At 53.7% G+C, this 55,529-nt stretch carries 59 protein-coding genes and 2 pseudogenes (1 of these 61 cut by a window edge); 18 read left to right on the top strand and 43 right to left on the bottom strand.

Features of this window, described 5'->3' with window-relative positions; all coding sequences use genetic code 11:
- The 6 genes and pseudogenes from LOC22_RS21715 to LOC22_RS21740 all read right to left on the bottom strand — a co-directional run.
- On the bottom strand, positions 1–160 hold the start of the coding sequence (locus LOC22_RS21715) for a GNAT family N-acetyltransferase (protein WP_015570459.1). The gene continues 350 nt to the left of window position 1, outside the view; the window shows 160 of its 510 coding nt (coding positions 1–160); its start codon is at positions 158–160; its stop codon lies off the left edge, out of view.
- Between the two features lie 9 nt (positions 161–169).
- A pseudogene (locus LOC22_RS21720) lies at positions 170–2,433 on the bottom strand (NtaA/DmoA family FMN-dependent monooxygenase).
- Between the two features lie 16 nt (positions 2,434–2,449).
- The gene (locus LOC22_RS21725; RefSeq protein WP_017382285.1) at positions 2,450–3,571 is read right to left on the bottom strand and encodes an amidohydrolase; all 1,122 of its coding nucleotides are present in this window, start codon (positions 3,569–3,571) and stop codon (positions 2,450–2,452) included.
- Positions 3,568–4,569, bottom strand: coding sequence for an LLM class flavin-dependent oxidoreductase (locus tag LOC22_RS21730; protein WP_032653686.1), 1,002 nt, complete (start codon positions 4,567–4,569; stop codon positions 3,568–3,570). The genes LOC22_RS21725 and LOC22_RS21730 overlap by 4 nt, the downstream gene beginning before the upstream one ends.
- 109 nt (positions 4,570–4,678) lie before the next feature.
- The gene (locus tag LOC22_RS21735) at positions 4,679–5,218 is read right to left on the bottom strand and encodes a shikimate kinase (protein WP_017693371.1); all 540 of its coding nucleotides are present in this window, start codon (positions 5,216–5,218) and stop codon (positions 4,679–4,681) included.
- 71 nt (positions 5,219–5,289) lie between these two features.
- Positions 5,290–5,688: a cupin domain-containing protein gene (locus LOC22_RS21740; RefSeq protein ID WP_015570456.1), complete on the bottom strand. Its 399-nt coding sequence runs from the start codon at positions 5,686–5,688 to the stop codon at positions 5,290–5,292.
- A gap of 112 nt (positions 5,689–5,800) precedes the next feature.
- On the opposite strand from LOC22_RS21740, the gene LOC22_RS21745 reads away from it, so the two are divergent.
- Positions 5,801–6,691 carry a LysR family transcriptional regulator gene (locus LOC22_RS21745; RefSeq protein WP_045334941.1) on the top strand — a complete coding sequence of 297 codons (891 nt, stop codon included), beginning with the start codon at positions 5,801–5,803 and terminating at the stop codon, positions 6,689–6,691.
- Between the two features lie 327 nt (positions 6,692–7,018).
- Positions 7,019–8,515 carry an L-asparagine permease gene (gene ansP / locus LOC22_RS21750; protein ID WP_015570454.1) on the top strand — a complete coding sequence of 499 codons (1,497 nt, stop codon included), beginning with the start codon at positions 7,019–7,021 and terminating at the stop codon, positions 8,513–8,515.
- 92 nt (positions 8,516–8,607) lie between these two features.
- On the opposite strand, the gene LOC22_RS21755 is transcribed toward ansP, so the two are convergent.
- Positions 8,608–9,669, bottom strand: a complete 1,062-nt coding sequence (locus LOC22_RS21755; protein WP_017382280.1) for a YncE family protein — start codon at positions 9,667–9,669, stop codon at positions 8,608–8,610.
- Positions 9,670–9,915: 246 nt separating this feature from the next.
- Here LOC22_RS21755 and pqqU point away from each other — a divergent pair, with 246 nt between their 5' ends.
- Positions 9,916–12,033, top strand: coding sequence for a TonB-dependent receptor PqqU (gene pqqU / locus LOC22_RS21760; protein WP_230239200.1), 2,118 nt, complete (start codon positions 9,916–9,918; stop codon positions 12,031–12,033).
- Positions 12,034–12,155: 122 nt separating this feature from the next.
- On the opposite strand, the gene LOC22_RS21765 is transcribed toward pqqU, so the two are convergent.
- The 3 genes from LOC22_RS21765 to LOC22_RS21775 all read right to left on the bottom strand — a co-directional run bounded on the left by LOC22_RS21765 (position 12,156) and on the right by LOC22_RS21775 (position 14,760).
- A complete protein-coding gene (locus tag LOC22_RS21765) occupies positions 12,156–12,824 on the bottom strand; it encodes a GntR family transcriptional regulator (RefSeq protein ID WP_003856981.1) in 669 nt (222 codons plus the stop codon).
- A 259-nt stretch (positions 12,825–13,083) separates the two neighbouring features.
- Positions 13,084–14,118 carry an NADP-dependent oxidoreductase gene (locus tag LOC22_RS21770; RefSeq protein WP_198742072.1) on the bottom strand — a complete coding sequence of 345 codons (1,035 nt, stop codon included), beginning with the start codon at positions 14,116–14,118 and terminating at the stop codon, positions 13,084–13,086.
- A gap of 66 nt (positions 14,119–14,184) precedes the next feature.
- A complete protein-coding gene (locus tag LOC22_RS21775) occupies positions 14,185–14,760 on the bottom strand; it encodes a helix-turn-helix domain-containing protein (protein ID WP_017382277.1) in 576 nt (191 codons plus the stop codon).
- A gap of 148 nt (positions 14,761–14,908) precedes the next feature.
- Between LOC22_RS21775 and LOC22_RS21780 the strand changes: the two genes are divergently transcribed.
- Both LOC22_RS21780 and LOC22_RS21785 read left to right on the top strand, forming a co-directional pair.
- Positions 14,909–15,427, top strand: a complete 519-nt coding sequence (locus LOC22_RS21780; RefSeq protein ID WP_015570449.1) for a GNAT family N-acetyltransferase — start codon at positions 14,909–14,911, stop codon at positions 15,425–15,427.
- Positions 15,424–15,873: a DMT family transporter gene (locus tag LOC22_RS21785; protein ID WP_032103594.1), complete on the top strand. Its 450-nt coding sequence runs from the start codon at positions 15,424–15,426 to the stop codon at positions 15,871–15,873. Before LOC22_RS21780 ends, LOC22_RS21785 begins: the two co-directional genes overlap by 4 nt.
- Before the next feature lie 3 nt (positions 15,874–15,876).
- Here the strand turns inward: LOC22_RS21785 and LOC22_RS21790 are convergent, their stop codons facing one another.
- On the bottom strand, positions 15,877–16,110 hold the full coding sequence (locus LOC22_RS21790) for a YdcY family protein (protein WP_017382275.1): 234 nt from the start codon (positions 16,108–16,110) through the stop codon (positions 15,877–15,879).
- A gap of 101 nt (positions 16,111–16,211) precedes the next feature.
- Positions 16,212–17,810 (bottom strand): ABC transporter substrate-binding protein, encoded by a 1,599-nt coding sequence (locus tag LOC22_RS21795; protein WP_017382274.1) that lies wholly within the window; start codon positions 17,808–17,810, stop codon positions 16,212–16,214.
- Between the two features lie 282 nt (positions 17,811–18,092).
- Here LOC22_RS21795 and LOC22_RS21800 point away from each other — a divergent pair, with 282 nt between their 5' ends.
- The 3 genes from LOC22_RS21800 to LOC22_RS21810 are packed head-to-tail and all read left to right on the top strand — an operon-like array spanning position 18,093 to position 24,587.
- Positions 18,093–19,430, top strand: coding sequence for an SrfA family protein (locus tag LOC22_RS21800; RefSeq protein ID WP_230239201.1), 1,338 nt, complete (start codon positions 18,093–18,095; stop codon positions 19,428–19,430).
- A 4-nt stretch (positions 19,431–19,434) separates the two neighbouring features.
- Positions 19,435–22,416 (top strand): virulence factor SrfB, encoded by a 2,982-nt coding sequence (locus tag LOC22_RS21805; protein ID WP_045334951.1) that lies wholly within the window; start codon positions 19,435–19,437, stop codon positions 22,414–22,416.
- Positions 22,413–24,587, top strand: coding sequence for a virulence factor SrfC family protein (locus LOC22_RS21810; RefSeq protein ID WP_045349632.1), 2,175 nt, complete (start codon positions 22,413–22,415; stop codon positions 24,585–24,587). The genes LOC22_RS21805 and LOC22_RS21810 overlap by 4 nt, the downstream gene beginning before the upstream one ends.
- 33 nt (positions 24,588–24,620) lie before the next feature.
- Here LOC22_RS21810 and LOC22_RS21815 read toward each other — a convergent pair whose 3' ends face one another.
- Together LOC22_RS21815 and LOC22_RS21820 are read right to left on the bottom strand one after the other, a co-directional pair.
- A complete protein-coding gene (locus LOC22_RS21815; RefSeq protein ID WP_230239202.1) occupies positions 24,621–25,379 on the bottom strand; it encodes an alpha/beta fold hydrolase in 759 nt (252 codons plus the stop codon).
- A gap of 86 nt (positions 25,380–25,465) precedes the next feature.
- Entirely contained in the window at positions 25,466–25,639 is a 174-nt protein-coding gene (locus LOC22_RS21820; protein ID WP_003856960.1) for a GhoT/OrtT family toxin, read from the bottom strand.
- Positions 25,640–25,882: 243 nt separating this feature from the next.
- On the opposite strand from LOC22_RS21820, the gene LOC22_RS21825 reads away from it, so the two are divergent.
- The 4 genes from LOC22_RS21825 (at position 25,883) to LOC22_RS21840 (ending at position 27,798) form a co-directional block, all read left to right on the top strand.
- Positions 25,883–26,209: a DUF1971 domain-containing protein gene (locus LOC22_RS21825; protein WP_015570441.1), complete on the top strand. Its 327-nt coding sequence runs from the start codon at positions 25,883–25,885 to the stop codon at positions 26,207–26,209.
- 27 nt (positions 26,210–26,236) lie between these two features.
- On the top strand, positions 26,237–26,590 hold the full coding sequence (locus tag LOC22_RS21830; RefSeq protein WP_003856958.1) for a DUF1971 domain-containing protein: 354 nt from the start codon (positions 26,237–26,239) through the stop codon (positions 26,588–26,590).
- 3 nt (positions 26,591–26,593) lie between these two features.
- Positions 26,594–26,776, top strand: coding sequence for a DUF1869 domain-containing protein (locus LOC22_RS21835; RefSeq protein WP_003856955.1), 183 nt, complete (start codon positions 26,594–26,596; stop codon positions 26,774–26,776).
- 350 nt (positions 26,777–27,126) lie between these two features.
- Positions 27,127–27,798 carry an SOS response-associated peptidase gene (locus tag LOC22_RS21840; RefSeq protein WP_230239203.1) on the top strand — a complete coding sequence of 224 codons (672 nt, stop codon included), beginning with the start codon at positions 27,127–27,129 and terminating at the stop codon, positions 27,796–27,798.
- On the opposite strand, the gene LOC22_RS21845 is transcribed toward LOC22_RS21840, so the two are convergent.
- Entirely contained in the window at positions 27,791–29,059 is a 1,269-nt protein-coding gene (locus tag LOC22_RS21845) for a Y-family DNA polymerase (RefSeq protein WP_230239204.1), read from the bottom strand. The genes LOC22_RS21840 and LOC22_RS21845 overlap by 8 nt on opposite strands.
- Positions 29,059–29,364 (bottom strand): hypothetical protein, encoded by a 306-nt coding sequence (locus LOC22_RS21850; RefSeq protein ID WP_230239205.1) that lies wholly within the window; start codon positions 29,362–29,364, stop codon positions 29,059–29,061. Before LOC22_RS21850 ends, LOC22_RS21845 begins: the two co-directional genes overlap by 1 nt.
- A gap of 110 nt (positions 29,365–29,474) precedes the next feature.
- Between LOC22_RS21850 and LOC22_RS21855 the strand changes: the two genes are divergently transcribed.
- From LOC22_RS21855 to LOC22_RS21875, 5 genes are read left to right on the top strand one after another with little or no spacing between them, the layout of a single operon-like run.
- Positions 29,475–29,837, top strand: coding sequence for a GtrA family protein (locus tag LOC22_RS21855; RefSeq protein ID WP_032648602.1), 363 nt, complete (start codon positions 29,475–29,477; stop codon positions 29,835–29,837).
- A complete protein-coding gene (locus LOC22_RS21860) occupies positions 29,834–30,748 on the top strand; it encodes a glycosyltransferase family 2 protein (RefSeq protein ID WP_180240291.1) in 915 nt (304 codons plus the stop codon). The genes LOC22_RS21855 and LOC22_RS21860 overlap by 4 nt, the downstream gene beginning before the upstream one ends.
- Before the next feature lie 5 nt (positions 30,749–30,753).
- Positions 30,754–31,215 (top strand): hypothetical protein, encoded by a 462-nt coding sequence (locus tag LOC22_RS21865; RefSeq protein WP_230239206.1) that lies wholly within the window; start codon positions 30,754–30,756, stop codon positions 31,213–31,215.
- Entirely contained in the window at positions 31,202–32,449 is a 1,248-nt protein-coding gene (locus LOC22_RS21870; RefSeq protein ID WP_230239207.1) for a DUF6056 family protein, read from the top strand. The genes LOC22_RS21865 and LOC22_RS21870 overlap by 14 nt, the downstream gene beginning before the upstream one ends.
- Entirely contained in the window at positions 32,439–33,548 is a 1,110-nt protein-coding gene (locus tag LOC22_RS21875; RefSeq protein ID WP_230239208.1) for an acyltransferase family protein, read from the top strand. The genes LOC22_RS21870 and LOC22_RS21875 overlap by 11 nt, the downstream gene beginning before the upstream one ends.
- A gap of 30 nt (positions 33,549–33,578) precedes the next feature.
- On the opposite strand, the gene LOC22_RS21880 is transcribed toward LOC22_RS21875, so the two are convergent.
- Genes LOC22_RS21880 through LOC22_RS21910 form a run of 7 tightly spaced genes read right to left on the bottom strand, consistent with a single transcriptional unit; the run spans position 33,579 to position 42,753 of the window.
- Positions 33,579–35,678 carry a hypothetical protein gene (locus LOC22_RS21880; protein WP_230239209.1) on the bottom strand — a complete coding sequence of 700 codons (2,100 nt, stop codon included), beginning with the start codon at positions 35,676–35,678 and terminating at the stop codon, positions 33,579–33,581.
- Positions 35,679–35,736: 58 nt separating this feature from the next.
- Positions 35,737–38,214, bottom strand: a complete 2,478-nt coding sequence (locus LOC22_RS21885; RefSeq protein ID WP_230239210.1) for a host specificity factor TipJ family phage tail protein — start codon at positions 38,212–38,214, stop codon at positions 35,737–35,739.
- On the bottom strand, positions 38,201–38,593 hold the full coding sequence (locus LOC22_RS21890) for an NlpC/P60 family protein (protein WP_230239211.1): 393 nt from the start codon (positions 38,591–38,593) through the stop codon (positions 38,201–38,203). The genes LOC22_RS21885 and LOC22_RS21890 overlap by 14 nt, the downstream gene beginning before the upstream one ends.
- Positions 38,594–38,602: 9 nt before the next feature.
- Positions 38,603–39,073, bottom strand: coding sequence for a hypothetical protein (locus tag LOC22_RS21895; RefSeq protein WP_230239212.1), 471 nt, complete (start codon positions 39,071–39,073; stop codon positions 38,603–38,605).
- The gene (locus LOC22_RS21900; RefSeq protein ID WP_047642510.1) at positions 39,073–39,570 is read right to left on the bottom strand and encodes a hypothetical protein; all 498 of its coding nucleotides are present in this window, start codon (positions 39,568–39,570) and stop codon (positions 39,073–39,075) included. Before LOC22_RS21900 ends, LOC22_RS21895 begins: the two co-directional genes overlap by 1 nt.
- Before the next feature lie 41 nt (positions 39,571–39,611).
- Positions 39,612–39,839 carry a hypothetical protein gene (locus tag LOC22_RS21905; protein ID WP_045344834.1) on the bottom strand — a complete coding sequence of 76 codons (228 nt, stop codon included), beginning with the start codon at positions 39,837–39,839 and terminating at the stop codon, positions 39,612–39,614.
- A 10-nt stretch (positions 39,840–39,849) separates the two neighbouring features.
- Entirely contained in the window at positions 39,850–42,753 is a 2,904-nt protein-coding gene (locus LOC22_RS21910) for a tail protein (tape measure) (protein ID WP_230239213.1), read from the bottom strand.
- Positions 42,754–42,868: 115 nt separating this feature from the next.
- Between LOC22_RS21910 and LOC22_RS21915 the strand changes: the two genes are divergently transcribed.
- A complete protein-coding gene (locus tag LOC22_RS21915; protein ID WP_213811998.1) occupies positions 42,869–43,156 on the top strand; it encodes a hypothetical protein in 288 nt (95 codons plus the stop codon).
- Here LOC22_RS21915 and LOC22_RS21920 read toward each other — a convergent pair.
- The 20 genes and pseudogenes from LOC22_RS21920 to LOC22_RS22015 all read right to left on the bottom strand — a co-directional run bounded on the left by LOC22_RS21920 (position 43,151) and on the right by LOC22_RS22015 (position 55,288).
- Positions 43,151–43,840, bottom strand: coding sequence for a DUF6246 family protein (locus LOC22_RS21920; protein WP_230239214.1), 690 nt, complete (start codon positions 43,838–43,840; stop codon positions 43,151–43,153). The two genes, LOC22_RS21915 and LOC22_RS21920, sit on opposite strands and share 6 nt — an antisense overlap.
- A 57-nt stretch (positions 43,841–43,897) precedes the next feature.
- Positions 43,898–44,641 (bottom strand): Ig-like domain-containing protein, encoded by a 744-nt coding sequence (locus LOC22_RS21925; RefSeq protein ID WP_230239215.1) that lies wholly within the window; start codon positions 44,639–44,641, stop codon positions 43,898–43,900.
- Positions 44,642–44,704: 63 nt separating this feature from the next.
- Positions 44,705–45,088: a hypothetical protein gene (locus tag LOC22_RS21930; RefSeq protein ID WP_230239216.1), complete on the bottom strand. Its 384-nt coding sequence runs from the start codon at positions 45,086–45,088 to the stop codon at positions 44,705–44,707.
- Positions 45,085–45,492, bottom strand: a complete 408-nt coding sequence (locus tag LOC22_RS21935) for an HK97 gp10 family phage protein (RefSeq protein ID WP_199008872.1) — start codon at positions 45,490–45,492, stop codon at positions 45,085–45,087. Before LOC22_RS21935 ends, LOC22_RS21930 begins: the two co-directional genes overlap by 4 nt.
- Before the next feature lie 2 nt (positions 45,493–45,494).
- Complete coding sequence (locus LOC22_RS21940; RefSeq protein WP_006808949.1) at positions 45,495–45,845, bottom strand: hypothetical protein; 351 nt, start codon at positions 45,843–45,845, stop codon at positions 45,495–45,497.
- Entirely contained in the window at positions 45,845–46,018 is a 174-nt protein-coding gene (locus LOC22_RS21945) for a hypothetical protein (RefSeq protein ID WP_006820518.1), read from the bottom strand. The genes LOC22_RS21940 and LOC22_RS21945 overlap by 1 nt, the downstream gene beginning before the upstream one ends.
- Positions 46,018–46,419, bottom strand: a complete 402-nt coding sequence (locus LOC22_RS21950) for a hypothetical protein (protein WP_128613384.1) — start codon at positions 46,417–46,419, stop codon at positions 46,018–46,020. The genes LOC22_RS21945 and LOC22_RS21950 overlap by 1 nt, the downstream gene beginning before the upstream one ends.
- A 58-nt stretch (positions 46,420–46,477) precedes the next feature.
- The gene (locus LOC22_RS21955; protein WP_128613383.1) at positions 46,478–46,771 is read right to left on the bottom strand and encodes a hypothetical protein; all 294 of its coding nucleotides are present in this window, start codon (positions 46,769–46,771) and stop codon (positions 46,478–46,480) included.
- 9 nt (positions 46,772–46,780) lie between these two features.
- Positions 46,781–47,857 carry a major capsid protein gene (locus tag LOC22_RS21960; protein ID WP_230239217.1) on the bottom strand — a complete coding sequence of 359 codons (1,077 nt, stop codon included), beginning with the start codon at positions 47,855–47,857 and terminating at the stop codon, positions 46,781–46,783.
- A 17-nt stretch (positions 47,858–47,874) separates the two neighbouring features.
- Complete coding sequence (locus LOC22_RS21965; RefSeq protein WP_032669780.1) at positions 47,875–48,324, bottom strand: hypothetical protein; 450 nt, start codon at positions 48,322–48,324, stop codon at positions 47,875–47,877.
- A 12-nt stretch (positions 48,325–48,336) separates the two neighbouring features.
- Positions 48,337–49,602 (bottom strand): hypothetical protein, encoded by a 1,266-nt coding sequence (locus LOC22_RS21970; protein ID WP_230239218.1) that lies wholly within the window; start codon positions 49,600–49,602, stop codon positions 48,337–48,339.
- Between the two features lie 2 nt (positions 49,603–49,604).
- A complete protein-coding gene (locus tag LOC22_RS21975) occupies positions 49,605–50,531 on the bottom strand; it encodes a phage minor head protein (RefSeq protein WP_230239219.1) in 927 nt (308 codons plus the stop codon).
- Positions 50,491–51,840 carry an anti-CBASS protein Acb1 family protein gene (locus LOC22_RS21980; RefSeq protein WP_063436838.1) on the bottom strand — a complete coding sequence of 450 codons (1,350 nt, stop codon included), beginning with the start codon at positions 51,838–51,840 and terminating at the stop codon, positions 50,491–50,493. The genes LOC22_RS21975 and LOC22_RS21980 overlap by 41 nt, the downstream gene beginning before the upstream one ends.
- Entirely contained in the window at positions 51,837–52,370 is a 534-nt protein-coding gene (locus tag LOC22_RS21985; RefSeq protein WP_017383020.1) for an HNH endonuclease, read from the bottom strand. Before LOC22_RS21985 ends, LOC22_RS21980 begins: the two co-directional genes overlap by 4 nt.
- A gap of 55 nt (positions 52,371–52,425) precedes the next feature.
- Positions 52,426–52,599 carry a hypothetical protein gene (locus tag LOC22_RS21990; RefSeq protein ID WP_154819277.1) on the bottom strand — a complete coding sequence of 58 codons (174 nt, stop codon included), beginning with the start codon at positions 52,597–52,599 and terminating at the stop codon, positions 52,426–52,428.
- A 62-nt stretch (positions 52,600–52,661) separates the two neighbouring features.
- Complete coding sequence (locus tag LOC22_RS21995; protein WP_230239220.1) at positions 52,662–53,909, bottom strand: PBSX family phage terminase large subunit; 1,248 nt, start codon at positions 53,907–53,909, stop codon at positions 52,662–52,664.
- The gene (locus LOC22_RS22000) at positions 53,906–54,340 is read right to left on the bottom strand and encodes a hypothetical protein (RefSeq protein ID WP_045335929.1); all 435 of its coding nucleotides are present in this window, start codon (positions 54,338–54,340) and stop codon (positions 53,906–53,908) included. The genes LOC22_RS21995 and LOC22_RS22000 overlap by 4 nt, the downstream gene beginning before the upstream one ends.
- Positions 54,341–54,346: 6 nt before the next feature.
- Positions 54,347–54,565, bottom strand: coding sequence for a hypothetical protein (locus tag LOC22_RS22005; RefSeq protein WP_230239221.1), 219 nt, complete (start codon positions 54,563–54,565; stop codon positions 54,347–54,349).
- Complete coding sequence (locus tag LOC22_RS22010; RefSeq protein WP_001514188.1) at positions 54,558–54,710, bottom strand: hypothetical protein; 153 nt, start codon at positions 54,708–54,710, stop codon at positions 54,558–54,560. Before LOC22_RS22010 ends, LOC22_RS22005 begins: the two co-directional genes overlap by 8 nt.
- A gap of 60 nt (positions 54,711–54,770) precedes the next feature.
- Positions 54,771–55,288, bottom strand: a pseudogene (locus tag LOC22_RS22015) (Rha family transcriptional regulator).
- Positions 55,289–55,529 lie beyond the last annotated feature (241 nt).

Here is a 55,529-nt window from a genome sequence, read left to right on the forward strand (position 1 = left end):
TAAACAGCCCCTGCGGCGCCAGGTACCACTCTGTCAGCTCGACTTCCGCATCCTTTGAAAAGTAGTCGCCGTAACGAGCGGCGTACTCACCGAAAAGCCCCTCGATAATGGGCTGAAGATCGGCATCTTCCGGCGAAACGTCACGAAATTGTTCGCGCATAGCGCCTCCTTAATCGCCCAGACCCGCCGGGTTAACTTCGGAACTGGGGATACGCTCCACGCCTTCCCCCCAGCGGTTCAGCACTTTGTCGTAATCTCCGTTCTTGATCGCGCCGTTCAGCGCGGTTTGAACCGGCTCGACCAGGCCGCTGCCTTTTTTCAGCGTCACCGCGATATGCGCCGCCTTCGGCCAGCCGCCGTCGACGCTGCCGACCAGTTTGGTTTTACCGTTAAGCGCCGCTTTCCAGGCACCGATCACGTTCGGGCCAAAGTAGGCGTCCGCGCGTCCGGACTGAAGCGCCAGCGTTTGGGCCGCGTCGTCTTTGGTGTAGATCGGCGTAAAGGGTTTAAGCCCTTTTTTGAGGTTCTCTTCGTTCCATGCCAGCAGGATGGCCTCCTGGTTGGTGCCGGAACCCACGATGATGCGCAGCCCGGCGATATCCTCTGCCTTCACAAGCGAGTTGATCGGACTGGTGGATTTCACGTAGAAGCCAAGTGAATCCTTGCGGTAGGTGGCGAAGTCGAACTTCTCTTTGCGCGCTTTAGTGACGGTGATGTTGCTGATAGCCGCGTCGTATTTCCCGGAGGCAACCCCCAGCGGCCAATCCTCCCAGGAGGTGGGCACCACGTTCAGCTCCAGTCCGAGGCTGTCCGCTACCAGACGCGCGATGTCGACCTCACTTCCCAGCAGAGTTTTGTTGTCGTCGGAAAAGACCGTCAGTGGCGGTTGATTCAGTCCCGCCACCGCCACGGTAAATTTCCCCGGCACGGCAAAACGATAGTCTTTCGGCAGTTGCGCGATCGCATCGCTGTTTTTGGCGGTATTGATCGGCGTTTTATTGGCCTCAATGCTCACGCCGGTGCCGTTAATATTGACGTTCTCTGCCCAGACGGCAGGGGTAAAGGCCAGCGCAAGCGCCAGAATAAGCGATGATTTCTGCATAGCGTTTTTCTCTTTTATTGTTGTGTGAACTGATTTTTGGGCTCGTCTAAGCCCAGACTTTCGCGCAGCGTGGTGCCGGGATAGTCGGTGCGGAACAGGCCGCGCGCCTGTAAAACGGGCACCACCTGGTCAACAAAGCGCGGGAAGGTGTCCGGCGTGCCGCCCTGAATGATGAAGCCATCCGCCGCCTTCTCTTCGAACCAGGCCTGTAAACCATCGGCCACCTGCTCCGGTGTGCCGGAAAAACGCGGGCGCGGCGATGCGGCTTCCAGCGCGACCTGACGCAGAGTTAAGTTGCGCTCAAGGGCGTTACGCTTGATTTCATCGGTGGTGCTGCGGAAGCTGTTTTTGCCCAAATCGCCAATATCCGGGAACGGCGCGTCGAGGGGATACTGGCTGAAGTCGTGATGCTCGAAATAACGTCCGAGGTAATTCAGCGCATCATTAATGGAGACCAGTGCCGCCGTAGTTTGATACTGGTTTTCTACGTCATCGGCGTCGTTTCCAACAATCACGCTGACGCCCTGGAATATATGTAAATCCTCTGCGCGGCGGCCGTGACTTTCCAGCTGCTGTTTAACATCGCGGTAAAAAGCCTGGGCTTCTTCCCGCGTGTCATGGTGGGTAAAGATGGCGTCAGCGTGTTTTGCCGCCAGCTTTTTACCGTCGTCGGACGCACCAGCCTGAAAGACAATCGGACGTCCCTGCGGCGTGCGGCCAATATTCAGCGGGCCGGAAACCTGGAAGAAATCACCGTGGTGATCAAGAGTATGCAGTTTCGACGCATCAAAGAACTGTCCGCTCTCTTTATTGCGGATAAAGGCATCCCCTTCCCAGGAATCCCACAGCCCCTTCACCACGTCGAGATACTCATCGGCAATGCGGTAGCGCAGCGCATGCTCCGGGTGTTTTTCGCGGGAGAAGTTCCTGGCTGACCCTTCCAGCGGTGACGTCACCACGTTCCAGCCCGCGCGTCCGTTGCTCAGGTGATCGAGGCTGGCGAACTGGCGTGCAACGGTGAAAGGCTCGCTGTACGAGGTGGATAACGTGCCGACCAGCCCCAGGCGCGAGGTGATACTCGCCAGCGCGGACAACACCGTCAGCGGCTCAAAGCGGTTTAAAAAATGCGGAATGGATTTCTCGTTAATATAAAGGCCGTCGGCCACAAATATAAAGTCGAGCTTGCCCTCTTCTGCTTTTAAAGCCGTTTCTTTAACGAAATCAAAATTAATGCTGGCATCCGCGACCGCCGCCGGGTGGCGCCAGGCAGACATATTTCCGGATGCACCATGCAAAATGGTCCCCAGCCGCAATTGACGATGTGCAGACATATTCACCTCAAATTAATTAAACGTGTTGCAGGGCTTTTTCCGCGAGCTGAGCAAAATAGCGGGCAGCGGGTTCGATTAATGCTTCGTCCGGGTTAAATGCCGGGTGATGTAACCCAAACGGACTGTTGCTGCCAATGCTGACAAACGCGCCGGGTATGTTTTGCAGATAGACCGCGAAATCCTCCCCGCCCATGTGCAGTTCCGCATGCCGGGTTTCATATCCCGCTTCGCGCGCGACCGAGGTGGCAAACCCGGCCCAGTGCTCATCGTTCACCAGCGCGGTGGGCCCGGCGTACCAGGTGATGTTGATTTGCGCGCTAAAGGCGCTGGCAAATCCGGCGGCGATTTCACCGACGCGCGCTTTCACGTTCTGCTGCACTTCCGTGCGGTGCGTGCGCAGCGTGCCCTCCAGCTCAACGCTTTCCGGCAGCACGTTCCAGGTATTCCCCCCGGCGATGCGCGTCACGCTCAGAACAACCGAATCCAGCGTGTTGACGTTACGGCTGGCTACGCTTTGCAGCGCGGTTACCAGCTGGCTTGCGAGTACGATGGCGTCGTTGCCTTCATGGGGACGTGCGGCATGCGCGCCTTTGCCGGTCACGTGAATAACGAAGCGATCAACGTTGGCATAGAACGGGCCGCCGCGCGTGGCAAACTCGCCGACCGGCAGTGACGGCTCGTTATGCATCCCGAAAATCGCGCGTACGTCGCGTAACGCCCCGGCCCGCACCATGCTTTTTGCTCCGCCGAAATTCTCTTCCGCTGGCTGGAACAGGATCCGCACGCGACCGTTGAGCGAGGCTTCCCGCTCTTTCAGCTTTAGCGCGGCGCCGAGGATCACGCTGGTGTGAATGTCGTGTCCGCAGGCATGCATCACCCCGGCGCGCCGGGAGCTAAACGGCACCCCGCTGCGCTCGTCGATGGGTAACGCGTCGATATCGGCGCGCAGCGCAACCAGTGCGTTGCCCGTGCCGATCTCCGCAACCAGCCCGGTCTGGAGATCGTAAGGCAGCGGGGCAATCCCGGCTGCCGTCAGCCACTCGCGCAGGCGCGCCGTTGTTTCGACCTCCTGACCAGAGAGTTCAGGGTTCTGGTGCAGCTCACGGCGCCAGGCAATCAGTTGTTCGCTAAAGCTCATACGGTAACCTCCCTGTTAAGACGCGCCTCGGCCAGCAGTCGCAGGGACTGTACGCGCGTTGCGCCATCAGCGACCGGCGTGTCGATGATAAATTCGTCAATCCCCCACTGCTGATGCAGCGCGTTGAGCTGTTCAAGCACCGACGCCGCCGTTCCGGCCAGCAGAGACTGCGCCCGACGCGCGATGCGCACCGGTTCACTCCCCGCCTGCCGCGCAAAGGCGTAGGCCTGTTCTTCGCTGGCGACGGTGACGCGCTGTCCGTTTGCCAGCTCCACGCCCCACACTTCAACCTTCTGCGCCAGCGCATCGGCCTCAGCCTGGGTTGGGGCAACAATGGCCTGCACGGCCACAATCACCTCCCGGACGCTGTGTTGACGCCAGGCTGTGACGACCTCGCGTAGCAGCTCAGGATCACCGTTCAGATGGGCGGCAAAGACAAAATGCCAGTCAAGGGAGGCCGCCAGCAGCGCGCTTTCTGTGCTGGCGCCCAGCAGAAACCCCCGGGCAGGCACCGGCGGCAGCGGCGTGGCGCGAACGTCCTCCTCCGCTGACTGATTTTCAGGGCGGATCCAGCGATCGAGCTGCGTCAGTTGTTCAGCAAAGCTGCCTTTTTCCTGCGGATTAAGGCCATGCTGCAAGGCGCGGGTAGAGAGCGGCAGACCGCCGGGCGCTTTGCCAACGCCCAGATCAACCCGGCCCGGCGCAATGGCGGCCAGTACGTTAAAATTTTCGGCGACTTTATAGGGGCTGTAATGTTGCAGCATGACGCCGCCTGAGCCCACGCGAATACGTTTTGTTTGCCCGAGGATCCAGGCAATCAGCAGCTCCGGCGAGGGGCTGGCAAGCTGCGGGGTATTGTGGTGTTCGGCAATCCAGAAGCGGTGATAGCCCAGCGTTTCTGCCTGTTGCGCCAGTGCTAAGGTTCGCGCCAGCGCATCGGCGGCTGTTTCGTGTTCTGCGACGGGGCTTTTATCCAGAATGCTGATTCGCCATGACATGTTGCGTTCTCGTTTGACTTAACATGTCGTCATTATTAAAGGTGGATTTCACCTCTGAGAAACAATTAATTTACATTTGGATTGCCGGAAAACGGCAATAGAGAGTCTGTCATCGGCGTGATTTGAGCGATGTAATGAGTCTTTCCGCATCCTGCCGTCGGGTAATGCGGAGAAAGCGAATGTGTGCGTACTGCGGGTTTTGCATATCCGCCTCATATCGTTTGCGGTTGCTGCGCCAGGTTTTGATCGTCCAGATGATAATAGAGTCCTTGCTAAGGAACGACCGACGAAAGCTTTCGCGGTTCCCCGTGCCGGGCCAGAGCTCCTGTTTGTGCCAGGCGCGTCTGGAGGCCCGCGTCACCGCCTGCCAGAGCGTGCGGATAAACCCACGATCTATCCACACCACCAGATCGACGTCGCGCCACTTAACGTCGCGTGTGCGGTTGTAATTCCCGTCCAGGACCCAGTCAGGCGAGGCGGCGAGCGCTTTTTCCAGGGTTGCAAGAAACTCATCATCCGGTGTTCCCTGCCAGTTCGCTCGCCAGTAAAGCCTGTCCATCTCAATGTAAGGGATAGCCAGCGCCTCCGCGATTCGCCTGCCAAACGTGCTTTTCCCACTTCCGCTGGTGCCTATGATATTGATTTTCACCGTTCCGCCTGCACATGCTGAAGAAAACGGATCGAATCATAACGTTAATAATTTGTTTACGAAACGCCAGACTACTCGTTCGGATACTGCTCGTCGGTGACCTTCTCCAGCCATGCCACCGGGCTCCCGTCGACAGCTTCTGCGATGGCGATATGGGTCATGGCCGTCTGCGCGCTTGCGCCGTGCCAGTGCTTCACGCCGGGTGGGATCCAGGCGATATCACCCTGATTCAGCGGTTCCGCCTCTTTCCCCCACTCCTGTAACCAGCCGCGCCCCTGCGTCACGATCAGCGTTTGTCCAAGAGGATGCGTATGCCAGGCGGTACGTGCGCCGGGTTCAAAGGTGACGGTCGCGCCGCCGACTTTTGCCGGTTCAGTCGCCTGGAAAGGCGCGTCAATGCGCACGCAGCCGGTAAACCAGGCCTCTGGCCCCTGAACGGAAGGTAACGAACCGCTACGGATAATTTTCATGATTAACTCCTCGTTTGCTGTTGCGTTAACAGTAGCGTAAAGCCATGGGGAGCATTAGAGTGCATAATCAGAAAGGAACCATGAATTCATTTCATAAATCGAGTAAACCGCCATGTTAAAAGACAACTTCAACGATCTGCTTTCCTTTATGGTCGTCGCCCGGGAGCGCAGCTTTACCCGCGCCGCGGCGCAGCTTGGGGTATCTCAGTCGGCGCTCAGCCACGCAATGCGCAATCTGGAAACGAGGCTGGAAGTCCGTCTGTTAACCCGCACCACCCGTAGCGTGGCCCCTACCGAGGCCGGCGAGCAACTCCTCATGCGCTTAAGCCCCCATCTGCTGGAGATCGAGCAGGAACTCACCGCGCTGCGTGATACCCGCGACAGACCTGCCGGGAATATTCGCCTTACCGCCGGGGAGCACGCCATGTCTGCGGTGCTGTGGCCTGTGCTTAAACCCTTTATGGCGCAGTATCCTGATATCAACGTTGAAGTCACGGTGGACAATGGGCTGACTGATATTGTCGATGGCCGCTTTGACGCGGGGGTGCGTCTGGGTGAGCAGGTGGCGAAAGATATGATTGCCGTTCGTATTGCGCCGGACATGCGCATGGCGGTCGTCGGGTCGGCAGAGTATTTGCAACGTTTCGGCGTACCGGAAACGCCGGAGCAGCTTGATCAGCACCGCTGCATTAATATGCGCCTGCCCACACGCGGCGGATTATATGCCTGGGAATTTGAACGGGACGGACGTGAGCTGCGCGTGCGGGTTGACGGCCAGCTGATCCTCAACAGCCTGCCGCAACGCATCGATGCCGCCGAAAACGGTCTGGGGCTGGCGTACGTCCCGGAAGATGCGGTTCAGGACGCCCTTGCTGAGAGCCGGTTAGTGCGTGTGCTTGAAGCCTGGTGCCCGGCTTTTACGGGATACCATCTGTACTATCCGAGCCGCCGCCAGCACACTACCGCGTTTGCATTACTTATTGCAGCCCTGCGGCATTCATAAGCTCTACCTATAAGTAACTATTAAGTAAACCTGATGATTAAATCAGCATTCGCAGACCTTTTTGCCTAAAAAAACGTCACGATTCAGCGCGTTGTGATCGCCGTCTGCTCTGACCACACGATTTCCTTCGACGAGCATCACTTTCGACACGGTTATATTTTGCGTCACTTAACAATTGCGGGTAGGATGCCTCGCCATGTTTTGCCTTATCCATACACAGAATGACTGGAAAGGCGGCATGTGTCTGCGCAGAAGCAATCGTTTGTTTCGGCTTCTGCCAGGCAGGACTATCACGTTAATGGTTCAGACAGGCAAACAGGTAACTCAATGAAAACAAGCAATAAAAGCGCAGCCGATCATCATGCTGCGAAACGTCGCTGGTTGAACTCTCATGAAGAGGGCTATCACAAGGCGATGGGCAACCGTCAGGTGCAGATGATCGCCATCGGCGGCGCTATCGGTACAGGTCTGTTTTTAGGTGCAGGCGCACGTCTGCAAATGGCTGGCCCCGCTCTCGCCCTGGTCTATCTGGTGTGCGGGATCTTCTCTTTCTTCATCCTTCGCGCCCTCGGCGAACTGGTACTCCACCGCCCTTCCAGCGGCAGCTTTGTCTCTTACGCCCGCGAGTTTCTTGGTGAAAAAGCCGCGTATGTCGCGGGCTGGATGTACTTCGTTAACTGGGCGATGACCGGTATCGTCGATATCACCGCCGTTGCGCTGTACATGCACTACTGGGGCGCGTTTGGCGATGTGCCGCAGTGGGTGTTCGCCCTTGGGGCGCTGGCAATTGTCGGGACCATGAACATGATCGGCGTGAAATGGTTCGCCGAGATGGAGTTCTGGTTCGCACTGGTGAAGGTGCTGGCCATTGTGATCTTCCTGGTGGTCGGGACCGTATTCCTCGGTACCGGTAAACCACTGGACGGTAACGCAACCGGCTTCCACCTGATTACCGATAACGGTGGTTTCTTCCCGCACGGCCTGCTGCCAGCGCTGGTTCTGGTGCAGGGGGTGGTGTTCGCCTTTGCTTCCATCGAACTGGTCGGTACGGCGGCAGGCGAATGTAAAGATCCGCAGACGATGGTGCCAAAAGCCATCAACAGCGTGATCTGGCGTATCGGTCTGTTCTATGTGGGTTCCGTGGTGCTGCTGGTGCTGCTGCTGCCGTGGAATGCATACCAGGCGGGGCAAAGCCCGTTTGTAACCTTCTTCTCTAAGCTGGGCGTGCCGTACGTGGGCAGCATCATGAACATCGTGGTACTGACCGCCGCGCTCTCCAGCCTGAACTCCGGGCTCTATTCGACGGGCCGTATCCTGCGCTCCATGTCGATGGGAGGCTCTGCGCCGAAGTTTATGTCGAAGATGAGCAGGCAGCAGGTTCCTTATGCGGGGATTCTGGCCACGCTGGTGGTTTACGTCTTTGGCGTGTTCCTGAACTATCTGGTGCCGTCCCGCGTATTTGAGATCGTTCTGAACGTGGCTGCACTGGGGATTATCGCCTCCTGGGCCTTTATTGTGGTCTGCCAGATGCGTCTGCGCAAAGCGATCAAAGAAGGCAAAGCGGCTGATGTGTGCTTCAAGATGCCGGGCGCACCGGTGACCTCCTGGCTCACCCTGCTGTTCCTGTTCAGCGTGCTGGTACTGATGGCGTTTGACTACCCGAACGGTACTTACACCATCGCGACGATCCCACTGCTGGCGGTTCTGCTGATTGCTGGCTGGTTCGGCGTGCGTAAGCGCGTTCACGAGATCCACAGCACCGCGCCGCTTCATCACGACGATGAAAAGCACGACGCACCGCTGGTAGAAGAAACCTCGCGTTAATAAAAAAGCCGGGTGGCGGCTTCGCCTTACCCGGCCTACATCTCATGGTTTTGTAGGCCCGGTAAGCGCAGCGCCACCGGGCAATTCCACCATCACAGCGCGATACGAATCACATCGTCAGGCTGGGTCGCTTCCTGCTGACGGGTTGATTTCTGTTTCACCGTTACGTACAGCGTTTTACCGTCCGCAGACAGCGCCAGGCTGTTCGGGTAAACCGGGGTATCGTAGGTCCTGGTCACTTTGTAGGTTTTGGCGTCAATCACGCTCACCTTGCCCGCCTCGCGGTGCGTCACATAGGCTTCGTTACGCGCCGGGTTAAACAGTACGGCCAGCGATGCTGGCGCGGCGATTTTCTGCATCACGCTGCCATCTTTCAGATTCACCACCAGCACTTCTGGCTGTTTTGAATCCGTCACAAACGCACGCTGGCCGGCAGTGTCCAGGCTCAGGTTCAGGTAGAAATGCTCTTTTCCGTCATCCTGCACTTTTTTACGACTGAGGATTTTGTTGGTTGCCGTATCAATGGTCACCAGCTCGCCGTCCGCATTGGTGGTATACAGGCGTTTTGCCTTCGCATCCAGGGCCAGACCGGTGCTGAACGTGCCGGTGTTGGTGATGGTGTCCTTCAGCTTCAGCGTTGCGCCATCAACAACCCAGATCACGCTCTCCTTGCCGATACCGGTAATGTACACCGTATTGGTCGTGTCATCGGCCACCAGCTGGCGCGGCTGAAGCGGCTTCACCGTGTCGCTACGCTTGCGATCGTCCAGCACCAGGCGCCCTTTCACCTCGCTCGTTTTGGCGTCAATCGCCGTCACGGCGCTGTTGACGGTGTTACCGAACCACAGCGTCTGGGTGGCGTTATCGATCGTGGCGCCAAACGGCTTGAGATCGTTATGAATCGCCTGCGTCACTTCCAGCGTGACCGGATCCAGACGATAGACCACGCCGCCCTTATCGGTTTTGCGGCTTTGTGACGTCGCAACCCACAGCGCGTTTTCCTGCTGGCTGACGGCCATTTCATACGCGCCCTTGCCGACCGCTTTGCGCAGCATCTCTTCAGCGGCATGAACCTGGAACGTACCGGCAAACAGTAAAGAGCCCAACAGCAGAGACCCACGCAGGCGCGGCGAGCACAGATGACGTAAAGACATAACAATTCCTTTTTAAATGAGGAGATTTACCGCTGACATCACTTCCGGTGGGCAAAGTCATCGCTTTGCCGTTATTTTAATGAGAATAGTAATCATTAATCAGTTGAATGTGGAGTATTTCTTTCCTTCAAAACCTTACATTCACGAAATGTGCGGTTATAGTTTTCATAACATTTACAAAGGATTTAACATATATACACAGGTTCCAGTTGATTTGGTTCGAATTTTTCTTAACCGGTTTACTCCATGAAAATTATTACTGCCCGTAAGGCATCACTACCACTGCTCTTCGTTCCCGTCATTTTTGGCCCGCTGAGTGCGATGGCCGCGGATGAACAGACCCTGATCGTCAGCGCCACGCCGCAAACCGTCTCCGAACTGGACACCCCGGCCGCAGTCAGCGTGGTCCGCGGCGAGGATATGCGACATGCCACACCGCGCATCAACCTTTCTGAATCCCTTGGGAGCGTACCAGGCCTGCAAATCCAGAACCGCCAGAACTATGCTCAGGATCTGCAACTTTCCGTTCGCGGATTCGGCGCGCGTTCGACCTTCGGCGTACGCGGGATCCGCATGTACGTGGACGGCATTCCGGCAACCATGCCCGACGGCCAGGGGCAGACGTCAAACATTGACCTCAACAGCATTGAGAGCGTCGACGTGCTGCGCGGCCCCTTCTCTGCCCTGTACGGCAATGCCTCCGGCGGCGTGATCAACATCAACACCCAGACCGGACAACAGCCAGCCACAATTGAAGCCAGCAGCTATTACGGCAGCTACGGCACCTGGCGTTACGGCATGAAGGCCACCGGTGCGGTGGGCGACGGGACTCAGGCGGGGGATGTGGACTATGCGGTATCCACCACCCGTTTCACCACACATGGCTATCGTGACCACAGCGGCGCACGGAAAAACCTCGCCAACGCGAAACTGGGCGTGCGCATTGATGATGTCAGCAAGCTAACGCTGATTTTTAACAGCGTGGACATGAAAGCCAACGATCCGGGCGGACTGAGTTATCAGGAGTGGCAGAACAACCCGCGGCAGTCACCCCGTGGCGATCAGTACAATACGCGTAAAACCATTAAGCAGACCCAGGCCGGGATCCGCTACGACCGCCAGCTGAGCGAACAGGACGACCTCAGCGTGATGATGTACGCCGGTGAGCGTGAAATGACCCAGTACCAGTCCATTCCGGATACCACGCAGACTGAAAATCCAGCGCATTCGGGCGGCGTAATTGATATGCAGCGCCACTATCAGGGTATTGATACCCGCTGGACCCACCGCGGCGAGCTGCTGGTGCCGGTAACGTTTACCACCGGCCTTAACTACGAAAATATGAGTGAAAATCGCCGCGGGTATGAAAACTTCGTGATGAACAACGGCGTGCCGGATTTTGGCGTGAAGGGTAACAAACGCCGTGACGAACGTAACCTGATGTGGAACCTTGATCCCTACCTGCAAACCCAGTGGCAGCTCACGCAAAAGCTGTCCGTTGAGGCGGGCGTGCGTTACAGCTCCGTCTGGTTTGACTCCAACGATCATTACATTACCCCGCAAAACGGCGATGACAGCGGTAACGCCAGCTACCATAAATGGCTCCCGGCTGGTGCGGTGAAATACGCCGTGACCGACGCCTGGAACCTTTATGCCGCGGCGGGACGGGGATTTGAGACCCCGACCATCAACGAACTCTCCTACCGTTCTGATGGCAAAGGCGGCCTCAATATTAATCTGCAACCGTCAACCAACAACACCTATGAGATTGGCAGCAAAACCCGCATCGGTAATGGCATCCTGACGGCGGCGCTGTTCCGCACGGATACCGACAACGAGATCGTGGTGGACGAAAACAAAGATGGTCGCACTACCTACAAAAATGCGGGGAAAACGCGCCGTCAGGGTGTGGAAATTGCGCTCGACCAGCAGTTTGCCGAAAACTGGAAGCTGAAAATGGCGTGGACCTATCTCGATGCGACCTACCGTACCAACGTCTGTAACAATGCAGACTGTAGCGGCAACCGGATGCCGGGTATCGCCCGTAACATGGGGTATGCGTCGTTTGGCTGGGAGCCTGAGGAAGGCTGGTACGCGGGGGCAGATGCCCGCTACATGAGCGACGTGATGGCAAACGACACCAATACCGCCAAAGCGCCCTCTTATACCGTGGTCGGTCTGAATACCGGGTATAAACTCAATTACGGCAAATGGGGAATGGACATCTTTGGTCGCGTCGATAACCTGTTTGATAAAGAGTACGTCGGTTCAGAGATTGTTAACGCCGGCTACAATCGCTATTACGAACCCGCCCCTGGCCGTAACTATGGCGTGGGCCTGTCGGTCTCTTATCGCTTTGAGTAAAACATTTTCCGGCAGCGCACGTTGCCGGTAAAAAATAACATCATTCCCGGTAGCCTTAAGCGCCGGGAATATACTCAGGGAAGTTTAAAACGAATAAAAAAATAAGTGCGCCAGTGCGATCCTTAACTGTAGTATTGCCGTTGCAGGAGGATATTAGCTTCATCAATGGCTCGGTCGATCGCTTCCCGACTGGCCGTCACGTCCCTTTGCTCAAGCGCAGAAAGCAGATCGGCATAATGGTAAGTCGTTGCAGGGATATCTTTCATCTCTTCATGCAGGTAGTTGATACACGGACCAATCCGTACCCAGAGCTGCTCAATCAGCGAGTTCAGGGTCGGCATTTCGGCATACTGATAGAGCGTAAACCGGAACACGCGGTTGGCATGGATCGCCTTCTGCACGTCGCCCTGATGCATGGCGGTGCTGAAGTTATCTGACAGCGCGCGTAATGCATCCAGTTTGGTCTCGGTCATATTCTGACACGCCGCCGCAACGGCCATCGGCTCAAGCTGTTTTCGAATGGCGTTAATTTCGTTATAACGCTCCAGCGTAACCTCTGGCACCAAAAACGCCTGAGCAGGCGTGGCCTGTAATGCGCCTGCCGACACCAGGCGCAACAGGGCTTCGCGCACCGGTGTGATGCTGGTGCCTAATTTATCCGCAATCTCTTTCGTGATGAGTCGAGCCCCAGGTTTTAATGAGCCCGTAATTAACGCTCCCTTTAAACTGTTCTCAACTTGCATCGTCAGACTGATTCTTTGTGCTTTTTCCAGATTTTCCAAATCAAGCATGTTTAATTCCCGTAGCCAAAACAAAATGCCATTTTCAGCGACTGTTTAAAAAAACATCGCCGGTTTGATATATCCTGTATCGTCATGCCTGGTATGAAGGGCGCGCGTTAAAATAAAAATTGTTCAATTAATATTACGTTTACCACTTCTGGCTCAGCTGGGCCGATGGCGCGCAATGCTTATGGGTTAATTAAAGACAATATATCGTATCTTCACAAATAATTATGGCGGACTTTGCCCGCCATAACCGATGCTCTGTTTAGTCCGCCGCCACGCGGATCACGACCTTGCCGAAGTTTTTCCCTTCCAGCAGCCCAATCAGCGCCTCCGGCGCCGCGTCCAGCCCTTCGGTGACCTGCTCGCGATAGTGAATTTTGCCTTCCTTCACCCAGCGTCCCATTTCCTGCTGGAACTCGTCGATACGATGACCATAGTCCTGAGCGATGATAAAGCCCTGCATGCGGATGCGTTTTTTGAGGATGGTCCCCATCAGCAGCGGCAAGCGATCCGGACCATCCGGCAGGTTGGTCGCGTTGTAGCCGCTGACCAGTCCGCAAACAGGTACGCGCGCGGAGGTATTCAGGAGCGGCAGTACGGCGTCAAAGACTTTACCGCCGACGTTTTCATAATACACGTCAATGCCCTGCGGGCAGGCTTTCGCCAGCTGTTCGGAAAAATCATCCGCATGGTGATCCAGACAGGCGTCGAAACCGAGCACGTCGACCGCATGGCGGCATTTCTCCTCCCCGCCGGCCACGCCGATAACCCGGCACCCCTTGATTTTACCGATCTGCCCCACCGTTGCGCCGACCGGCCCCGTGGCTGCCGCCACGACAAGCGTTTCCCCCGCCTGAGGCTGGCCGATATCAAGCAGCCCCATATACGCGGTGAAGCCCGGCATTCCCAGCACGCCGAGTGCCCATGAAGGGTGCGACAGGTTTTCGCCCAGCCTGACCAGCCCTTTCCCGTCGGAAAGTTCATACTCCTGCCAGCCGCTGTAGCCCAGAACCCACTCGCCCTCTTTATAATCCGGATGGCGGGAGGTCTCGACGCGGCTTACCGTGCCGCCCACCATCACCGCGCCAATCTCGACAGGAGGTGAATAGGATGGCGCATCGCTCATACGGCCCCGCATGTACGGATCAAGCGAGAGCCATACGGTGCGTAATAACACCTGCCCCTCTGCGGGCGTGGGGATCGGCTGCTCTTCCAGGCGGAAATTTTCGGCAACCGGTGCGCCGTGTGGACGGGAAGCCAGTACCCAGCGTCGGTTTTGCGTAGTTGATTGACTCATTCATCGCTCCTTACAGCTGAAAATGTCATTCAAGTCTGGCACGTTATCCTGCGGATCGCCTTTGCATTATGAGCCGGACTGATTAAGCCGCACGACCAGATAAAGGCACGATTCATCCGTTTCGTTAATAAACCGGCAGTCGTTCGGCGGCCCGAGTTCCAGACAATCTCCGGCCTTCATTTCATGGCGGGTGTCCCCCTCCAGAAAGACCAGTTCACCTGCCTGCAACCAAATCAGCTGTCGCGCCAGCGCATAAGAGGAGGCGGGCATCGGCACATCGCTGCCCGCGGGCAGTTCCACCTGGACGAGGTCAATAGGCATATCGCTGCGCGGCGACACATGACGACGTAAATAGTGGGTTTGCGGATCGCGCCAGACGGGCTGGTTCGCCAGACGTAACAGTTTGCCCTCCTGCATTTCCGCGCGCGCAATGAGCGTAGACATGCTAATACCGAAGGCACCGGATAACCGGGCAAGCAGCGTCGCCGTTGGGCTACTGTCCCCCCGTTCAATCTTATGGATCATGGCGCGTGAAATACCTGCCCGTTCGGCCAGTTCGCTTAATGACCAGCCCCGCGACTCGCGTTCAAGGCGTATGCGGGCGCTAATGCGTTGATTCATATTGTCTGTCATTGTGTTCATGACGTCATACTATAGTGTACGGATGGTTTTTCGGGGCAGTTTGGTGACAAAAAAATAGGGATTTTGTCGTAGCGATGCAACACAAGAACTGTGTAATATTGTGAGTGAATCGTACTACTATAGTAAACAACACAGCCAGAGGTTAACCATGATCGTTCGTCATGCCTGCAAAGAAGATTGTGCCGCTATCGGTGAAATTTATAACCATGCGGTGCTGCACACCGCCGCCATCTGGAACGATACAACTGTCGACACCGATAACCGTATTGCATGGTTTGAGGCGCGCACGCTGTTGGGTTATCCGGTGCTGGTCAGTGAAGAAGAAGGTGTTGTGACGGGATACGCCTCATTTGGCGACTGGCGAGCGTTCGACGGTTTTCGCCATACGGTGGAGCACTCGGTTTACGTTCATCCCGATCATCAGGGCAAAGGCATCGGTCGGCTGCTGATGACGGAATTAATCAAGGAAGCCCGCCAGATTGGTAAACATGTGATGGTTGCCGGTATCGAGGCGCAGAATCAGGCGTCGATTCATCTGCACGAAACCCTGGGCTTTGTTACCACCGGTAATATGCCGCAGGTGGGAACCAAATTCGGTCGCTGGCTGGATTTAACCTTTATGCAACTCCAGCTCGATGAGCGCAGCGATCCGGATGCTCTGCCATGAATCAATCGTTGACGTTAGCGTTTCTGGTGGCCGCCGGGATTGGGCTGGTGGTACAAAACACCCTGATGGTGCGCATTACGCAATCCTCTTCCACTATTCTTATCGCCATGCTGCTGAACTCGCTGGTGGGGATTGTGCTGTTTGTCAGCATTTTGCTGGTGAAAAATGGCCTGGCGGGGTTTAGCGAACTGGCGTCGACGGTGCGCTGGTGGACGCTGATCCCCGGCCTGCTGGGGTCATTTTTTGTCTTTGCCAGTATTAGCGGGTATCAGAATGTGGGCGCGGCAACGACCATTGCCGTGCTGGTAGCAAGCCAGCTGATTGGCGGCCTGGTGATGGACATCCTCAAGAGCAACGGCGTTCCCCTGCGCGCGCTGGTAGGCCCGGTCTGCGGCGCAGCGATGCTGGTGGTCGGCGCCTGGCTGGTGGCACGGCGCCAGTTTTAACCCTTACAGGATAGTCCCACCCTGCGTGAGGTGGGCATGGCGCGCCTCCGCCTCTTCTTTATGCTGCTTACCATGATGCGCAATCGCGGTACGCAGGCGCTGCTGCTGGGTATAGCGATCTTCACGGCTGAGCTCTGCATCGTCGCTTAATTCGATCAGCAGTTCGTTCATGTGGGTAATTATGCTCTCTTCGATGGCGGCATCGACGCGGGCGATAACATCGTTTAAATGTGACATTGTCACTCCTTTCCAAATGCCCGGTGGCGCTACGCTTACCGGGCCTACGGGTGGTAACTGTAGGCCGGGTAAGGCATAGCCGCCACCCGGCAAGAATACGATCAGTTCAGCTTCGCTTTCGAGAAGTCACTGCCCATCAGACTCACGCTGTACCCGGTCACGTTGCTGCGGGTCGCGTAGAACGTTTTGCCGTTAGCTAACGCAATCCACGGTGCCTGCTGGTAGAAAATCTCCTGTGCCTGGCCATACAGCTTCGCACGTTCGTCCGGGTTGCTGGTCAGTTTGGCCTTTTGCACCAGCTCATCATACCCCTTATCACACCAGCGCGCGGCGTTAGATCCGGTTTTGATGCTGTTACAACCCAGCAGCACATCGGCGAAGTTGTCCGGATCGCCGTTATCAGACATCCAGCCGAACAGCGCGGAATCATGCTCGCCTTTACGCATGCCGGAAAGATATTCCCCCCACTCGTATGAGACGATTTTCGCCTTCACGCCCACTTTCGCCCAGTCAGCCTGGATCATCTCCGCAATGCGTCGCGAGTTCGGGTTGTACGGACGCTGAACCGGCATGGACCAGAGGGTCACTTCCGCGCCCTTATCCAGACCCGCCTGCTTCAGCAGCGCTTTCGCTTTTTCCGGATCGTAGCCGTAATCCTTCAGGTCTTTGTTAAAGCCGAGCATGTTCGGCGGGATCGGCGATTTAGCGACCGTACCAGACCCCATAAAGACCGCGTTAACAATGGCCTTTTTGTCCGTTGCGTAATTCAGCGCCTGGCGCACCAGCACGTTATCAAACGGTTTTTTCTCCGTGTTAAACGCCAGGTACCCCACGTTCAGCGCATCCACCGAGTGCAGGGTCAGGTCTTTGTTTTTCTTGATCGCTTCAAACTGCACTGGCGACGGCGCAGGAATGATCTGACACTCGTTCGTTTGCAGCTTCGCCAGACGCGTCTCAACGTTTGGCGTGATGGAGAAGATCAGGTGTTTGGTCGGCACCTCTCCCTCCCAGTAGTTCGGGTTGGCGACGTAGCGGATCAGCGAATCCACCTTGTACTGCTGAAGCACATACGGGCCGGTGCCGATTGGCCAGGTATCCACATTTTCAGGCGTACCCTTTTTCAGCATCGCGTCCGCGTACTCGGCAGAGAGGATCGAGGCGAAGTCCATTCCCCAGTCGGCCAGGAACGCCGCGTTGGGTTCACTCAGCGTGAACTGAACGTGATAATCGTCGATCTTTTTCACATCCTGAATGAGCTTGTCGAGGCCCACGTCATTGAAGTATTCGTAATTACCCTGGGAAACATTGTGATAGGGATGCTTAGGGTCTTTCTGACGCATAACGGAGAAAATAACGTCATCAGCGTTAAAATCACGGGTCGGTTTGAAGTATTTATTGCTGTTGAACTTTACCCCTTTACGCAGGGTAAACGTGTATGTTTTGCCGTCTGGCGAAATGGTCCACGACTCGGCCAGAGAAGGCACCGGCGTGTTTTTTACCGGGTCGAAGTTAATCAGACGGTTATACAGCGTTTGCGAGCTGGCGACAAATGAGGGCCCAGAGCTGGCGATCTGCGGGTTAAACGACTCCGGCGACGCCTCGGAGCAGTAGATAATGGTGTCTTTGTTTGCCGCCCATGCGGCGCTTGCCGGTAGCAGCGCGCTCAGCGCGAGGGCGAGCACAGTTTTCCCTGTAGACATGGTTATTACCCTTTCGGTTTTATTATAGTGAACAGTAATAACAGCACAGACGTTTTGGCCTGACAAATAACGAATCACTATCAGGTTATTCTAAAGCCGTACATTTCGCTGGTTTTAGCATCAGCCCGCAGAAACCGATTTGCCTTAAGGTCCATTATTCGTCAAGCACAACCGTCACGATCAATGCCGCAAGAAATCGTCCCTTTTGCCGTCTCCTCAGCCATTTGCTTGCTTACCTGATTCGCTAAAGTAATGGCGTGAAAAAGTCTACAGGACCAAATCGTGGCAAAAACACTTTTACGCAGCGGTAATCTGGATGATTTTCAGGCCGTTGGCGGCGGCGGACAGGCCGTTTTTGAATCAGCGCTGCAAATCCGCGAAGCGCTTCGGTTGCGCAAACAACAGGCTATCGTTGATTGCCTGGCCATCCCCCAGGTCAACGACGGCGGCGATCGCGTTGACTGGTACTCCCCGGTTGAGGGAACCGTCTCCAGCTGGAAGGCGGCGGATGAAGATGATCGTTATCGCGCCCTGCGCTATCTGGAAAACACGCTCACCAGCGTGGAGTCGCTGAGTAAAAAATGCCTTCAGTCACCGAAAACGGCGCAGCAACTGTTTGGCTCTCTGCTCTCAAAAGCCTTTCAGTTTCCCGGTGAAAACTTTGTTTTCCTGGTGGATGGCAAACCGGTGATCTGCTTCTGGGGTTTCGTCAACCTTAACGAAAACGCGCGCGACGACGTGCTGGACTGCCTGCGCGAATCGTTGGTCCCTGAACCTGAGCCAGTGGTGATTAACGAGCCTGAACCTGAACCGGAGCCAGAACCGGCCCCGGTGGTGACCTTTGAGCAGGCCGACGCGCCGCTTATCACGCCTGTGACTACAGTCCGTATCACCGACGATGAACTGTATACGCCAGAGCCGGTGCGCATGAGCGCCGCGCCGCCAGAGCCCGCACCGGCGGCCATACAGAAAAAACGTCGCTCCCCCCTGTGGTTGCTGCCGGTTGCCGCCGTCATTATTGCAGCCATCGCCACCCCGCTGCTCTGGCCAAAACAGGCCCCGATCGCAGCGCCTGTTGCCACACCAGCGCCAGTACCCGTCGCCATTGCTCCGGCCCCCATAAAGACGGTTGAGCCGCTTGAACTGAAACTCCCGCTGCACCAGGCCGAAGTGGTAGAGCCGAAGGTGAAAACGCCTGCCCCGGCAGCCGAACCGGTGGTCATTACCGCGATACCGAAAGATGCGATGGTGATGGAGGCAAACCAGGTCAAAGCGGGGTTAACGCGCTTCCTGAACGGCACCTGGCGCGCGTTTCTCGATGTGCAGGATCCGCTCACCGGCAAACCGCCGTCGCTGCGCTACCAGATCCAGAACAATAAAGGTTTCGCCCGGGTCGTGCATGGCGACAACATTGTCTGCCGGGTAGACGTCTTTTCCGGATTACACAGCAACGGCGAGCTGTTGATCAAAACGCGCGGAAACGCGCGTTGCACCGACGGTTCACGCTATCCGATGCCGGAAGTGACCTGTAAGGCAGGTGCCAGCGATGTGGCGGAATGCACCGCACGTTACGATGCCAACACCGTCGTTCCTCTGACGTTCAAGAAAGCAGGTGTCTGATCCTATGCTGGTTAATCTTTGCGACTATAAACAGAGCGTGACGCTGATTGCTAACAGCGGCGTGCAGTTTCTCGATTTTGGCCTGACTCCGCAGGACACCGCCAGCAACGGGCGTTTCGTGCGTAAAACGGCAAATGGCCCGCTGCTGCGTCTGGATTTTGACCTGGTTAACGGCCGGTACACGCTCCCTGCCACCGATGGCGGGCAGCCGGAAGTGGTCAAGCCTGAAAGCACCATTCCACTGCATGACTCCCTGACCGTGCTGGACGGCGTCTGGCTGCCGATCCCTTTCCTGCGCTTTAACCCGCCGCGGACGTTTGTTGAAGGCCCGGATAACTGGGCGCGCGTCCAGGTACGAAAGCTTTCCACGCCCGACGCAGCTGGCAATACGCACCGGGTCACCGTCGCGCTCGACAGCCAGATTGCAGAGCATGCGACGTCTGCCCTGTCGCCGGTTGAAAACGATATCCTGAACGGCACGCGTTTCGCGCTCGCCTGGCGCGACAGTGAGGTTGAGAGTTTCCTCGACCAGACCTGGATTGACGGCTGGCTGCGCGAAGCCTTCACGCAGTTTGCCGACGGGGTTGAAAAACGCTCCGAGCGCGAGCTGCATCAGGCCATGCGCAGCTTTGAATATCAGGCGCACTGGCTCAACCTGCTCTCCATGCTCGGTGAACAACTCACCGTGCCGGAAGTGAAGTTTGTCACCCATACCCTGAGCACCCCTGCTATTCCTGTCGATCTGATCCTTGACGTAGGCAACACCCATACCTGCGGCGTGATTATTGAAGATCATGGTGATGCCAACGACGGCCTGCGCCAGACGGCTGAACTTCAGGTACGATCGCTGAGTGAGCCGCAGTTCCTGAATGAACCGCTGTTTACCAGCCGTCTTGAATTTTCCGAAGCGCGTTTTGGCAAGCAGCACTTCTCGGTGGAAAGCGGCCGGGAGGATGCGTTCGTCTGGCCGTCGATTGTCCGCGTGGGTGATGAAGCGCGTAAGCTGGCGATGCAGCGTCTGGGCACGGAAGGCAACAGCGGCATCTCCAGCCCGCGTCGCTATCTGTGGGACGAGACGCCGGTGGTGCAGGACTGGCGCTTTAGCCAGATGAACAGCAAAACTCAGCGCGAACCGCTGGCAACCGCGTTTCCGCTGATGAACCTGATGAACGACGACGGGGAACCGCTCTTTACGCTGCCGCAGGATGAACGCCTGCCGGTATTCTCTCCGCAGTACAGCCGCAGCACCCTGATGACGCACATGCTCTGCGAGCTGCTGGCTCAGGCGCTTGGTCAGATTAACAGCGTGGCCACCCGCCTGCGGCTCGGCTTCCCGGCCTCTCCCCGCCAGCTGCGGACGCTGATCCTCACCCTGCCTTCGGCAATGCCGAAACAGGAGCGCGAGATTTTCCGTCGCCGCATGTTCGAAGCTATCGCCATCGTCTGGAAAGCGATGGGCTGGCACCCGCAGGATGAAGATTTTGCCAGCCGCAAGCAGCAGGAAAAAAGCGTGGTGCCGGTTCCTGAAATCCAGATGGAGTGGGACGAGGCCAGCTGCGGCCAGCTGGTGTGGCTGTATAACGAAGCCATTTCCCATTTCGGCGGCCAGACCGAGGCCTTTTTCGCCTCCCTCGCCCGTCCGGATCGCGCGCCTGAGCCTGGTGTCCAGCCGGGGCGTGCGCTGCGCGTGGCCTCGATTGATATCGGCGGCGGCACGACGGATATGGCTATCACGCACTATCAGTTAGACGATGGTTCCGGGAATAACGTCAAAATCACCCCGCAGCTGCTGTTCCGCGAAGGGTTTAAGGTCGCTGGCGACGACACGCTGCTGGACGTGATCCAGCGCTACGTTCTGCCTGCGCTGCAAACCCAGCTTCAGAAATCCGGCATAGCCGATGCCTCCCAGCTGATGGCATCCCTGTTCGGTGACTCCGGGCGGATCGATACCCAGGCGGTCCTGCGCCAGCAGACGGCGCTTCAGCTCTTTATGCCGATCGGTCACGCGATCCTGGCGGCGTGGGAATCGAGCGATGTTGACGATCCGCTGGCCGGGCTGCATGCCACCTTTGGCGATCTGCTTGCGCAAAAACCGACGCGCAACGTGATGAATTATCTCCAGCAGGCGATCGACCATGCGTTGCCTGCCGGCTCAGAACACTTTGATCTGTTCAGCGTACCGCTGCACGTCAGCTTCCGGGAGATGCGGGACGCCATGCTGGCGGGTCAGTTCACGCTTGCCGCCCCGCTTCATGCGGTATGTGAGGCGATCTCTCATTACAGCTGCGATATCCTGCTTATCACGGGACGGCCGGGCTGTCTGCCGGGCGTTCAGGCCTTGATTCGCCACCTGCAACCGGTGCCCGTCAACCGCATCGTCTGGCTGGATAAATACCAGGTTCATGAATGGTATCCGTTCAGCCAGCAGGGACGGATCGGCAACCCGAAATCCACCGCTGCGGTGGGAGCGATGCTCTGTAGCCTGGCGCTGGATCTTCGTCTGCCGCGATTTAACTTTAAAGCAGCGGATATCGGCGCGTACTCTACGGTGCGCTATCTGGGCGTGCTGGATAACACGATCAATACCCTGCGGGACGAGAACGTCTGGTATCACGATATCGACCTCGATAAACCCGGCGCGAAACTGGACGCCCGTCTGCACTTCCCGCTGCGCGGCAACGTTACGCTCGGCTTCCGGCAGTTGGCCAATGCCCGCTGGCCCGCGACGCCGCTCTATACCCTGAGCATCAACTCAGCCGAGCTGGCGAAAGCCATTGCGGGCGACGGCGTACTGAACGTGCGCCTGAAGCTGCGTGGCGGCAATAAGCAGGAAGGCCCGGAATCTTTCGAGCTGAGTGATGCCTGGCTACAGGACGGCACGCCCGTGCCGCCTGATGCCCTGACATTTAAACTGAATACTCTGGCCGATCGCCGACACAGCGGCAGCCACTACTGGATCGACAGCGGGAGCGTATACCTCAAATGACTGCGACGACTGCCACCACTCAGGCCTTAATCGGGTGGATCAACGAGACGCGACAGCACGCCCCGATGCTGGATAACGAAGCCGACGCCCTGCTTGCCCGCCTTAACGCAGTAAGCGCGCGTGAAGAGGCGCTCGATCGCGCCCTTGTCAGCCAGGGCAGTATCGGCTTATATGGCCACTCGCAGGCCGCGAAAGCGCACCTGCTGGCTGCACTTTGCGGCAGCGGGGACGAACGGCTGAACGTTACGCCGGGTCAACGCACGTTTGATTACTTCTCGCATATTAACCCCGGGCATGCACCGACCAACATGGCCGTGCGTTTCAGCAGAGCGTCCCGCGAGGTCGCAGACGACGCGTTTCCCTTACGCCTGCGCCTGGTAACGGAGGCCGAGCTGGTGCAGCTGTTTATCGCGCGCACCACGCTGGATCCGCAGATCCGCGCGGTGGATAAATTGGTGATTGAAGCCCGGCTTGAGAAGTGGCGGGCACTGCGTCAACCGCAGAGCGTGCCGGGAATGACGGCACGGGAAGTCGCGACCATTGCCCGGTTCTGGCAAAGCGTAGTACCCGGCGCTAAGCAGCATATTGATGATGCCCTGTGGCACCAGTTTGCCCTGCTGGTTCCGTCACTTGATCTCAGCACCCGCGCCAGCGTCTGGTCTCTGCTGTGGGGTGAGCAGCAGGAGTTAACCCAGCAGTGGCTTAAATTCGCCCAGGTGCTGCATCAAACCAGCCATGCCAGCGCGCTTGCGGCGCCGTTGAGTCTGCTGGTGGACAGCTTTGGTCTGCCCTGCGAAGGCTTCCTTACGCACGGGGCGTTTACCCTGCCGGAAGCACAGGAAACACTGCTTCATCCGGTAAAAAACGGCGAGCTGCTTAACGCCATTAGCCTGCCCGTCGATGTACTGGCATCTCTGACCCGCGAAGTGGTGCTGCCCGTTGAGAACTGCGTGCTGGATAACGTTGACGTCATTGATATCCCTGCCATTTCTGAGGAAAACACGCCGCTGATGATGCAGGCAAAATGCCTGTGGTTGCTGGAGCATTATCGTCAGCACATTCAGCCGGATGTCCTGGTTATCTGCAATGCGACGGCGCACCACCAGCAGACCGCGAAAACGGCAAGGCTCCTGCAAAACTGGGTCAAAGAGACGCAGCCGGTTGAAGAATCCGCGTTGCCGGGGCTGGTCTGGGCCATTACCCCTCATGATGCGCGGTTTACCACAAAGCAGAATCTGGACGAAGCGGTGCAGCAATTGCTGGGCCAGCCGGGTCTGCGCTGGGGCACGCTCCAGGCGCTCGATACCCACAGCATGCAGCGGGTGATTGAGTGGCTGTCGCAGGCTACCCTGCCGGCACAGCGCCAGAAGCGTCTCCGCGCGCTGAAAAGGCTGTTACAAGAGTCGCTGTCGACGCTGATGCGCCCATATGTCGCGCCTCTCACTCAGGAGCCAGGCGCAGGGCGGGCACAGGCCGAAAAAATGGTCCGAACGCTGCAAGGCAGTGCCGCTCGTCATGGTGAACTGCTTGAGGGGCTTCTGCCGCCGTTAAACGCGTTTGAGACGCTGCTGACCGTTCACCAGCCTCGTGAGGAACAGGTCAGCGGCCTGTTTAACGATGTTATCGATCTGTTTGCGGAAGAGACGCAGGAAAATCCAGGCGCGTTGCAGACCAAAGACAAGGCGCGGCTGGCCCATAACGTGTGGGTTAACCATCTTCGTCAGTGGAGTCGCAACGACGCGGCGGCTGCCCGTCTGGGCCTGGACGCAGAGGTATTACAGCAGATTGCGGATGTGCTGATCGTTACCAGCTACCGGCTGGATCTGCCGCTGCAACTGCAACGCATTGCAGAAAAAGATAAAAGCAGTGCCGCGCAGCTGCATGCCGCGACAGGCAATTTCATTAGCTGGCTTGGCTATGAAATGACGCCCGTTTCTGAACGGCCTGCAAGCCGGATCCGCAAAGGTCAGCCAATTTTTGTGACGCCAGTTGTGAGCAGCGCTTCTCCCCGTCTTACCCGACTTGGCGAGCAGCCTGTCCATGCGGCGACAGCCTATGTTTATGACTGGCTGGTTGCGCTCTACACCCGCGCGATTGAGAACGTGGATTATCAGTGCCCGTATGACGTTCAGCCTGCTGCGCGGAAAGCCTTGTCTGCCCTGCTGTCTTAATCATTGCAGCCCGCAGCAATGCGGGCTACCCCTTCATGAGCCGTTTATGAAGCCAGATAAAGCCTGAGCCAACGCTGACGGGTTTTCCCAGGACATTGAATGGCCCGCATCAGGGATAATTTTTACAGCAACACCGTTTTGTTGCAGGCGATTAAAATCGTCATCAGGCAGGGATCGCTCACCAAAAACTAACATTACCGGGCAGCTCAATGACAAGAACAGGTGTTCCCAGTCAGGTTTAACGCCCTCGACCAGGCTTGTTGCGCCTCGCCAGACGGCCCAGGGGGCATTGTTTTGAAGGCTTCCAGCCCACGGCGACGTTTCCGCCCGCAGCATGTCATCATAGCCCTGAGCCAGAAAATGTTGTTCCGTTTGGGCCGCAATTGCTCGGCTGAACATCCCGCCACCCGCATGAAAATTGGGTTCAGATACTATCAGGCCCTTAACGCGCGACGTTAACAGTGCTGCCGTTTCGATCGCGATACTCCCCCCCATGCTATGACCATACAGCCAGAGACTATCCAGGCCGAGATGGTTTAACAGTTCAACCACCACCTGCGCCTGTTCGCTCGTGCGATAACGGTAGTTGTCAGGTTTGTCACTGTAACCGCTACCGGGAAGATCGATCAGAATGGCTCTGCGCCCCCCGAAACGGGTATCACAGACAATACGAGGATATTCATACGACGATGCACAGCCCAACCCGTGGATAAACACAACCGGGTCACCGACACCGGGAAGATCCTGCCAGCGCACAGTGCAGCCTGCTTGCTGCGAATAGAAACTGTTCATAAGCACTCCATGTATGACGGACTGTATATTTATACAGCCTCAATGTATGGAATGCTATGTCTGGATGCCGATTCTGGAAGCGTGCTTCAGAAAAGAGAGATCAACAGGGCAACAGGAAAGCTCATCGGCCAGGTGGAACCCACCAGGAATGCGCTCAACAGGCGAATACGTTTACGATCTTTAGACAGGAACCAGGTGATTAATGCGCAGATGGAGGCCATGATTGCGTAGAACACCAACATCTTTTGATACAACGTCATTCTGTTTACCTGAGCCGAAAAATAACCGCACGCAATATGCGTCATATGTTGACACAGATCAAGTTTTTTCGTTACATCATAACCACTTAAATACTAAGGATAATAACAACTGAGTACCTTGTGTAACAACGCCGGGTAAAGCAAAACGGTTATTATTGATAAGATGCATATTAAATGCACTTATTGATAAATCCATCCCCTCAGAAAGCAGTTTAATACCAGCAGGCTTTTAAGGGAGGAAACATGCTACGCATTCCGCAGAGTTGCATTCACACCCGTTCCACGCCTTTCTGGAACAAAGAAACGGCCCCCGCCGGCATTTTTAAACGTCACCTTGATACGGGCACGCGTCCTGGCGTTTACCCTCGCCTGTCGGTGATGCGTGGCGCAGTGCGTTATCTGGGCTATGCTGATGAATTTACACCTGAGCCTGACAGCGAGCTCGTCATTGAAGCGGGTCGTTTCGGCGTTTTCCCGCCAGAGAGATGGCACCACATTGAGGTGATGACCGACGACACCCTGTTCAATATTGAATTCTTTGTTGAACCTGAGGTGCTTAAGTCCCTTTAAGCGCCCGCCAACATGAAGGAAACTATGATGTTACGTATTCCTGAAAACTTTGTTCATACCCGCTCGACGCCGTTCTGGAATAAAGAGACCGCCCCAAAAGCGCTTTTTACCCATCACAACACCAAAGCCGGCGTGTACGGTCGGTTGTCCGTCATGCAGGGTGCGGTGCGTTACTTTGGCTTTGCCGATGGCGACGCCACCGAGCCCGATCTGGAAGTGGTCATTGAGGCCGGTTCTTTTGGCATCTCCCCACCACAAAAATGGCACCGCATTGAGCTACTGACCGACGACACCTATTTTAATATCGACTTTTTCGCGGATCCTGCCGTCACGCTCAGCGGTGCGGGCATCGGTAAAGTGGTCAACACGCATAAGGAGTAAATAATGGGTAAGGCTACCTATACCGTGACCGTCACCAACAACAGCAACGGCGTGTCGGTGGATTATGAAACAGAAGCGCCAATGGAGCTGTTGATCCCGGACGTCGCGGCAGATGTCGTGAAGGATCTGGTGAACACCGTTCGCGCCTACGATACGGAAAATGAACACGAGGTCTGTGGCTGGTAAGCTGAATCGCCCGGCACTGCGCCGGGCATAAAGGTTTAGTGTTTGATCATTATGTGCGGCATCTTTTTGACGAACTGAGTTGAAGTAAGTCAGAAGCTAGATAAAACCAAAGCATTAGCGCAAGACGAATCACTGCCTTATGAGGTTTTGAGTTGTTTTGCGCTAATTTTTTGCCCCAACCATGCCCCACCGCCAAACTTTGCGTAGCTCCTTCCAGTTTCGCATCACGCCACTTTACGCACTCCATCCTCATCAGCATAATCGCCCCGAATCCGTTTGTAAGACTTAACCAGCGCGCGCTACTTTTTATCCCTGCCCTATACTTTCAGTCTGACTGACTGGAGGTTTCTATGTGTGGACGTTTTGCACAAGCACAAACCCGTGAAGACTATCTGGCATATCTTGCCGATGAAGGCGATCGCGACATTGCATATGACCCGGAACCTATTGGCCGGTACAACGTGGCGCCCGGAACTAAAGTGCTGCTACTGAGCGAACGCGATGAGCAGTTACATCTCGATCCGGTTCTGTGGTCCTACGCGCCCGGGTGGTGGGATAAAGCGCCTTTGATTAACGCGCGCGTCGAGACGGCGGCCACGAGCCGCATGTTCAAACCTCTCTGGCAGCATGGCCGGGCGATCTGTTTTGCCGATGGATGGTTCGAATGGAAGAAAGAAGGCGACAAGAAACAACCCTACTTCATTCACCGGGCCGACGGGCAGCCGATATTCATGGCGGCGATCGGCAGCACACCATTTGAACGCGGCGATGAAGCAGAGGGCTTCCTGATCGTGACATCTGCTGCTGCCAAAGGACTGGTCGATATTCATGACCGTCGGCCACTGGTTCTGTCGCCGGAAGCTGCAAGGGAATGGATGCGTCAGGATGTAGGTGGGAAAGAAGCTGAGGAGATAATAGCCGACGGGACAGTCCCCGCCGACAAGTTTATCTGGCATGCCGTTACGCGCGCCGTGGGGAATGTGAAGAATCAAGGACCAGAACTTATAGAGCCCGTCACTTAACCACTGGAAGATCTGAAAACCGGGTGGTGTAGCGCGGAGAAAGCATTTCACGCTTCATCTGCCACTGTTGCTGTATGCCCTGCCCGGCAAAATAGAGCGTGCCCTTTCCGTCCTTTGCATTCAGGTGATCCAGTACCTCCATTAACTTCTCACTACCAGCTCGGGGAGCACTGTCATCGAACAGGTTTAGTTGGGCCACGCCCTGGCTGAAGAAGTCGCCCAGCATGACACCCGCTTTCTGGTACCGGTGACCGTCCTTCCAGATTTTGTCCAGACACTTTACCGCGGCGTTGATGATGTCTCTGCTGTCCTGCGTTGGCGTGAGCAGCCTTACCGATGCGCTGTTTCCGTAATAGGGCTCATTAAGGGCAAACGGAGAGGTCTTAACGAAGGCGGATATAAAACGGCAATACTGGTGCTCGCCGCGAAGCTTTTCAGCACCACGGGCCGCGTAGCTGCAAATAGCCTGCCGCATTTGCTCATAGTCAGTAATGCGTTCGCCAAACGATCTGCTGCATACGATTTCCTGCTTCACCGGCGCGAACTCTTCCAGATCCAGGCATGGCTCGCCGCGCAGCTCACGGACGGTTCGCTCCAGCACCACATTAAAGTGTTTTCGGATAATCCACGTACTCTGCTCAGAGAGTTCCAGTGCCGTTTTGATGCCCATGGCGTTCAGCTTCTTGCTGATGCGACGACCAACACCCCAGACATCTTCCACAGAAACAAGCGCCAGCAACCTTCGCTGCCGGTCGACGTTTGAGAGATCGACCACGCCGCCCGTCTGCCGCTGCCATTTTTTCGCAGCATGGTTAGCCAGCTTCGCCAGCGTCTTGGTCTGGGCTATGCCGACTCCGACTGTGAGATGTGTCCGCTGTAAAATAGTCGCGCGGATCTCTTTACCAAATTCAGTCAGGTCCCGGCAGTTCCTTACGCCGGTCAGGTCGCAAAAGGCTTCGTCTATGCTGTAAATTTCCACGCGCGGGCTCATTTCTTCCAGCGTGGTCATTACCCGGCTGGACATGTCTGCATAGAGCTCGTAGTTGCTGCTGAAGCAAACAACACCAGCGCGCCGGAACAACTCCTTCTGCTTGAAGAACGGCTCACCCATCGCTATCCCGGCAGCCTTTGCCTCGGCGCTGCGTGCAATTACGCAACCGTCATTATTCGACAGAACGACAACCGGCCTCCCGCGCAGATCGGGCCTGAATACAGTTTCGCAACTGGCATAAAATGAGTTCACATCGACCAGGGCAAACATCACATCACCGGATTGTCGTCTGTGAACGCCGCAGCGCCATTTATAAAGAAGGTCACCACACCCATAACTTCAACTTCATCTAAAGCATCACCTTCTATGCTTTCACCGTCTTCTGTGATGAGCGCGCCGCCCATAACGACCGCGAACTGTAGCTGGCCAAACGCATGCACCAGTACGCGCATTCCTTTGTCGGGGACAAGATCAGGCTGAAAAATCGCATATCCACCTGACGTTTCAACCAGGCATGAGTAGCGGTTAACACAACATAATTTTTCAAGCCTGTATCGCTGAGCGTTTGCCTCCATGGCCCCTCCAAAACAACTGTATATAAATACAGTATCGTCAAATATGAGGGTCGATCAAGTTTCACAGTGGTGCTAAACTTCAGACCTTTCCGAATTGACTGATTTTTATAATGTTAAAGCTCTTTGCTAAGTACACATCGATCGGCGTCATAAACACGCTCATTCACTGGGTTGTGTTCGCTATTTGCATATATGCGTTTCACACAGGCCAGGCACTTGGTAACTTCGCCGGGTTCGTCGTGGCGGTGTCATTCAGCTTCTTTGCAAACGCCAGGTTCACGTTTAAGTCTTCGACAACCACGATGCGCTACATGCTGTATGTAGGGTTTATGGGATCCTTGAGCGCAGCTGTTGGTTGGGCTGCCGATAAGTCCGGAATGGCTCCAATTGTGACTCTCATTCTCTTCTCCGCAATCAGTCTGGTGTGCGGTTTTATTTATTCAAAGTTCATTGTCTTTAGGGATGCGAAATGAAAATTTCTCTGGTAGTTCCTGTCTTTAACGAAGAAGACGCGATACCTATTTTTTATAAAACTGTTCGGGAATTTGAAGAGCTTCAGCAGCATGAAGTAGAGATAGTCTTCATAAACGATGGCAGCAAAGATGCTACAGAGTCAATAATTGATGCGATTGCTGTTGCCGATCCGCTTGTGGTCCCGCTGTCATTCACTCGCAACTTTGGTAAAGAGCCTGCTCTGTTCGCCGGGCTTGACCATGCTACCGGTGAAGCAATTATCCCGATTGACGTAGACTTGCAGGACCCTATCGAAGTCATTCCGCACCTGATAGAGAAATGGCAGGCCGGGGCTGATATGGTTCTGGCTAAACGCTCTGATCGCTCTACCGATGGCAGATTGAAGCGCAAGACCGCTGAGTGGTTCTATAAGCTGCACAACAAAATTAGTAACCCGCAGATCGAGGAAAACGTTGGTGACTTCCGTCTGATGTCCCGTGAGGTGGTCGAAAACATCAAGCTCATGCCAGAGAGAAACCTCTTCATGAAGGGGATTCTGAGTTGGGTTGGTGGTCGCACGGATGTTGTTGAATATGCCCGTGCAGAACGCGTAGCAGGAAGTACAAAATTCAATGGTTGGAAGCTATGGAATCTTGCGCTCGAAGGCATAACCAGTTTCTCAACATTTCCGCTTCGCATGTGGACATATATTGGGCTTGTAGTCGCTGGCGTGGCATTCATATATGGATCATGGATGATAATCGACACTATTGCCTTTGGTAATGCCGTTCGTGGATATCCCTCTCTTCTTGTTTCAATATTATTTCTTGGCGGAATTCAACTAATCGGAATAGGTGTGCTTGGTGAGTACATTGGAAGAATATACGTAGAAGTTAAGAAACGCCCAAAATACATATTAAAAAAGGATTAAAGGGAATGATTTACAATTTGAGAGGATACATAATTATACCAATCTGCATTATATGCTGCATTTTAACATACATAATTTATAACTCATGGAACAAGCCCATAGCCATCGACAACAACCATTACAAAAATTACAGCAGCTTATTAAAATATGGAATTGACGAATGTAATATAGAGAATGGAAAAGCTTTTATTTCTGGATGGGCGATTTCTGACAAATCCATAAAAAGTAATGTGGCTGATGCTGCACAGGTTTTTTTACTGATAGGTAACAAAACTTATCAGCTAAAAACAAGAAGTAGAAAGAGAGTAGATGTTGCAAAATTTTATAGCCTGCCTGATACATTCAACCATTCGGGATTTTACGCATCGGCGTACTTACCGGAGTTGAATAATTACGATAAAAAAACAGTAATTATAATTAAGGGCTTAGAAAAAAATAAAAGTGGATTTAAATATGATTGCAAATAAAAGAAACAAAGCTGAATTTATATTGATATTTTTAATTTTGATTGTGGTTTATATCAACTCAAATCATACAATATTATCTGACGATACATTTTTTGCGAATGTATTATCAAAGACGAATATTATTGACTACACAAGCGGCAGGTATAATCACTGGAGTGGCAGATACCTCTTAGAAGCGTTAATGGTTGAATTTATAAGATTTGAGTTTATTACAAAGATTCTAATCATATCGTCTGTGGTTATTATGGGGTATTCCATTGCCATTATTTCACAATCAAAAAAAAGCTTCAGAATATCATTAGCGTTATTTGTTTCATTTTTGTTAATGCTGGACATTAATACTTATAGTCAGTCCGTGTTTTGGTTTTCAGGAGCGTACAACTATGTAATACCAATTTCTTTAGGTATATTTGCTTTGTCTTTATACAAAATCAATATAAAAACAACAAAATTTAGGGTTATATTAATTTCGGCATTATTATTTTTCTCATGTAACAATGAACAATTTGGCGCGGTAACTTTATTATTTCTGGCTATGATTGTCTGTTATAAAATTGGCACATCAACTCTTAAAAAAATCGATTTGCTGTACTTCCTTATTGTGCTTGTAAGTTTTTTAAGCAATATTCTCGCTCCTGGGAATAAAATAAGATTCAATATTGAATCAAGTAAGTTCCCAGAATACTATAGCTACGGCCTATTCGATAAGATATCTTTAGGAATGGATAAGCTAAACGCTCACATTTTAAGTGGACATAATTATTTAGTTCTAGCACTGGCAATTATTATACTTTGTCATATAATTAAAGAAAATAAAACTAATATAACATCAGTAATAACCACCATTACTTGCGGGATTTATATCACATTTGTACTATCAGCGCATTATAATTTATTTTCCTTTACAAACACGATCAGCTTAACGAATGGTTATTTAAGTGGAGGTACTGCAAACCCAGTAACTTGGAGGGAACATACCTTGTATATATCATATCTATTTACAATGATATTTTTATCATCAATATATTGCTATTTATTGAGTACAATAGAAGAAAAGAAAAAATTCTATTTGGGTGCTGCTATAAGCCTCTGTTCTATCTCGTCAGCAATAATGATAGGCTTTTCACCGACAGTATACTCAAGCGGAACGCGTGTAATGTTTATTTTTGACATTACTTTACTTATAGTGCTTGTTTTAGCAATGAGCTTCAAAAGGTTTGAGCATGAAGACTGATAGCTCGTCTAATGTTAACAGAGAAGTCTTATCTATACAGTATCTTCGCGGGATAGCTGCAATCATAGTGTTCTTCTCTCATTTCAAAAATACAATCAACGAGATAAGCCTAGTTAACATCAGGTATCTCGGTGATTCGCTGTTCTCTAACGGCGGATTCGGCGTTGACCTGTTCTTTGTGATTAGTGGGTTCGTAATCGCGCTCTCCACAGAAAAAGATTTAGGGCGAAAGATGGGCGCTATCTCATTTGTGATTAAGAGGGTGTTCAGAATCTACCCACTGCTTATTGTAGGAGTCATTGCTATCGGATACCTTCAAAATATCCCGGTAAGCAAAATTCTATGGTCGATGATTCCGTTGCATCTTGATTATATGTCAAAGCCTCCATTCTTTGGTTACAACTCACTATATGTAGCCTGGACTATTACGTTTGAGCTTAGCTTTTACCTTCTGTTTATGGTATCTATGTTTGTGAGCCACAAATACAGAGCAATCGTATGCACATTAGCTATTTTTTCGCTATTCATAATTATAAGGGTCACTACAGGTAGTGAGATTACGCTGTCTGCCACTTCACCAATAAACCATATCAATTCGTGGCTTATGCCAGTGGCATCGATATATTCATCCTCGATGATGTTTAACTTTATCTATGGGATGATTGCATATTATGCATACAAGCATATAAGGACAGGAGCACTACACGGACCTATCTTAAATACATTTCTGATCACTGTGATTGTTTGCTCATTCTTCATGCTGATTGGTAATTCAGCAATAATGGGGCACGGACCAGAAAAATGGGGTGTTGTTTCTTTTGCCCTTATACTTTCTGCGTCCATGTACGAGAAAAACGCAGGTATTTTCCGTAGCAGATTCCTTTTGCATTTAGGGGCTATATCATACTCACTGTACCTCATACATCCAGTTGTGCTATATTTCCTCAGTATAAACAATTGGTTTGATATAAGAATATCTGGCTTCCCAAAATTTGTTATAGGAACATGTATCGTAATTCTTACGTCAACGATTACTTATCAGCTATTAGAGGTGCGCTCATCCGCTTTAGGCAAAAAGTTGTTAGCCAGGCTCAAATGAAGTGAAAGGCCGCACAGGCGGCCTTTCCTGTTATGATTTACCGATAATAATCCAGTTTGCTCCAGTGCTTCTTAGTTGTACAAATGAATATTGTGCAGTGAGGCTGTAGGATGAAGCTCCATTAATCGCATTACCACTTGCAGGAAGTATAGCTACCCCATTGGAAGAACTATCTGTCTTAATAATTCTTATTACTTTTCCTGGGCAGTTTGTCGCGGAAGGCAGCGTCACGTTAGCACCTCCAGAGGTAGCATTGTATTGAATTTCATCGTCAAACACACCGACAAATGACGCCGAACTAACCTGTCGAACGCGATTAGCAGGGATAACACTTATCGAACCTCCATTAGATATTGTTGCTTGTGAAGCGTAACCAGAGTAATCGATATTGAATACCTCAACGGTGCTGTTGTCGATTGCTAGAGATGGACCGCCTGAACTATTTAGTTGAGCGTTTCTTACTTTCACTCCAGTTGCACCAAGCAAAGAAATTGCTGGTGATGATGTGCTGGCCAGGCAGTTATTTCTTTCTTTGATGCCTGTAAGATCGATATCCCCCTGAGATTGGATAACTACAGGAGTGCTATATCCGTTCACGATACGCGGTCTTATTTCAACGGCATAACTGGTCAATGAATCAAAGTTTGCAATAAGAACGCTAGGATCGTTAGCGCTTTGACCGGCTCCAGCAATCATATTTGTTTCGTCCATAACACATTCGCGAGGAGATAGTATGTGCACACCAATACCATTGGGTTCCCAGAAGTAACAATTCGTCCAGCGAACATAGATTGGTTTGTAAATACGCATACAATGAACGCGAGCGGTAAACGACGAAGCCGCATTCATGTGCCACTGTAAGCTATCAAAAAGGCCACCATCGAAGTAACCGCAATCTAAAACATAATCGTTATCAGATAGTCCGCAGTTTTGCATATCCCAGTCACGGAAAGTGCAATCCCCTACGTATACATGCTTGGTTGCTATTTCTGATTGCAGACCGACTCCAGATTTATAAGCTGACTTCCAGTTTGCAAATTTTATTCTCTCTATTATATCCCATACAGCATTCTCCTTGCCTTCTAGAGGACCAACAATTGCAATACCAGTAGTTCCTATTCCACTGAAAATAAGATCTCGAAGATGCATGTTTTCTGTAAAAGCATAACGAAGACCGATGTAAGGACTTCTAATTCTAAGTCCAAGCACAGTTGCATACTGGAAAGAATTTGCAAAAAGCGGTCCACCTTCTGGTGTAAAGATGCCCCTCATAGTAATTGCTGGGGAGGATGTGCTGTTGCAAGTCAATGTTACATCTCCTCGCCCACACTCCCACCAAAACCAGTCAAAGGAAGATCCTTCGATGTCTATAGGGTCAATTAAGTAGCTACCAGGCGTTTTATGTAACAATCTTTTCTTTTTATTAAGCCCATAGCTTATAGCGGCATTGAATGATGCTGTGTTTTGCGTTGCAGTTCTGGTTGGAGAAATGCCGAACTGGCATGGGTCCGCTGTATCGCCAAAAATTGCTGCTACATACAATCCATTGCTCAGTGCAAATACACTTCCATCATCAGCAGTCTGTGGCCCCAAGACGACTACACCATTATTCCCCCCGCCATCTCCGGCAGCATAATATCCATTCCATGTAACATTATCTCCAACCTTCAGGTTACCTGCCTTCATATCAGCAACAGTCTGGTAAACTCGAGAGTATTTAGGGTTGAGATATCCATTTTCGATATCGGCACGTAGAGATGCGTCGCCGACGCTTATCCATGCACCGATGCCAACACCTCCAGTTGTCTCTGGTGTAGACCCTACCGGAACATCTTTGGGGAATACCCCATCCCAACGGTAATACTCTCCCGTTGCCTCAAAGCGAAGAACCTGATTTGGCAGGGTGAGAGTGTTCCCCTCTTCGAAACTATCAAGTGTGATATAACCAAACTGGGAGATAGCCTGTGAAGCCGTGTACTCAATTCCAGATATAGTCCAGTGCTGAACGCCAAAACGGTCAGTATACGTATGATTCTGAGAGGTAACGAATTCGTCAATTTTCCCAGCGTTGTATTTCAGGTCAATCGGTGATTCGCTCGGGACTGGCAGGTTTGTAGGTGTAGTAGCCATATTGATTCCATAAAAAAACCCGGCGCGGTGGCCAGGTCTGGTTGGTCGGGGAAGGTTCTTATTCGTAGATGGCGTCGCTGTATTCCGCGACAGTCAGAGATACCGTGTTATCTGTGTTCGGTTTAATGCTGTTGACCGTCCATAGCTGACTGTCCAGTTCCTCCACTGTCGCAATGAGATAGCGCGACGGGAGCTGCACAGTGTCTCCGTTCCATATATTGAGCTGAATGTCGGGGATAGCCGCGGTGAATCCGTACTTCGTGTCGCTACGGGCGGTTGCCGGATAGCGCAGAGTTGGGTTACCCATGCTGTCGGTAACCAGCACATACATCGAACCGGTGAAGGTGATCGGCTCGCTGGTATCAAAGTTATTCCCGGCGCGTCCGGTGATGTAACCCTGTTGCTGGTTGCTGTCGTAGATGTCAGGCATCTGAATGACGCTTCCAACCTGGATAATGCCGTCCTCAAACACTTTGGCGTTCATCTTCACGCGCGAGTAGATCAGGCGCTTGGTTTCGCGTAATGCGCGCTCCCGGGCCTGATACTCATTACGTAAGCCGACTATTTCAAGCTTGTTCGGATTCTCCGCTTCCTGCTCGACGATGGCGCCGTTCAGCACGCGGTAGTTGATGTACGTCTTGTTGTTCGTTGTGGGGTGAACGTAGGACACTTGAACGCCGTCATAACCGCCGGGAAGAGTGGCTTCGTACGTCATTTTGTACTCGTCCGTCTTCATGTTCGCACGGTTGAATACGGCCGCCGGGTAGTCAACTTTCTGGTCACGAGTAAACGTAAGCACGCCGTCGTCCCAGTACGCCACAACCGAAGCAGCATTACAGATCGCCTGCACGCGGTCTCCCAGTGAGTCGTTCTCGTCGTCAAACGTGTAGTCGAAGTAGCCCAGGCGCTCGTCAGGCAGGCTTTCAGCAATAGAGTACAGACCGTACAGGTCAATGCTGCTGACCGGCTGCTCACCCATCACAATCCAGGTGTGCGCCACTGCATCAGCGAACGAGCGCGACGGCCGCAGCGTGTAATCCACCGTCTGCGTATTGAGGTCGTACGTGATGGTATGACGCGTCACCAGGGCGTTATATTTGCGCTCACGGCTGCCCAGGGCATTCTCCGTCGCCCTGACTTTTACGCGCACCAGCGTGTCGGTCGGGTGGACGACATTCGTACGGATGTTAATGCTGTGGATCTCTTCGACCTTCAGAAGTGACGCGTCGCCAGAGTTGTCCGTGCGCTGGAAGCTGACCGCGTACTTCCCGAAGCCGCCGGTCGGAGTGATCTTGTCAGTGCGATAAAACACCTCACTCGTCGACTGATGCGGCGTCGTCTGCCTGTATGTAAACGTCTGCTGCGTACCAGGGACTTGGTTGTATTCGTCGTCGATCTTCCAGATAACCACCTTCCAGTTGGTCTCTTTCTTCCCGCCGAGGCTGGACTGAGTATGCAGCCACAACTGAGTTGACTCGACCGGGGAAAAGAACGGCCCAACCACCAGCGCCTCGTTATCGTTAAGGATGAATTTCGTGGTGTTGATCGTGGCATTCGCGGGGATGTCCTGCGGCCCCTCCAGCTGGTTCATCGTAAACGTGTACCAGCGCACCGGGTTAACAACCGCGCCGTCGTTTGTTTCAACGGCGGAGATCAGCGTTCCGGAGAATGTCGCATCGGTAGTAACGTTGCCGGAGGCCGTGCTATACGTCACGTTGATGGTGAAGGTTACAGCGTGCGGCAGCACCAGCCCCATGAAATAGTCGAACTCAGCCTGCTTAACGATTTTCATCGCTATCTGGCCGCCGGAATACGTTCCGCTGACCACCGTGTTTGCCGTTGCTGTTTCGATCGGGAAGTCGCTGGCTTCGTTCTGCCCGGGAACCTCCTGCCCGTCGACGTCATCGAACCCGTAACCTTCAACGATCTGCGGGATTACTTCGCCAGGCTGGAAGAACTGGAATTCAGCACCTGCAAGAGAGCCCAGGCTTGATTCTGAGTAGCGCACGGACTCGTAATCGTATTTGCCGATACCGATACACATCCATTCAGTGACGTACTTCAGGCCTCCGTCTGTGGAAGTCTGATGAACGTATTCAAATACCGATTCCTGAATCAGATCCGGGAACGAACGGATTTGGCCGTAGATATCCGGCTTGGCTTTGTAGACGCGCGCGGTGTTTGTCTGACCGGTCAGGCTATTGTTCGGTGAGTCGACGGTATTACCGCCGTTGTTCGCGATTGCCGGCTTCGGCGCCAGGAACGAAAACACCTGGCCAACGACTTTAAAAATCGGGCTCAGGATGTCGCCGACAATGCCCTTCGGCTGGTCGAATATCTGGATGTGGTCCAGCTCACTCAGCTCAAACGCCAGTTCGTCATCGTCGCCCAGCTTCACACCATTGCGGACGATCAGCAGGTCGCGGTGGAAAGTAGCGTCATTGGCCGCCAGCCAGTCATAAAAAAGGGTGCCGTTTGGCACCCTGCAACGCACCTTAGGCGTTCCTGGAAAATTCGATATCTCAACCAGCGCCATGTTCGAAAAACTCCACTTTGGTGAATGCCCGCTGAATGACCAGCAACGAGTCCATGCGCACGCTTCCGTTCTCTCCACGCGAGTGCAGCGCCTGCCGGTTCAGTACCAGGCCAACGTGTGCCGGTTGCGTGCCGCGGTACCCGACGAATATCCCGCCCTCGACCGGTTTATCGACCTTGCGCCAGAAAACGACGTCTCCCTGATAGCAGGTGAAGAAGTCCGCCCCGGCTTCGTAGTCCGGCGTCTGGTGCAGCTCAATGCCGAGGACATGCCTGTAAAACAACACGCACAATCCCCAGCAGTCGACTTTCTCAAACGAGCAGGCCCGGTTAGCCCACGGCACACCAATGACCAGCCGAATAAATTCATCTTTAGTCATGAGCATGCCTTATAGGTACTGGAGTCCAGTGTATTCGCGGGGATCGTATAATTTTCCAATATTATTATTGAGCGGGTTGGTCACAGACAGAGTGACCGATGCGGCGTCGGCATCGATATCCACCGTCTTGACATAAAGCTGCCAGGATTTAATCGGCACCGACACATCGCCGCTGTCGAAGATCTGCCGGGTGGCCGTGATGGCCGTCAGCCGGGCCGAACCCTTCCACTGTTTCATCAGCGCTTTGATATCCGACGACAGCCGACCAAGCTTCACCGTCGCGTCGATAACCGGAGTACCGCTCTGCTGACTCTCTTCGATTTCAAAGCGCGCTGGCGTGTACGTCTGGCCGCCGAGCGTCTTCGGGAAGAACTGCTTATCGACAAGGCGCACATAGCCAAAAGATGGGTGATAGAACGTGATTGTGTCGTACAGTCCGCGCGTCGGGCGTTGCTGCTTGTACTCCCTGAAGCTCGGCATTACGGAACCCTCGGTAGTGATTCCGGATCGCGACCGTCCGGATAACCCGTGACAACGATATCCAACACTGAAGGCCATGGAGGCGGCAACTCAACAATCACGTCGTCGAATTCGTCGTCAGCGTTGTACAGATGGTTGGCAATAACGGTTCCTGTCCATGTCACCACCCCGCCGTCGATACTGGTTTGCACCGGCATCTGCGTGAAGTGAAGCTCCTGGAGTTGCAGGCCACTACCGCCCAGATTGATATTCATCCGGAACCAGTTCAGGCCCCGGTTGAGATAGTTCGGGCTGCGTAGCCACTGCTGGAAAGCGCGCTCCTGCGCCAGAGTGAAGATCCACGTCAGTGACCAGGTCACTTTCAGGTCGTCGGTTTGATTCTCGAAGATTGCCGGGCCGACCGCTGGCTGATCGGTCTGGAAACCGGTATCGAGTGTCATGTTTTTGCTGGCCTTCTGCGCCAGCGGCAGCCAGTCGGGATAGTCGATAATTGGCATCTAAACTCCAGGCATTAAAAAACCCGCCGTAGCGGGTTTGCTTAATCAACAAGCCGGGGCCCGGTTGGTGCCTCGTAGATATTGATTTTTATGTCTACGATTTCGCCATTATTGGTAAATTCCAGCTCTTCCCCAGCAGGCGTTATTCCCTTGATTGTTGATCCATCACTTAGAGTAAACACAAACTCGACCGCCCTGTTCGGGCGTATCCTGTGTGGTTTACCTATCTCAGTTGGTATTGAATGCACTTCGCCCGGCTCAATAACCACGTAAATCTCCTTATCCCTGACCGTTCGGGGTTCTTTTCACGTTGAAATTACTGGTTATACCCTGACTTATCGGGCCACCATTATTCAAATCCGCGATAATTGTAGTGAGGGTAATACTACCATCTGAGTTCACAGTTCCCTGAGAATCAACGGTAGCAGAGGTGTAATTCTGCACGATATTGTTGATTATTACACCACTCCCACCCTGCATATCCTTATTGCTGATCACCTTGCCGTTGTCGCCCGGTATCATGTACTGCTTACCGGTACTGGCCTGGTAAATCTCCGGCTTCCCTCGCTCACCGACCTGATAAAGACCTCCTGCATTCACCGGGCCGCCATTGTAACGCATACCGGTTAAAGCAAGGCCCTGTGCCAGGCCTACCGTTGAAGCAATTCCTGTCATGGCAGGAACTGAGTTGGCCCCAAATGAAGCGAGGCTCGCCATGGCGGCGGCAGGAGCCCAAGCTGTAGCCAAGATTGCAGCCTGAGATGCTCCAGCAGCAGTAGCTGCTGCGCCCAATGTCTGCCCTATAATGAAGTTTTTGAGGGCCTCAACCCCAACCTGGACTAGCGCATTTACCACGCTATTCAGCATCGTGTTACCGAGTGAACGCATAGCATCCTGCGCTGACATCGTTCCGGTGATCAGCCCGGTTAACGCATTAGATGCATTACCTGAAAACGCATCTACTGCACTTGTCAGCATGCTGTACCCCAGGCTCTGCTGGCTAAGAAGCTCCCATTGTGCAGCGGTTCTTTGCTGCTCATACTGCGTATCGGCAGCATTTTTAAGGGCTAATGCATTCTGGTGAGCTAATAACCCCTGCTGCTCGAACTGTTGGATAAGGGCCAGTTGCTGAGCGTGCTGATTAGCTAATTGCTGCACTGGATCAACCTGTGCAACTGCCTCTTGTTGAGGCGTCACGGCCTGCTGCGCGCGGATTTTTGCGAGGTTTGCCTGGTGAGTTGCCTCCAGTCGCTCGGATGTCTTATTGAACTGTTCCTGACTGATTTTCTTCGCAGCCAGAGCGGTATTCAGATCCTCAACATCCTGTTTATAGTTGGCGTTTTCGCGCGCTTCTGGCAGGAGCTTCTCGGCTGCGGACTGCGCCTTAATGGCGTTGGCAGTGTCCCATTTTGTTGCGGCGTACTGCCCAGCCAGCGCGATCTGTTCCTTCGTTGCGCCTTTACCAAGTGACTGCTGAGCATTCAGGATCGCCTGCTCGCGACTCAGATTATTGGTTGATTCGGCAGCAAGCTCTGACTGCTGCTTCAGGTTCGCCAGTTTCTGAGCAATAGAATCAGCCTGAGAGGCGCCTTTCTTCTGCTCGGACTGAAGTGTCTTTTGCGCCTGCGTATTTTTGTACGTAGCGGCAGCGTCATCCTGCATCTGCTTAGCATGCGGATCATCCTTCGCAAACCCGGCATCTTCGGCAGCATATTGCGCCTGCAACCGCGCGCGGGCCTCACCCTGTAGCTTAGACAGTGCCAGATTGCGTTCTGACTGCTTTATAAGGTTCTTCTGCCCTGAGGTAAGATTGTCGACCTCTTTTTTCATTCCGGAGAGATTGATCTGGGCCTCGCCAGCTACTCGAACGAGTTCCGTCAGCGGGCCAAGGAACGTCCTTATTGCATCAGCTCCTGACTTTGTCGAACTCTCTGTGCTCTGAAGTTCAAGAACGAGCCTTTGTAGTGCTTCAGGCGTTGGATTGTTCGCCACATCAGAGAGTTGCTTGCTTAGCTCGAATGCGCGCTGCTCAGACACGCCAAATTTATCCGCAAGCGTGGTTACCGTGTTCTGGATCGCGTTGGCGTTAACGGTGAACCTTGCCCCGGCGTTCCTCGCTTGCTCCATGGCTGCCGAGTATGTGCCAGCTGTTGCCCCGACGGTAGAAAGGTTTTTGTTGAATTCATCGATGGACGCAATGCCACCAACGAAAGAAGTCTTCAACTTGTCGGTGAACCCCACGATAGAATTAGAAGCATCATTGATGGATTTAGGGATCTTCGCTATGGCAGCGTTGTACTCAATCATTGCCTGATTTCTCAGGATGGTTGCTGCCTCGGCGTTTGTTCTTGCCAGGTTCGCGTACTTATCAGACAGAGCGGCCACGCCATTTTGGGAAATGGTGATCACCTTATCCATCGCTTCGGCTGCATCTTTCAGCGCGTCCATGGCGTTCTTTCCACCATTAAGCGATGTAATCAGCACGCCAGCAATGACAGAGCTCAGCGCGATCACTGCGCCAACTACCGCTCCGCCTGGACCAAACGCGCCAGCGAGTTGCGAGCCCTGCTGGGCGAATGCTACCAATGCTGACTGACCGCCCTGGACTTGTACGATAAAGTCCTGCACCTGGTAACCGGCCTGCTGCATGCTGGACTTCCAGCCTTTGTTGCTGCCCATCGAAGTATCAGCAGCACCTTTCATGTCGAAGAGCCGCCCGGTCAACTCGCCGATCTTCTGCTTCTCTTCGTCTGTCGCTTTCGACCCGGCGCGGAGCTGTGCAGCAAGAACAGCCGCACTGCGCGCGCCGTTCTCCTGCGCTTCATCCAGCACAGCCAACTGGTTACCCAGCGCCTCGATGATTGATTCTGCACGGCTGAATTCACTGCTCGCACCACCGGTGCCGCTTCTGGCCTCTTCCATTGCACGGGCAATGCCACTCACGTTGGTGTTCAGCTTGCGCAGCTGGTTGTCCATGGAGTTGGCATATCCAGCCAGTTCTGTAAACGCGGCCCCGGTTTGTGAGGTGCTCTCGTCGAGGTTATCCATGCCCTTTCCGGACTGCTGGGCCGCAGCATCCAGTTTATCCAGAGCATCAATGGCCTGTTTGCCGCCTTGTAACAGCGGCTCAACGTCGGCGCTGATTTCATAAACGATGCTACCGGCGTTCTTCTCACCTGCCATCGGTTTCTCCAGATAGATATTCGTTACTTAGATATTGTTTTATCCATAATTTTCAATGATATTTGAATAGCCACCGCATTGATTTCGCGGACCTGCTCTCGAATGGATGACTAAAATGCAAACGAAACTTATTGCCGAATTAAAGAAAATCGAACATGGAATCAAGAAAAATTCTGGGAAGAAAATTCCATATTCCCACCCTGCATACGATCAATTAATTGAGGACTTTTCAGCTCAAGATAAGATATTCAAAGATGTTGATCCAAATGATGTTGATTACCAGATTGCTCATGACCTGATCCTCGCTATTGATAATGAGCTTACCGCTTTACATGATAGAGAGCAGATAATGGGCTCCTTTGGAGACAACCTACCAAGCAGGCCACCATTTAAACGTTTATAAGTTTTGATCTATATGCCGCCATTCTTGTCTTGCCCTTTTTGCTCTTCGGGCAAGATAAGCATCTGCTACGGCGTCGTACTCTTCTCTCGTAAAACCTTTCTGGTCCGGGTATTTCGCCGCCAGCAGCATCTGAAATTCGGTCATCGTTAACTGAGAGGCTTCGGCGCGATTCATGGCGAAGTGGCTGCGAGCTGCGCTGATGTAGTCGAATGCTTTAAACTCTGTAGTGCGCTCGCCTGTTTCATGGCGCTGCAACTGGCGAAGCTTGGCTTTTCCGACGATGCCGTGCTGCATGAGGTGCTGCGCCAGCACGATGATGTCGTTCTTTGGCAATCTGCCCGGTCGGTAGACGACGCAGTGCCGCCACCCCTTCCACTCGCCGATCATTGGTGTCAGGTCGTCATCGCAGCACGATTGCAGCACCAGCATGCACGTTGATAAGAGTTTCTCAGCGGCGCGGTTGAAAGAAGGAGATAGCCATTCAGGAAAGCGCCCCAGCGTGCCAGCGCAAACCTCAATGAGCTGAGCGACATCATTGCCGTGGATGGTGGCGTATGCCTGCACAATCTCTTCCGGAGTGCCGATTCTGGTCATGGCCTCGAATGAAGGTCGCAACAGGTAATCTTTCCCGCCTTCGCAGCTGTCGCTGATAGACAGTTCGCCAATATCGGTTAAAGCAGTCATAGGCCTTCCAGTAAACGGTCATTATCAAGGGCAGCACGCCGCCCTTTGGAATGTCCGTTAGGTAACGGTAACCGTATGCACGGCCACAAAGTTGCCGTCTTCGGTGTTGATGATTATCTGCGCGCTACCGGTGGCGACACGCGTTACGGTAACGGTGTTGCCTGAGGCGGTAGCCGTTGCTTTGGTCGCATCGGTAGTCGCTACAGTGAATTCTTTGTTGGTAGCGCCGGTTGGTGCGATATTCACCGTGAAGGTGCTGGTACCGCCCGCCGTGCCGGTGCTGGTTGTCGGAGTAACCGTCACGCCAGTAACCGCTACAGCAGTCAGCTCGTTCACTTCGATGGTGGTTGCATCGCCTACTTTGAACTCGGTGGATAAAGTGACGATGTCGTTGGTACCGCCGTCTGAGCTCAGCGCCGTGATGTTCATGTAACCGACGAATTCGACCGGGCCGTAGTCCATACGAACCCAGATTCCGGGCTGTTTCTTAGCCTTCAGCTGCGCAGCAAAGTACGTAATGAACTTGCCGATACCGTACTGGTCCAGTTTGTCCTTCTTACGCACTTCACCTTCAAAACTGATAGTGAAATCGCTGTTGGTGATGATGGTTTCGACATAGCCGCCGCCATCATCTGCATCAGATGTAACCGAGTTAGGGTTGAAGTCGAAGCCCTTTGATGTACCCGCAGCCAGAGATTTCCACTCTGATTCTTCAGGTTTTACATCAGGGCAGCCGTCAGCGACCTCCAGCACGATCGCACCGCCGAAAAGGCGCTCGTTCGAGTTAGGGCAGTCAGCCATTTGAAACTCCTCTTTGACGTATAAAAGAAAACCCGCCTGAGCGGGTTATTTGGTTGGGAATGGCTAGTCGCCAAACGCGCATGCAAATTGCAATCGGAAGACTATTCGCCCTTCTTCTGTGAGCACCGGCGCGGGAATTGCGCCCATGTTCTGGATGTATCCGACACACTCGTCAGCCATGGGGTTGGCCTGGACGTAATCTACGATGCGCTGCACGGCATTGAGCGCGTCTTTGCGCTTATCTTTCGCCCCAACGACGTCGACCAGCACGTGATACTCAGAACCTAAATCGGTGCGGATATTCGACCCGCCATTTGGCCTGAATACCATGATCGCCTTCGACAGGTCGCCAGGGTCGTCGTACATCAGCTGCTGCACCGTGAAGCCGGTAGTTAGCCCGGCGTCGCCGAACATGTTGCGCACCCGCTCGTGCATCATGGGTGTCATAGCGAAAGCTCCTTCTTAACGACAGAGTCAACATCTGAACGAGTATTATCGCCAGCCTTCTCAAGGAATTTTGGCTCACCAGCAGGATCCCAGTAATTACCTCCACCTCGTGATAAAGGTCGCGGCTGTCCCTTTAAGGTCCCTTTCGCCTCATGCACATAGATTGCGTAATTTGCTGAGTAGATAATGCGCCCTGTGACCAAGGTGCCACTGGCTTCTACTTCCTGTATCTGTGAATTGATAAGGTTTGATGTGCTTCCAACTGGTGTCATTCTCGCCGCCTCAGGCGCAACGATGAGCAATGCTGATTTGATGGCTCTTAGGACTTTTATCCCTTCAATTTCACCAACGATTCGATCAAGATTCCTTTTCGCCTGGCTGATGCCCTTCACTTTTATGCCCATGGCTACACTCCCGTCAGGATGGCGTAATCATCCGCCAGGCGCTCGAAAGTGTCGGCGTAGCGAATAACCTGCCGCACCTCGTCAGCACCGGCGACAACTGGGTCCGCTTCGGTAGACACGCCAATCAGCAAGTAATCACCTGCGGCCGCCAGCGCAAACTCCGTCCAGACGGTGTTTTTCACGACGATTTCAGCGCCCAGGCTGGCTAACTTCTTGCTGAGCCCGCCCTCGTAATCACAGAGGATTTGCTCAGGTTCGGCATAGCCAAGCGGATCGCCGTATTCGTCATTTCCTTCCAGTTTGCGCCAGATGGTCGCCGTGGCGGTATAGCTCCAGTTCGCTACCGATGACATCAGCCCTCCTTCCAGCGCAGCACCTTCGCGCCAGTCGCCCGGATGCGCGGGCAGTTGATGAACCACTCGCCGTCCGATTTCACGTAGCCGGTAGTCTCCCGCCCGGTGTCGGTCATCACCCAGACGCGGGTGAACGAGCGCGGCAGCCCGTGCTTAACTGATTTGTACGTCATCACTTATCCCCGCACATGCAGCCGCCCTTCCCGATCCAGATGCCAGCAAAAGCCGGTGTTGCTGTCGGGTCGGCAGGGATCAGGGAGTTAGCACAGCCATACTTATCCAGACCTCTCAGGAGATTTAAGGACCCCTTCCAGCGATCTGAGAACGACTGATAGCGGAATGATTCTGACGCCCCGCTCGGGGCGGTGTGGCTGGACACGTACTTGTCACCCTGCCCCAGAGCCATCATGCCCAACAGGTATGACTGAATCAGTAGCGCTGTAGCTGGTGAGTAGTGCTCATCAAGGCATTCCTGAATGCTATTGGCCTGCTCTACGAGCGCCTCTAAGATGAAATCAGGTAGCGTGATACCGACTGACTTCAGATATTCTTTGGCCTTTTCTGTGGTAATCATGCGGGCCTCTGATAAGCCCTCCGAAGAGGGCATAAAAAAACCGCCTTAGCGGCGGCTGTTATTCAGCAGGGAAAAGCTTTTCGAGTTCGCCATCCGGCAACAGCTCACTGAGCTTTCCCGCGCCCAGGGTGCCTTTAAACTCAATACCCAGCTGGGTCAGGCGGTCCTGAATAATCTCTTTGCGAGATTTCTCACCGGTACCGGCATCAGGTGTCGCAGGTTTCAGCTCACCACCAGCCTCGCCTTTCATCAGCCTGACGTTAGACTTCAACGCCGGGTGAAGCTCTTTCAACTCCACCACGTCGCCAACCTTCACGCCGAACCATGGGCGCACAACTTCGTATTTAGCCATGCTGTTTCCTTACGCCAGATTAGCGCCGTAGACAACGCCGGACAGGCCCTGATCGTCTGCGGTAATTTGCAGACCTTCAGCAGACATGATCTGGAAGTTGTAGTTAACGTTAGGCAGTGGGCGCGGCAGCGGAACAACGCCTACAGCCATACCCACCAGTGGTGAGATCACGTCACGGCGACGAACGTACGCAATAAACTCGTTACCGGTCAGAGCGAAGCTCATACGGATTTCTTTCACCGGCGCGAACGGCAGAACCGCCTGCAATACAGTGCCGCTTACAACGCCATTCACCACGTACGGCTGCGCCAGGTTTGCCCAGATTTCCGGGGAAACCCACATTACATCGTATGCGGCGACTTTGTTCGTGCGGGCGGTAGTACCGAATGCGCCTTTACCGAAGAACGCAAAGAGCGCGGTCATGTCGGCAGTAGTCAGGTCGATATTCGCGCCACCAGAACCGGAACCGAGGTTGATCTTCTTGGTGTTTCGGTGGTTCTTAATGCCCTGCGCCGGGTAGGACTGAACCTGAATTTTTGAATCGCCGTTGAGGTAGTAGTTAACCCGCTTCTGGTTGAACTTGCGCATCTTCGCCATCTGCGAATCAAGCACCAGATCAATGCCAACAGAGTTAAGGCCAGCAGCATGACGCCAGTTAACACCGTAACCAGCAGTGAATACCGGAATCGGATCACCGTCGCTCGCGTAATCAGTGTGATCGAAGGAGAACGGCGCCTGGCCATCGATGCTTACTGACACGTCATCAGCGATATCGCCTACCACGTTATACAGCTTGGCGGTTTTACCGACCGGCAGCACCGTCTGAACGCCGATCAGGTCGTTCACGATTTCCATGCCGATTTCTTGATCGCGCAGTTGGAGCACCTGACGGTCAATCTCAGCCCAGAAGTCACGGGAGAAACCGCCAACGGCGTTACAGGCCAGCATGTCAGGCGTCATGATTGCGCGGTTAGCCGCAATGATGGAATCGTTCTGTAGGTTCCACATGTTGCGGTTTGCCCACAGCTCATCCCAGTGCCCGCCAAGGCGGGAGTTAGTCGCCAGCGTCTCTTTTGAGAAGTACATATGTTTTTGTCCTTTTGTTACGCGCCAGCAGCGGCGGCAGTGCCAACGCGCATGCGCACGCGGATGAAGTCGGTGGTGCTGGCCGCGATGGTGTATTCATCCTGGCTGTATCCGATCACTGAATCAGTGTCATCGGTTGCCAGGGTAAACTGACCGGCAGTGCCCAGCTTGATCGGGCTGTCTTTTTTATACGCACCAGGCAGGCAGCGCAGCGCCAGCTCACGACCTTCTTCGACGTAGTTACCTACTGCCGAATCCCCGGCAGGGATTTCTTCGGTGATTGTCAGGCCCTGGTGGTAACCGACATCGATGATGTACAGGCGTCCGGTTAGCGCAGTGGCCTGAGCGAATTCATCGGATGAGTTGATGGTTGCGGCGGTGCCCGGTAGCAGCGCAGCGGCCGTAGTGCGGGTTTCGGTCTTGTACAGAGACTGACCGTCGATATTAACGCGACGATAACGTGGCATTATTCCGGCTCCTTACTTGAAGTGTTCGTCTGCGGCAGGTGCGCCGGTTTCTTTGTACTGCTGAGCATTGTTGGTGCCCAGCGGAGCAGCTTCGCCCAGCGACTTGAACATTGCGTCCAGGGCATCGCCAGAAAGCGCGTTGGCCACGATGTCACCATGGACCTTAGCAACCGCATCACGCTTGGCTTTCTCTTCAGCGCGTGAGTTGGCGGTCAGGGTGTCAGCGAGTTGCTTCTGGTTGGCCTGTAGCGCATCAACCTTTTCCGCGAGAGGCTTAATAGCCGCTTCAGTATTGGTCGCAACAGCCTGGCCGATCATGCTGCCGATTTGTTCCAGTTCTTCTTTGGTTAAAGGCATGTCGCCCTCCGTTTTGTGGTTTGGTGCAGGCTGTTCCTGCGGTGTGAATAGAGCTTTGAATTTGTTAGCGACGACCGCCACCCACGACTCCTGTCGCGCTACTGCGGTGCCGGTATCGTCGAAGGCGATAACGCCGCCCTCAGACTTGTAGCCAAACACCTCAGCGGTTCCGCCGTTACGGATGATTACAGCTTGCGAGTCAGTGAAATCAGCAACCCATGCGTATTCATCCGGGCCCGCTGCAAACTTCGCTTTGGCTGCTCGATCGAGACGCTGTTCGCGCTCCCGGTAGGATTCACCAACCAGCGCGCCCGAGTTAGCCTTGAGCGGTTGGGCCAGATCGGCATTGACCATCAAGCCAACGCCCTGCTCAGGGGTTGCCGCCCCGACTTCGTGCAGCAGGATCGCGTCGTGGTCCATGCTGTGAATCTTCGCCACCCACTCGGCGCCCGTAGCTCTCTGTTGCTCGTTAGGCTCAAGCTGGTCGAGGAAAGCGGCGACACTGGTATGAATAGGCGGAACGTCATCGCCACGCTCAATAGCTGCGACGCGCTCAAGTAGCTCTCGCCCGCCTTCCGACTCTTCAGCTCGAGCCACATCCACCCATTTTTCTACGTAGATACGATTGCCGGACTTCTTAACGTTACGGTTCCACGCGCCTACGTAGCCGACGTTAAGACCTTCAGGAGAAAAGGCCGACACGAACTGACCGTTAACCTGAGGATGCCCAAGCGGTGCCAGGGTGCCTTCCAGTCCCTTATAGTGGGCGTCGATTTGTTCTTGCGTGTACAAGCCGCCATTCATGACGACGTTCGCCGGAAGCGTGTAACTCGGCAGTACCAGATGCTCACGCCCGTTGTATGTTTCGCGCCGGATAGACTGACTGTTCACCTTCGTGGTGATGTTGACCTGCATAGGCATAGTTATTTCTCCGCCCAGGCGTAACCGCGCGCCTGCATCGATTTATATTCCTGTTTGAGTTTCGTGATGGTGTCCGGGTATTCCGGATTACCGTCCGCATCAACCAGCACAGACTGCTGGCTGCATTTGCAGTTGATGGAGTTGCCATCCTTGCTGTACCAGTCACGGACCTCTTCATTGGTGTAGAGGTGGGCATGGCGCACTGTGTGGGTATGTCGGGTTGTCGGTGACAGAGCCGAGATGTGAACCAGAAGCGTTTTAAGGCCGTAAAGGTCATTCGCCTCCTGGTCTTCATCCCATTTAGCCCGGCGCAGCGCGGTCGTCACTTCAGTGCGTGCTATCCGGTTCGCCCGGCGCTTCTCGATGCCGGTCTGGTCTGTCAGGTTGCGGGCAATGTCCAGCGGATTGAGTCCACGGCCCACGCCATCAGTCAGCACGCGTGTCATATCTCGCTTAACGTCAGCAGTCAGACCCTTCATTTCCTCAAACACACGGGCATGCAACAGCGCCATGCGTTGCTGGTACGGGTCGCTTGCGAGAATTGACGCTAACGACTCACGACCAGCGGCGTACACCGGCGACTGCTGGCTGAGGTTGTAGAACGACTGCCCGGTCCCTTTCTCCGAAGCCAGATCGATGTACTCGTAAAACCACAGGTCGTAATCGCCACCTTCAAGCAGCACCTGATCAACCAGGTAACTGGCATCGTTCAGGATGATGGAGAGTAGCGTTGGGTTTAGCTGGTATTCGTATCTGGCGTTTACTGCGAGGGAGGAAGGTATTTTGTCGAGTGCTGATTTGTAAGCTTTGCCAATCTTATTCATCCGCCTGGCGAAGTCTTTCATTGCCCGGCGTTCCAGCGCATCGGCTCCGGTCGGATCCTGATAGTTACGCGGAAGAATCGGTGGCTTCGCCTTCTTCGTCGCCATCCTCTTCTCCTAAAGGCTCTTCGTCGTCATTGTCATAGCCCGCAGCCGTGCGAATCTCTTCACGGGTGAACGCGGGTTCATCGCCGCTGCCCTGCATGGTCTGGTTAATCTCACCCATGGTCTTGGCGTTAGTGAGCTTCTCAGTACCGGTCTGTTCGTTCAGGTCATCCCAGATAACTGCTTTCTGGCTGACTGAATCGACGATCTGCAAGTCAATAAGCTTGTCGCAGAAGTCCTCTATCTCGAAAGCGAGGTCTACTCGGCGCGACTGACAGCGAGCATTAAAGTATTTCTGGTCTTCAGTGCTGGACCGCTCAGCCTGCTGGTTACCAACCAGAATGCGCGTAGGAATATCAACTCCTGCGGCGGCTGTTTGCAGGTTTACGTTATAGGTTGGAGACGGATCAGAAACCGGAGAAACGAGGGAGGTTACGCTGGCCCCCTGGAGAGAAAGCAGCACATCATTTCCGCGATTCATCTCGCGAGCAGCGTCATTAAATTTATCCTGCAACTCATCTACTTTAACGCCGTACATAGATGCAATGCTGCCAAAGTCGATTTCCTTGTCGAAACTAAGTGCTAACTGGCGAGCGGCGTTCTTCAGGAATGACTCACCAGACCCGCCCTCTACCTTCTCCAGGCTCACAAAGGCGTTATAAGCTGGCTCAAGGAAGCCAATAGCATCGTCTGAGTAATCACCAAGGATGAAAACGCGGTCGGGATGGATATTAACGCGGCGGCTTGAGCCATTCGGCAAGCGTTCGGCGTACTGCCACATTTTCGGCTGACCGTACGTATTCGAGTTCAGGCCAGTGTCCCACTCACCAACCGTTAGCGATCCGGCCCACGCCACGGATATTTTCTGAAGACCTCGCCCTTTGATGACCGGAAGGCTCCAGTCTTTTTCGTCGCGGATGTGCAGAAGGATTCCTGCATAACGACCGACAAGGCGACGGCGATCCGCCTCGGCAAATGAGCGCCAGAACCGGTTGTTGAATACCTGTTTGGACTTTTTCTCCCAGGCGGTTTCTTTGCGCTTTTTGTCTGCCTGATCACCCTCGATGATTTCCGGGTTAGTCTGCCAGCACTTGCCCACCAGTTTCTCAACTGCACCGTGAGCGATACCACCGCGACGGTACAGGGCATAAAGGTTTTCGTAGGTTACCTGCCCAGGGAAGCCATACTCGCACCATGCAGAATGGCGCTTATTGTCCAGCCCCATCGTTGGCGCCATCAGTCCCATACGGGCGCGCGCCATCTGCGCATCGTTAAGAGCGTGATTTACCGCAAGTGTTAATTTATCACTCATTCGTGCCTCGCAAATTCGCCATGAAGACTCTCCCTCATCTCAATTAGCCAGGCCTCAACTACGCCTCTAGATGTAGAGAACTTGCGGTGGATTTTTCCGTTATCCCAAATTCGCCCCTGCCACCCGCAGTTTTTTGAGTGCCACGAAAGCCCCTTAACGCCGGATGAGTTATCTTTCCGAAGTGGGGTATTCTTTAGGTTTTCTGCTCTCGTTGCTGGGCGAAGGTTTTCGAGTTTGTTATTGGTGGTATTGCCGTCTTTGTGGTCGACATCAACCGATGACCCAAGCGCGCCATGCATCAATACCCATACCACTCTATGGGCAAGATACTTTTTCTTATTGATGGTGACGTAGTAGTAACCACGCGCGCCGTTGTAGCTTCCAGCATGGTCTCCGGCTTTAACTCTCCCAGAGCTTTTTATCCACACCAGGCCAGTTGGACTTAAAGGGCTGTATGCAACACACTCCCGGATTTTATGTATGTCTAAGCCCCCGTTATCACCAACGGCGAGAGTTAATTTGTCAGTCATGATTTATCCGTTGGTGGAGTTAAGGCATGAAAAAGGCCACCTAAGTGGCCTCAACTTATTGGTAGCTTTTCACCTTTATCGTATCGCCCTTAAATTGCTTCTGAAGAGCCTCTAGCAGAGCTGATTCCGTCTTCCCATTAGCGAGAACATCTTTTAGCTTTACCTGAATGCCAACCGTTGAACCCTTCGCGATTCTCTGGAAAATGACGTTTTTGAAATGATGTTGCATAACTATCTCCTTATAAGCACATCGTTAATAAATAACGTCAATTCTTGGTGAATCTTTAATTTTTAACGCAATCTTTTGGGGATCATCACCCCGGCCATCTGGCCCTTACGCTTAATGTGACCGTCGAGGCTGTAGCGGATACCGTCCCAGCAGTGCTCATAGCCATCGGCGAGCTTCGGCAACACCTCACCGGTAATGCGGTCCGTTTTGTACGACCACATGCGGGCCTCACGTGCCACGTTTTTGCAGCGCGGATGGATAATGATTTCGTCGAAGCCGCGAAGATGGGCGATCCCGTCCTCAACGCTACCCTGCCATTTCTCAGCTGCTGAAATATTGAAGCCCTGCCGCCTGAGATAACTGATTGTCTCAGGTCGCGCAGAGTCAGCTTTAATTGGCCAGTCCCGCGCGCCAGGAATCGTGTCGTACAGCTCAGGCATGTGATCGAGCTCTGTCTGCTGACCGTATGCCTCGTATTCGATGTACAGCCGGTTGTGAAGGATGAACGAGCGCACCAGCGTGTTAGGGTCTTTGGCGAATCCGAAGTCGGCACCAAAGAACAGGCGCTCAGCTTCTTTCCAGAGGTTTTCCGAGAACTCAGCGATCCGGTATTTACCGGCCAGCACCTGCTTGTCAGAGTTTTCGAGGTAAGCACCCTCCCACACCCATGCGTATGTTGCCGGGTCAAGTCGGCGCTGATCGTTCTGTCGCTCACCTTCCAGCACGTCTGGGAACCAGGGGTTATCCGTATAGTTCATCTCAACGGTGATGCAGTCGTCGCCTGCCTCTTTGCGGAAACGCTTATCCGTGGCGCTGCCGTCGCGCTCCGGGTTCCACGTCACCCAAATCTCTGATCCCTCTTCACGAACGGTAGGGCTCAGCTTCTGCCAGGCTATTTCGCTGACTGATTCAGCCTCGTCGACCCAGCACAGCAGGATGCGCGCTTTCGACTTGATGCTGTCGAGGTTATGCCGGAGACCGCAGAACACGTAGTTAACGCTCTTGTCGATGGTGCGGATGTACTTTTCGCCGATGTCAAAGTTGGAAGCCAGCCATGGAACAGACAGGATCGCCTGTTTCACCTCCTGCATGCTCGACTCTTCCAGCGAGTTCATGAACTCACGCGCGCAGAGCACTACGCCGCTTTCACCGTTCATCATCGACTGATACGCCTTTACGGCAGTCATCAGGGCGAATGTGCGCGTCTTGGCGCTGCCACGTCCACCGTGCGAGCATCGATAACGCTTATTCACCGCAGCGAACAGCGGCGCAAGCTTGGCGGGGATCGGTAGTTGAACGGCTTCACTCATGATTTCGGCTCAACGGGGAGCAGCTGGATGACAGTCGGCTTCGGAGTCATAGTTCCGTCTGAAGATTTGTGATCGATTTCCTGGCTGACTTTGTCGCCGTACTTCTTCGGGTTCATGCGGGCCAGAGCCCATTTTCGCGTGTCGATGCGAAGACGTGCTTTAGCTACTGCGGCAGCCTCTTCATTTACGCCGTCAGCGATATCGAACATATCTTCGAAAATAGCGTCTGCGCGTGTCTCAGTGGCTTTCGCGTATTGGTCGCGAAACTCTGCATGTTGTGCCAACCAGCGGAATACCGTCGCCTTGTTAGGCATCCCTGGTCGGTCACAAACTTTGCGCAGGCTTTCCCCATCGGCAAGCAGTGAACAGATGTCAGCAGCCACCTCTGGTAGATAATCAGAAGGGCGGCCAGTCTTTTTTTTGGTCGCCATAGTTTGTTACTCCGCTGTTAGTTCTTCTGGCTGTTCGATCTGCTCTGCCGGTACTGGCGTGAACTGCACACGCTTCACATCGGCCGGAGCGAAGTAAAGCCACTCGCCCGTCTCGGTCGCCAGCGGCACAAAGCCGTTCACCAGTTCAGGCTGACGTCGTGACATCTTGCCCGTGAAGGTTTCGCCTGTTTGGGTGGTTAGCGTGATTTGGTAGATGTCAGCCATTTAGCTCCACCTTCGCGCCTTCTGCGACAATCTCTTTCTTGAAGCAGATATCGGTTAACCAGTGCCAGTTAGTCATTGCCGCGACAAACAGCAAGGGCTTCATGTATGGGCGAAGTGTCATTTTATAGGTTAGGGTGCCAATCATAATTTACCTCTGCTTGTCATTATCGAAGCCCCTCAATGAAGGGCTTCTGTAATGCCGCGATCAGCCAATAAGTAATTCCGGCTGCGTTACCTGCATGATGTGCTCATGTTCGAGCTCCAGGACGCGCTTCTCTTTCTTCCGCTCGTTCATCAAACGGCTTCCGATCGTGCCTTTCAGCTTTGAGCGCGTTTTTTGATGGCGTAGCGATGCTGCAATTCTTCACCCATCGCCATGCGCCGGTTTAGCTGCTCGGCCATCCAGTTGAAGGCATTGATGTAACACTCCTTCACTGCGGCAGCTGTTTTGCCAGTGAATCCCATCACTAGCATCATGCATCCGTCGCGGGTGATGTTATACATAGGCTGAACATCGCCATTTTTGTCAATGAAATCAATGGGCGCAAAATTGCGCTGGGTGAAGTCATCGGAGCATTTCAGGTTACGTATGGCACGCAAAACGTCTTTGTGTCGCTTGCCAAAGTAATCCGCCACCTTGAGTGATGTGGTGATTATCTTGTTGTCGAGGGTCGTGACCATTTCGCGGAAGTCGAAGGCCGGAATAACTGACGGATTATTCATAGCGTCTTTACCTTTTAGAAAGTGAGCCTGTCTCACAGAAAAGCCGCCCGAGAGAGGTCGCCACCTATAACGGCTTTTCTCAGGCTCGCTTACTGAAAGGCTCTCGTTGATGTGCGCGTGAGATGCGCATAAAAAAGCCCCGCTATTGCGAGGCTCTTGATGATTCGATTTTCCTGATTGCTGCCTTATCCAGATTGCACTGCCCCAGCGCCGTGTAGAGCTGAGCGTTTAACTCGAGACT

Origin of the sequence: Enterobacter sp. AN-K1 (genome assembly GCF_020971765.1) — a bacterium.
GTDB classification, from domain to species: Bacteria; Pseudomonadota; Gammaproteobacteria; order Enterobacterales; family Enterobacteriaceae; genus Enterobacter; species Enterobacter hormaechei_C.

Bases quoted from the DNA above. Each gene is read 5' to 3' on its own strand.
- LOC22_RS21925 (WP_230239215.1), bottom strand. From the start codon at position 44,641: ATGGCTGACTGCCCTAACTCGAACGAGCGCCTTTTCGGCGGTGCGATC.
- LOC22_RS21960 (WP_230239217.1), bottom strand. From the start codon at position 47,857: ATGTACTTCTCAAAAGAGACGCTGGCGACTAACTCCCGCCTTGGCGGG.
- LOC22_RS21835 (WP_003856955.1), top strand. From the start codon at position 26,594: ATGGGTAAGGCTACCTATACCGTGACCGTCACCAACAACAGCAACGGC.
- LOC22_RS21770 (WP_198742072.1), bottom strand. From the start codon at position 14,118: ATGAGTCAATCAACTACGCAAAACCGACGCTGGGTACTGGCTTCCCGT.
- LOC22_RS21900 (WP_047642510.1), bottom strand. From the start codon at position 39,570: ATGCCAATTATCGACTATCCCGACTGGCTGCCGCTGGCGCAGAAGGCC.
- LOC22_RS21865 (WP_230239206.1), top strand. From the start codon at position 30,754: ATGATTTACAATTTGAGAGGATACATAATTATACCAATCTGCATTATA.
- pqqU (WP_230239200.1), top strand. From the start codon at position 9,916: ATGAAAATTATTACTGCCCGTAAGGCATCACTACCACTGCTCTTCGTT.
- LOC22_RS21755 (WP_017382280.1), bottom strand. From the start codon at position 9,669: ATGTCTTTACGTCATCTGTGCTCGCCGCGCCTGCGTGGGTCTCTGCTG.
- LOC22_RS21845 (WP_230239204.1), bottom strand. From the start codon at position 29,059: ATGTTTGCCCTGGTCGATGTGAACTCATTTTATGCCAGTTGCGAAACT.
- LOC22_RS21740 (WP_015570456.1), bottom strand. From the start codon at position 5,688: ATGAAAATTATCCGTAGCGGTTCGTTACCTTCCGTTCAGGGGCCAGAG.
- LOC22_RS22005 (WP_230239221.1), bottom strand. From the start codon at position 54,565: ATGGCTGACATCTACCAAATCACGCTAACCACCCAAACAGGCGAAACC.
- LOC22_RS21780 (WP_015570449.1), top strand. From the start codon at position 14,909: ATGATCGTTCGTCATGCCTGCAAAGAAGATTGTGCCGCTATCGGTGAA.
- LOC22_RS21890 (WP_230239211.1), bottom strand. From the start codon at position 38,593: ATGACTAAAGATGAATTTATTCGGCTGGTCATTGGTGTGCCGTGGGCT.
- LOC22_RS21915 (WP_213811998.1), top strand. From the start codon at position 42,869: ATGCAAACGAAACTTATTGCCGAATTAAAGAAAATCGAACATGGAATC.
- LOC22_RS21885 (WP_230239210.1), bottom strand. From the start codon at position 38,214: ATGGCGCTGGTTGAGATATCGAATTTTCCAGGAACGCCTAAGGTGCGT.
- LOC22_RS21985 (WP_017383020.1), bottom strand. From the start codon at position 52,370: ATGACTGACAAATTAACTCTCGCCGTTGGTGATAACGGGGGCTTAGAC.
- LOC22_RS21730 (WP_032653686.1), bottom strand. From the start codon at position 4,569: ATGTCATGGCGAATCAGCATTCTGGATAAAAGCCCCGTCGCAGAACAC.
- LOC22_RS21875 (WP_230239208.1), top strand. From the start codon at position 32,439: ATGAAGACTGATAGCTCGTCTAATGTTAACAGAGAAGTCTTATCTATA.
- LOC22_RS21870 (WP_230239207.1), top strand. From the start codon at position 31,202: ATGATTGCAAATAAAAGAAACAAAGCTGAATTTATATTGATATTTTTA.
- LOC22_RS21810 (WP_045349632.1), top strand. From the start codon at position 22,413: ATGACTGCGACGACTGCCACCACTCAGGCCTTAATCGGGTGGATCAAC.
- LOC22_RS21725 (WP_017382285.1), bottom strand. From the start codon at position 3,571: ATGAGCTTTAGCGAACAACTGATTGCCTGGCGCCGTGAGCTGCACCAG.
- LOC22_RS21930 (WP_230239216.1), bottom strand. From the start codon at position 45,088: ATGACACCCATGATGCACGAGCGGGTGCGCAACATGTTCGGCGACGCC.
- LOC22_RS22000 (WP_045335929.1), bottom strand. From the start codon at position 54,340: ATGGCGACCAAAAAAAAGACTGGCCGCCCTTCTGATTATCTACCAGAG.
- LOC22_RS21975 (WP_230239219.1), bottom strand. From the start codon at position 50,531: ATGGCGACGAAGAAGGCGAAGCCACCGATTCTTCCGCGTAACTATCAG.
- LOC22_RS21825 (WP_015570441.1), top strand. From the start codon at position 25,883: ATGCTACGCATTCCGCAGAGTTGCATTCACACCCGTTCCACGCCTTTC.
- LOC22_RS21765 (WP_003856981.1), bottom strand. From the start codon at position 12,824: ATGCTTGATTTGGAAAATCTGGAAAAAGCACAAAGAATCAGTCTGACG.
- LOC22_RS21795 (WP_017382274.1), bottom strand. From the start codon at position 17,810: ATGTCTACAGGGAAAACTGTGCTCGCCCTCGCGCTGAGCGCGCTGCTA.
- LOC22_RS21815 (WP_230239202.1), bottom strand. From the start codon at position 25,379: ATGAACAGTTTCTATTCGCAGCAAGCAGGCTGCACTGTGCGCTGGCAG.
- LOC22_RS21935 (WP_199008872.1), bottom strand. From the start codon at position 45,492: ATGGGCATAAAAGTGAAGGGCATCAGCCAGGCGAAAAGGAATCTTGAT.
- LOC22_RS21910 (WP_230239213.1), bottom strand. From the start codon at position 42,753: ATGGCAGGTGAGAAGAACGCCGGTAGCATCGTTTATGAAATCAGCGCC.
- LOC22_RS21980 (WP_063436838.1), bottom strand. From the start codon at position 51,840: ATGAGTGATAAATTAACACTTGCGGTAAATCACGCTCTTAACGATGCG.
- LOC22_RS21790 (WP_017382275.1), bottom strand. From the start codon at position 16,110: ATGTCACATTTAAACGATGTTATCGCCCGCGTCGATGCCGCCATCGAA.
- LOC22_RS21830 (WP_003856958.1), top strand. From the start codon at position 26,237: ATGTTACGTATTCCTGAAAACTTTGTTCATACCCGCTCGACGCCGTTC.
- LOC22_RS21785 (WP_032103594.1), top strand. From the start codon at position 15,424: ATGAATCAATCGTTGACGTTAGCGTTTCTGGTGGCCGCCGGGATTGGG.
- LOC22_RS21745 (WP_045334941.1), top strand. From the start codon at position 5,801: ATGTTAAAAGACAACTTCAACGATCTGCTTTCCTTTATGGTCGTCGCC.
- LOC22_RS21775 (WP_017382277.1), bottom strand. From the start codon at position 14,760: ATGAACACAATGACAGACAATATGAATCAACGCATTAGCGCCCGCATA.
- LOC22_RS22010 (WP_001514188.1), bottom strand. From the start codon at position 54,710: ATGATTGGCACCCTAACCTATAAAATGACACTTCGCCCATACATGAAG.
- LOC22_RS21945 (WP_006820518.1), bottom strand. From the start codon at position 46,018: ATGACGTACAAATCAGTTAAGCACGGGCTGCCGCGCTCGTTCACCCGC.
- LOC22_RS21820 (WP_003856960.1), bottom strand. From the start codon at position 25,639: ATGACGTTGTATCAAAAGATGTTGGTGTTCTACGCAATCATGGCCTCC.
- LOC22_RS21955 (WP_128613383.1), bottom strand. From the start codon at position 46,771: ATGGCTAAATACGAAGTTGTGCGCCCATGGTTCGGCGTGAAGGTTGGC.
- LOC22_RS21940 (WP_006808949.1), bottom strand. From the start codon at position 45,845: ATGTCATCGGTAGCGAACTGGAGCTATACCGCCACGGCGACCATCTGG.
- LOC22_RS21965 (WP_032669780.1), bottom strand. From the start codon at position 48,324: ATGCCACGTTATCGTCGCGTTAATATCGACGGTCAGTCTCTGTACAAG.
- LOC22_RS21855 (WP_032648602.1), top strand. From the start codon at position 29,475: ATGTTAAAGCTCTTTGCTAAGTACACATCGATCGGCGTCATAAACACG.
- LOC22_RS21920 (WP_230239214.1), bottom strand. From the start codon at position 43,840: ATGACTGCTTTAACCGATATTGGCGAACTGTCTATCAGCGACAGCTGC.
- LOC22_RS21950 (WP_128613384.1), bottom strand. From the start codon at position 46,419: ATGATTACCACAGAAAAGGCCAAAGAATATCTGAAGTCAGTCGGTATC.
- LOC22_RS21850 (WP_230239205.1), bottom strand. From the start codon at position 29,364: ATGGAGGCAAACGCTCAGCGATACAGGCTTGAAAAATTATGTTGTGTT.
- LOC22_RS21805 (WP_045334951.1), top strand. From the start codon at position 19,435: ATGCTGGTTAATCTTTGCGACTATAAACAGAGCGTGACGCTGATTGCT.
- LOC22_RS21880 (WP_230239209.1), bottom strand. From the start codon at position 35,678: ATGGCTACTACACCTACAAACCTGCCAGTCCCGAGCGAATCACCGATT.
- LOC22_RS21860 (WP_180240291.1), top strand. From the start codon at position 29,834: ATGAAAATTTCTCTGGTAGTTCCTGTCTTTAACGAAGAAGACGCGATA.
- LOC22_RS21990 (WP_154819277.1), bottom strand. From the start codon at position 52,599: ATGCAACATCATTTCAAAAACGTCATTTTCCAGAGAATCGCGAAGGGT.
- LOC22_RS21970 (WP_230239218.1), bottom strand. From the start codon at position 49,602: ATGCCTATGCAGGTCAACATCACCACGAAGGTGAACAGTCAGTCTATC.
- ansP (WP_015570454.1), top strand. From the start codon at position 7,019: ATGAAAACAAGCAATAAAAGCGCAGCCGATCATCATGCTGCGAAACGT.
- LOC22_RS21995 (WP_230239220.1), bottom strand. From the start codon at position 53,909: ATGAGTGAAGCCGTTCAACTACCGATCCCCGCCAAGCTTGCGCCGCTG.
- LOC22_RS21840 (WP_230239203.1), top strand. From the start codon at position 27,127: ATGTGTGGACGTTTTGCACAAGCACAAACCCGTGAAGACTATCTGGCA.
- LOC22_RS21895 (WP_230239212.1), bottom strand. From the start codon at position 39,073: ATGCCGAGCTTCAGGGAGTACAAGCAGCAACGCCCGACGCGCGGACTG.